General features: G+C 59.8%; 51 protein-coding genes (1 of these 51 running past the window's edge). 31 read left to right on the forward strand and 20 right to left on the reverse strand.

Annotated elements, in window-relative coordinates:
- Window positions 1-101 precede the first annotated feature (101 nt).
- Genes OKC40_RS00840 through OKC40_RS00855 form a run of 4 tightly spaced genes read right to left on the reverse strand, consistent with a single transcriptional unit; the run spans window position 102 to window position 4246 of the window.
- Window positions 102-800: a UPF0149 family protein gene (locus OKC40_RS00840; protein WP_111809645.1), complete on the reverse strand. Its 699-nt coding sequence runs from the start codon at window positions 798-800 to the stop codon at window positions 102-104.
- Entirely contained in the window at window positions 797-2092 is a 1296-nt protein-coding gene (locus tag OKC40_RS00845; RefSeq protein WP_005344795.1) for a restriction endonuclease subunit S, read from the reverse strand. The genes OKC40_RS00840 and OKC40_RS00845 overlap by 4 nt, the downstream gene beginning before the upstream one ends.
- A complete protein-coding gene (locus OKC40_RS00850; protein ID WP_005344794.1) occupies window positions 2082-3605 on the reverse strand; it encodes a type I restriction-modification system subunit M in 1524 nt (507 codons plus the stop codon). The genes OKC40_RS00845 and OKC40_RS00850 overlap by 11 nt, the downstream gene beginning before the upstream one ends.
- Window positions 3606-3655: 50 nt before the next feature.
- Window positions 3656-4246: a restriction endonuclease subunit S gene (locus OKC40_RS00855; protein WP_232099076.1), complete on the reverse strand. Its 591-nt coding sequence runs from the start codon at window positions 4244-4246 to the stop codon at window positions 3656-3658.
- An 854-nt stretch (window positions 4247-5100) separates the two neighbouring features.
- Between OKC40_RS00855 and recR the strand changes: the two genes are divergently transcribed.
- Both recR and htpG read left to right on the forward strand, forming a co-directional pair.
- Window positions 5101-5703, forward strand: a complete 603-nt coding sequence (recR, locus tag OKC40_RS00860) for a recombination mediator RecR (protein WP_042062229.1) — start codon at window positions 5101-5103, stop codon at window positions 5701-5703.
- Window positions 5704-5881: 178 nt separating this feature from the next.
- The gene (gene htpG, locus OKC40_RS00865) at window positions 5882-7795 is read left to right on the forward strand and encodes a molecular chaperone HtpG (RefSeq protein WP_270793844.1); all 1914 of its coding nucleotides are present in this window, start codon (window positions 5882-5884) and stop codon (window positions 7793-7795) included.
- Between the two features lie 108 nt (window positions 7796-7903).
- Here htpG and OKC40_RS00870 read toward each other — a convergent pair whose 3' ends face one another.
- The 7 genes from OKC40_RS00870 to pspF form a co-directional block, all read right to left on the reverse strand.
- Window positions 7904-8689, reverse strand: a complete 786-nt coding sequence (locus OKC40_RS00870) for a peptide ABC transporter ATP-binding protein (protein WP_163130476.1) — start codon at window positions 8687-8689, stop codon at window positions 7904-7906.
- Between the two features lie 34 nt (window positions 8690-8723).
- Window positions 8724-9722 carry a peptide ABC transporter ATP-binding protein gene (locus tag OKC40_RS00875; protein WP_042657607.1) on the reverse strand — a complete coding sequence of 333 codons (999 nt, stop codon included), beginning with the start codon at window positions 9720-9722 and terminating at the stop codon, window positions 8724-8726.
- Complete coding sequence (locus tag OKC40_RS00880; protein ID WP_267967772.1) at window positions 9722-9847, reverse strand: hypothetical protein; 126 nt, start codon at window positions 9845-9847, stop codon at window positions 9722-9724. The genes OKC40_RS00875 and OKC40_RS00880 overlap by 1 nt, the downstream gene beginning before the upstream one ends.
- Window positions 9847-10740: an ABC transporter permease subunit gene (locus OKC40_RS00885; RefSeq protein WP_042657606.1), complete on the reverse strand. Its 894-nt coding sequence runs from the start codon at window positions 10738-10740 to the stop codon at window positions 9847-9849. Before OKC40_RS00885 ends, OKC40_RS00880 begins: the two co-directional genes overlap by 1 nt.
- A gap of 35 nt (window positions 10741-10775) precedes the next feature.
- Entirely contained in the window at window positions 10776-11735 is a 960-nt protein-coding gene (locus OKC40_RS00890) for an ABC transporter permease (RefSeq protein ID WP_042657605.1), read from the reverse strand.
- Between the two features lie 2 nt (window positions 11736-11737).
- On the reverse strand, window positions 11738-13333 hold the full coding sequence (gene sapA, locus OKC40_RS00895; protein ID WP_206901962.1) for an ABC transporter substrate-binding protein SapA: 1596 nt from the start codon (window positions 13331-13333) through the stop codon (window positions 11738-11740).
- Between the two features lie 108 nt (window positions 13334-13441).
- Complete coding sequence (gene pspF / locus OKC40_RS00900; RefSeq protein ID WP_270793845.1) at window positions 13442-14470, reverse strand: phage shock protein operon transcriptional activator; 1029 nt, start codon at window positions 14468-14470, stop codon at window positions 13442-13444.
- A 196-nt stretch (window positions 14471-14666) separates the two neighbouring features.
- Here pspF and pspA point away from each other — a divergent pair, with 196 nt between their 5' ends.
- The 17 genes from pspA (at window position 14667) to OKC40_RS00985 (ending at window position 31087) form a co-directional block, all read left to right on the forward strand.
- Window positions 14667-15353 carry a phage shock protein PspA gene (pspA, locus tag OKC40_RS00905; RefSeq protein WP_064341193.1) on the forward strand — a complete coding sequence of 229 codons (687 nt, stop codon included), beginning with the start codon at window positions 14667-14669 and terminating at the stop codon, window positions 15351-15353.
- Between the two features lie 3 nt (window positions 15354-15356).
- Complete coding sequence (gene pspB, locus OKC40_RS00910; RefSeq protein ID WP_005333672.1) at window positions 15357-15593, forward strand: envelope stress response membrane protein PspB; 237 nt, start codon at window positions 15357-15359, stop codon at window positions 15591-15593.
- On the forward strand, window positions 15590-15994 hold the full coding sequence (gene pspC, locus OKC40_RS00915) for an envelope stress response membrane protein PspC (RefSeq protein WP_021231384.1): 405 nt from the start codon (window positions 15590-15592) through the stop codon (window positions 15992-15994). The genes pspB and pspC overlap by 4 nt, the downstream gene beginning before the upstream one ends.
- 143 nt (window positions 15995-16137) lie before the next feature.
- On the forward strand, window positions 16138-17544 hold the full coding sequence (locus tag OKC40_RS00920; protein ID WP_270793846.1) for a YcjX family protein: 1407 nt from the start codon (window positions 16138-16140) through the stop codon (window positions 17542-17544).
- Between the two features lie 65 nt (window positions 17545-17609).
- Complete coding sequence (locus OKC40_RS00925; protein ID WP_270793847.1) at window positions 17610-18641, forward strand: YcjF family protein; 1032 nt, start codon at window positions 17610-17612, stop codon at window positions 18639-18641.
- A 191-nt stretch (window positions 18642-18832) separates the two neighbouring features.
- Window positions 18833-19756: a LysR family transcriptional regulator gene (locus OKC40_RS00930; protein ID WP_270793848.1), complete on the forward strand. Its 924-nt coding sequence runs from the start codon at window positions 18833-18835 to the stop codon at window positions 19754-19756.
- A 197-nt stretch (window positions 19757-19953) separates the two neighbouring features.
- Window positions 19954-21099 (forward strand): ABC transporter substrate-binding protein, encoded by a 1146-nt coding sequence (locus tag OKC40_RS00935; protein ID WP_042657598.1) that lies wholly within the window; start codon window positions 19954-19956, stop codon window positions 21097-21099.
- Between the two features lie 142 nt (window positions 21100-21241).
- A complete protein-coding gene (locus tag OKC40_RS00940) occupies window positions 21242-22255 on the forward strand; it encodes an ABC transporter ATP-binding protein (RefSeq protein WP_042062240.1) in 1014 nt (337 codons plus the stop codon).
- Window positions 22252-23220 carry an ABC transporter permease gene (locus OKC40_RS00945; protein WP_042083340.1) on the forward strand — a complete coding sequence of 323 codons (969 nt, stop codon included), beginning with the start codon at window positions 22252-22254 and terminating at the stop codon, window positions 23218-23220. Before OKC40_RS00940 ends, OKC40_RS00945 begins: the two co-directional genes overlap by 4 nt.
- A gap of 35 nt (window positions 23221-23255) precedes the next feature.
- Entirely contained in the window at window positions 23256-24083 is an 828-nt protein-coding gene (locus OKC40_RS00950) for an ABC transporter permease (RefSeq protein WP_270793849.1), read from the forward strand.
- A 29-nt stretch (window positions 24084-24112) separates the two neighbouring features.
- Window positions 24113-25543 (forward strand): gamma-aminobutyraldehyde dehydrogenase, encoded by a 1431-nt coding sequence (locus OKC40_RS00955; RefSeq protein WP_075113011.1) that lies wholly within the window; start codon window positions 24113-24115, stop codon window positions 25541-25543.
- A 153-nt stretch (window positions 25544-25696) separates the two neighbouring features.
- Window positions 25697-26491, forward strand: coding sequence for a phenylalanine 4-monooxygenase (gene phhA / locus OKC40_RS00960; protein WP_270793850.1), 795 nt, complete (start codon window positions 25697-25699; stop codon window positions 26489-26491).
- Window positions 26492-26554: 63 nt separating this feature from the next.
- A complete protein-coding gene (locus tag OKC40_RS00965; RefSeq protein ID WP_058051632.1) occupies window positions 26555-26893 on the forward strand; it encodes a 4a-hydroxytetrahydrobiopterin dehydratase in 339 nt (112 codons plus the stop codon).
- A 148-nt stretch (window positions 26894-27041) separates the two neighbouring features.
- Window positions 27042-28589, forward strand: coding sequence for a transcriptional regulator TyrR (gene tyrR / locus OKC40_RS00970; protein ID WP_058051631.1), 1548 nt, complete (start codon window positions 27042-27044; stop codon window positions 28587-28589).
- A gap of 188 nt (window positions 28590-28777) precedes the next feature.
- Window positions 28778-29335 (forward strand): YfiR family protein, encoded by a 558-nt coding sequence (locus OKC40_RS00975; protein WP_270793851.1) that lies wholly within the window; start codon window positions 28778-28780, stop codon window positions 29333-29335.
- Window positions 29332-30570, forward strand: a complete 1239-nt coding sequence (locus tag OKC40_RS00980) for a diguanylate cyclase domain-containing protein (RefSeq protein WP_234664755.1) — start codon at window positions 29332-29334, stop codon at window positions 30568-30570. The genes OKC40_RS00975 and OKC40_RS00980 overlap by 4 nt, the downstream gene beginning before the upstream one ends.
- A 28-nt stretch (window positions 30571-30598) precedes the next feature.
- On the forward strand, window positions 30599-31087 hold the full coding sequence (locus OKC40_RS00985) for an OmpA family protein (protein WP_042657590.1): 489 nt from the start codon (window positions 30599-30601) through the stop codon (window positions 31085-31087).
- Window positions 31088-31180: 93 nt separating this feature from the next.
- Here OKC40_RS00985 and OKC40_RS00990 read toward each other — a convergent pair whose 3' ends face one another.
- Window positions 31181-31918 (reverse strand): TerC family protein, encoded by a 738-nt coding sequence (locus OKC40_RS00990; RefSeq protein ID WP_005352619.1) that lies wholly within the window; start codon window positions 31916-31918, stop codon window positions 31181-31183.
- A gap of 120 nt (window positions 31919-32038) precedes the next feature.
- On the opposite strand from OKC40_RS00990, the gene OKC40_RS00995 reads away from it, so the two are divergent.
- The 3 genes from OKC40_RS00995 (at window position 32039) to OKC40_RS01005 (ending at window position 35294) form a co-directional block, all read left to right on the forward strand.
- Window positions 32039-33154, forward strand: a complete 1116-nt coding sequence (locus tag OKC40_RS00995) for an ATP-NAD kinase family protein (protein WP_270793852.1) — start codon at window positions 32039-32041, stop codon at window positions 33152-33154.
- Window positions 33155-33253: 99 nt separating this feature from the next.
- Window positions 33254-33532, forward strand: a complete 279-nt coding sequence (locus OKC40_RS01000) for a YfcL family protein (RefSeq protein ID WP_042062259.1) — start codon at window positions 33254-33256, stop codon at window positions 33530-33532.
- A 97-nt stretch (window positions 33533-33629) separates the two neighbouring features.
- Window positions 33630-35294: an AMP-binding protein gene (locus tag OKC40_RS01005; protein ID WP_270793853.1), complete on the forward strand. Its 1665-nt coding sequence runs from the start codon at window positions 33630-33632 to the stop codon at window positions 35292-35294.
- Between the two features lie 117 nt (window positions 35295-35411).
- On the opposite strand, the gene OKC40_RS01010 is transcribed toward OKC40_RS01005, so the two are convergent.
- The 3 genes from OKC40_RS01010 to OKC40_RS01020 all read right to left on the reverse strand — a co-directional run bounded on the left by OKC40_RS01010 (window position 35412) and on the right by OKC40_RS01020 (window position 38826).
- On the reverse strand, window positions 35412-36575 hold the full coding sequence (locus OKC40_RS01010; RefSeq protein ID WP_270793854.1) for a trans-sulfuration enzyme family protein: 1164 nt from the start codon (window positions 36573-36575) through the stop codon (window positions 35412-35414).
- A gap of 125 nt (window positions 36576-36700) precedes the next feature.
- Window positions 36701-37759, reverse strand: a complete 1059-nt coding sequence (locus OKC40_RS01015) for an isopenicillin N synthase family dioxygenase (RefSeq protein WP_270793855.1) — start codon at window positions 37757-37759, stop codon at window positions 36701-36703.
- Window positions 37760-38187: 428 nt separating this feature from the next.
- Entirely contained in the window at window positions 38188-38826 is a 639-nt protein-coding gene (locus OKC40_RS01020; protein ID WP_139709485.1) for an NAD(P)-dependent oxidoreductase, read from the reverse strand.
- A gap of 101 nt (window positions 38827-38927) precedes the next feature.
- Here OKC40_RS01020 and OKC40_RS01025 point away from each other — a divergent pair, with 101 nt between their 5' ends.
- Window positions 38928-39818, forward strand: coding sequence for a LysR family transcriptional regulator (locus tag OKC40_RS01025; RefSeq protein WP_139405971.1), 891 nt, complete (start codon window positions 38928-38930; stop codon window positions 39816-39818).
- A 63-nt stretch (window positions 39819-39881) separates the two neighbouring features.
- Here OKC40_RS01025 and OKC40_RS01030 read toward each other — a convergent pair whose 3' ends face one another.
- Window positions 39882-40784 carry a LysR family transcriptional regulator gene (locus OKC40_RS01030; protein ID WP_139405969.1) on the reverse strand — a complete coding sequence of 301 codons (903 nt, stop codon included), beginning with the start codon at window positions 40782-40784 and terminating at the stop codon, window positions 39882-39884.
- Between the two features lie 83 nt (window positions 40785-40867).
- The gene (locus OKC40_RS01035) at window positions 40868-41791 is read right to left on the reverse strand and encodes a LysR substrate-binding domain-containing protein (RefSeq protein WP_058051621.1); all 924 of its coding nucleotides are present in this window, start codon (window positions 41789-41791) and stop codon (window positions 40868-40870) included.
- A 304-nt stretch (window positions 41792-42095) separates the two neighbouring features.
- On the opposite strand from OKC40_RS01035, the gene metE reads away from it, so the two are divergent.
- Both metE and OKC40_RS01045 read left to right on the forward strand, forming a co-directional pair.
- The gene (gene metE, locus OKC40_RS01040; protein ID WP_270793856.1) at window positions 42096-44360 is read left to right on the forward strand and encodes a 5-methyltetrahydropteroyltriglutamate--homocysteine S-methyltransferase; all 2265 of its coding nucleotides are present in this window, start codon (window positions 42096-42098) and stop codon (window positions 44358-44360) included.
- A gap of 176 nt (window positions 44361-44536) precedes the next feature.
- The gene (locus OKC40_RS01045) at window positions 44537-45286 is read left to right on the forward strand and encodes a substrate-binding periplasmic protein (protein ID WP_270793857.1); all 750 of its coding nucleotides are present in this window, start codon (window positions 44537-44539) and stop codon (window positions 45284-45286) included.
- A 36-nt stretch (window positions 45287-45322) separates the two neighbouring features.
- Here OKC40_RS01045 and OKC40_RS01050 read toward each other — a convergent pair whose 3' ends face one another.
- Window positions 45323-46186 carry a LysR family transcriptional regulator gene (locus tag OKC40_RS01050; RefSeq protein WP_270793858.1) on the reverse strand — a complete coding sequence of 288 codons (864 nt, stop codon included), beginning with the start codon at window positions 46184-46186 and terminating at the stop codon, window positions 45323-45325.
- Between the two features lie 166 nt (window positions 46187-46352).
- Here OKC40_RS01050 and OKC40_RS01055 point away from each other — a divergent pair, with 166 nt between their 5' ends.
- The 5 genes from OKC40_RS01055 to OKC40_RS01075 all read left to right on the forward strand — a co-directional run bounded on the left by OKC40_RS01055 (window position 46353) and on the right by OKC40_RS01075 (window position 53889).
- Window positions 46353-47786, forward strand: a complete 1434-nt coding sequence (locus OKC40_RS01055) for a glycoside hydrolase family 1 protein (RefSeq protein WP_270793859.1) — start codon at window positions 46353-46355, stop codon at window positions 47784-47786.
- Between the two features lie 193 nt (window positions 47787-47979).
- Entirely contained in the window at window positions 47980-49740 is a 1761-nt protein-coding gene (ycaO, locus tag OKC40_RS01060; protein WP_270793860.1) for a 30S ribosomal protein S12 methylthiotransferase accessory factor YcaO, read from the forward strand.
- Window positions 49741-50121: 381 nt separating this feature from the next.
- The gene (gene focA, locus OKC40_RS01065) at window positions 50122-50970 is read left to right on the forward strand and encodes a formate transporter FocA (RefSeq protein WP_042062281.1); all 849 of its coding nucleotides are present in this window, start codon (window positions 50122-50124) and stop codon (window positions 50968-50970) included.
- A gap of 46 nt (window positions 50971-51016) precedes the next feature.
- Window positions 51017-53299 (forward strand): formate C-acetyltransferase, encoded by a 2283-nt coding sequence (gene pflB / locus OKC40_RS01070; RefSeq protein ID WP_042062283.1) that lies wholly within the window; start codon window positions 51017-51019, stop codon window positions 53297-53299.
- A 155-nt stretch (window positions 53300-53454) separates the two neighbouring features.
- A complete protein-coding gene (locus OKC40_RS01075) occupies window positions 53455-53889 on the forward strand; it encodes a YcgN family cysteine cluster protein (RefSeq protein WP_075112995.1) in 435 nt (144 codons plus the stop codon).
- 250 nt (window positions 53890-54139) lie between these two features.
- On the opposite strand, the gene OKC40_RS01080 is transcribed toward OKC40_RS01075, so the two are convergent.
- A complete protein-coding gene (locus OKC40_RS01080) occupies window positions 54140-55756 on the reverse strand; it encodes a peptide ABC transporter substrate-binding protein (protein WP_270793861.1) in 1617 nt (538 codons plus the stop codon).
- 382 nt (window positions 55757-56138) lie between these two features.
- Here OKC40_RS01080 and fbp point away from each other — a divergent pair, with 382 nt between their 5' ends.
- Window positions 56139-57173, forward strand: a complete 1035-nt coding sequence (gene fbp / locus OKC40_RS01085) for a class 1 fructose-bisphosphatase (protein WP_058051810.1) — start codon at window positions 56139-56141, stop codon at window positions 57171-57173.
- A gap of 97 nt (window positions 57174-57270) precedes the next feature.
- On the opposite strand, the gene mfd is transcribed toward fbp, so the two are convergent.
- Window positions 57271-57362 carry the 3' portion of a transcription-repair coupling factor gene (mfd, locus tag OKC40_RS01090; RefSeq protein WP_270793908.1) on the reverse strand. It continues 3376 nt past the right edge of the window, so the window shows 92 of its 3468 coding nt (coding positions 3377-3468); its start codon lies beyond the right edge, outside the window — the gene reads right to left on this strand; the stop codon is at window positions 57271-57273.

Consider the following 57362-nt stretch of genomic DNA (forward strand, 5'->3'; position numbering starts at 1 on the left):
TTTATCTTATTTAATTTTTATGGTGATGCGATGCAACCAAGGCTCGCCATTCGCCTGGCCGTCACCCTCACTGAGGGGACGAGCATGGGCCGAGCGCATGATCAGTGCAAACAGCACTGCTTGAACTTCTTGCCGCTGCCACAGGGGCAGGGGTCATTGCGCCCGACCTTGGCAGGGGCCTTGGCCGGTTTCACCGATGGCACCGCGACAGGCCCGCTGTTTGGCCCCCTGTTTGGCCCCCGTTGTGCGAGAAAATAGGCGTGCAATTTCAACGCGGCAGGGCCCACTTCGGCCACGCTCTGTTGATGTTCCGGTAGCGACAGGCTGGCAAGCAGTGGCAATTGGTCATCGCTGCCATGCAGGCGGATCACCTCAAGCCAGGTATCCAGCTCCTCTGGCAAGGCTGGCCAGTTCCCCAGCGCCATGCCACGCAGATAGCCAAAGCACCACTCCTCGGCGTTGCAGATCTCTTGTTCTTCGAAAAGATTGACCATCAACACAGGGATAAAGTGCTCGGGCTGATAACAGAGGGTATGGGCCAGAATATTCATATGGCCCATGATAAGGTCCAGCGCCCGTTTCATCTCCCGCTCGGATGACCACTCGGGGGGCATGCCGCCCCAGAGCACCGGCCACCACTGGCTGGGTGATACCAGCTCGGGGCCGGAGAGCACGGCGGTCAGAAAGCCGTCGAGGGCCGACAGACTCAGCATCGAGTCGTCATTGCCATACTCCATCAACCGCTGCTCCAGCCACTCAACGTCGGCCTCGGTCATGGGGTGAAGGGTCACTTTTTTCATGCGGCCACTTCCACCTTGACCCGGCGCTTGCCGGTTAGCAGTTGCTGCATCAAGGCTTTTTTCTCCTGCTTTAGGGCATCGAGTTTCTGTTGCAGGGCGGTAATTTCTTTATCGGCTATGGAGAGAACGTTGGCAATTTTCTGCTGTTCTTCACGAGAAGGCAGCGGTATCACAATATCTCGAACCTGTACCAAACTGATTTGTGGATATGCTTGTCCTGTTGTAATACGTTCAAAGTAGTTTCTATACTTGATATCTCGCAAACAGTGGTAAATAAAATCAGTATTTACCTGTTGAGCATTCAACGTGATTTTTGCTATGTGTTGGTTAATATTGGCCTCACAAATATGGTCTGGCAGCTTACAAACCCGGCCTACATTTCCCGTAATTGTGATTAAGAGATCGCCAGTAAATACTTTTGAGCGTTTCATAGCTTCATGAGCCTCATCACAGATAAAAGCGAGGCCTGACTCTTTAAAACCATCTTCTCCAACACATTCACTACGAAGAAAAGGTATGCCTGTATCTTGCCAATCAAAACCGTAGGTAGTAGGGGTTGCCCCTTTGGTGATGAATGAGGAAACCTCTTCCATGGCGATCTCCCCCCAATCACATGGAAGGGTCGCATATGGAGTTTTTGATACTCGAGGCTTTATCCCATTGTTATCCAGCAGGCGTTTTTTGCCGGTGAGCAGTTGCTGCATCAGCGCCTTTTTCTGCTGCTGGCTATTGGCCAGCAGTTGCTCGGTGGTGCTGATCGCCTTATCCCAAGTGGAGAGAATTTTGGCGATTTTCTTTTGTTCTGGGAGTGGTGGAACAGGTAACTTAATTCCTTTTATGATGCCAACAGTCAATTGAGGCTGCGCAGATCCAAAGGATGCAGCATCGATCTGCTTTGCAACAATGGACGATCGACATAGAGCATAAAGAAATCTTGCTGAAAGTTCCGATTGGGAGGAGTCAATCACTACCATGCCTGAGTTAATGCGCATCACATCATATGGAACCGAGTCATCAAAATACGCAAATTGACCAACACTACCTCTGGTGGTAAGTACGATATTGCCTCGTTCAACCCGACCTTTCCTAAGTTTTTGGTCTTTATCCTTATTGATGAACTGCAATTCATCGAACAGAAAGCCTGATTTAGTAACGTTTTTAGCACTCAAAAACAAACAATATCCAGCTTCCAAAAAGTCAGTGGATTTTGGGTATTCTTTACCCCTGTCTCCATCAATAACCTTTATCTTTGCATCATCAATAGTCGTAGAAAGCCATCCTTTAGGCACCATAACCGAGCTCCTCCAGATACTTGGCCATCTCGGTTTCCAGCTCGGCTAGTTGGGTTTTCAGTTGTTCGCGCTCGGCTCGCACCGCCAGCAGATCGATCTCGGCTTCCTCCTCGAAGGTATCCACATAGCGGGGGATATTGAGGTTGTAGTCGTTCTCCTTGATCTCTTTGAGCGAGGCAAGGTAGGCGTATTTATCGACATTGCCGCCGTTGCGATAGGTAGCGACAATCTTGGCGATATTGTCCGCGCTCAGCAGGTTCTGGTTTTTACCCGCCTTGAACTCACGGCTGGCGTCGATAAACAGCACATTGTCGTCCACCTTCTGCTTTTTAAAGATCAGAATGGCGGCGGGGATACCGGTGCCATAAAAGAGCTTCTCTGGCAGGCCGATCACCGCATCGAGCAGGTTCTCGTCGATCAGCTGCTGACGGATCTTGCCCTCGCTCGACCCCCGGAACAGCACGCCGTGGGGCACCACGACCCCCATGCGACCACTCTTGGGTTTGAGGGTCTCAATCATATGGAGGATAAAGGCGAAATCCCCCTTGGTTTTGGGCGGCAGCCCGCGCTTGAAGCGACCGAACTTATCGTTCCCCGCTTCCTCATAACCCCATTTATCCAGCGAAAAGGGTGGGTTGGCGGTCACGATATCAAAGCGCATCAGATCACCGTTTTTATCCAGCAACTTGGGGTTGCGGATGGTGTCGCCCCACTCAATCTTGTGGTTGTCTTCCCCGTGCAGGAACATGTTCATCTTGGCCAACGACCAGGTAGAGCCGATGGCCTCCTGCCCATAGAGGGCGTAGTGCTTCTCGCCATGGTTTGCCACCACCTTGCGGCCGCACTTCATCAACAGTGACCCCGAGCCACAGGCCGGATCGCAAATGGTGTCGCCCGGCATCGGCTCCAGCAGCTCGGCAATGAGATCGGAGACTTCGGGCGGGGTATAGAACTCACCCGCCTTCTGGCCGCCGCTGGCGGCGAAGTTTTTGATAAGGTACTCATAGGCGTTGCCGATCACATCCAGGGTGCCGACCCGACTCGGTTTGAGGTTGAGCTCATCCTTGGCAAAGTCTTCCATCAGATGGCGCAGTATGGTGTTCTTCTGTTTCTCTTCGCCGAGGCGGTCGGTATTGAAGCTGATGTCCTGAAACACGCTCTTGCCCGCGTCTTTGAGCTTGGTGCCATTGGCCTCTTCGATGGCGTGCAGCGCCTGATCGATCCGCTCGCCGTTGCCCGGCTCGTGACGACGCTCGAACAGGCTGTAGAAGCTGGCCTGTTTGGGCAGCACGAAACGCTCGTTTTTGAGCATCTCTTCAATGAGCTCCGGCTCATCGCCATATTCGGCCTTGTAGCCATCGTAGTGATCCTGCCAGACATCGGAGATGTATTTCAGGAACAGCATGGTGAGCACGAAGTCTTTATAGGTATCAGGGCTGACAGTGCCGCGAAAGGTATCACAGGCAGACCAGAGGGCCTTGTTGATATCGTCCTGGTTTATCGAGGTAGTCATAAGTCACAATTCCTTGGGTATTTCTTGGAAAAATGGGCTGCTCAGCAAAACTATTTCGGTTGCTGATCGGATTGTTCGAGCAGGCTGGCAGCGATGGCCTGCATCATCTGCTCGCCGTTGCGTTGCAGTTGTTGCGTCAGACGTCGCTCTTCACGCAGGATGTTGACCATCTTCATGATGGCTACTTGTCTCGCAAGAGATGGGATGCCGATGGGGGTCTCCGCCAACACCTGACGACGAATACTTTTGGCAGCGCTGCCTTCGGCGTGAAGCTCGAAGTAGCGCTGGCAAGGGGACTGATTGAGCTGCCAGGCCAGAAATTCGGGACTGAGCGCCTCGCTATGCAACCGCACCACATAGAAGTGAGGGGCGGCTACGGCGGGCAATGGTGCAAGCCCGGTATCAACCAGCACGGCATAGTTAGTGCTGCCACGGGCCGCCACCAAGATATCGCCGGTTTGCAGCCAGTCAGGCTCCTTCTTGCTGGTAGGCTCAGAACGAAGGCAGGCAGACCAGTCAACCCCCCCTTCTGGCGAGGCATCTCTCATCTGCACCACGGCCATGCTGCCGGAATCGATCTCCGGGATCTTGCCGCGATAGGGGTGCCCAGCACTGATGGTGGCAATATGGTTCAGCTTCACAAAAAATCTCTTCATCGTTAATGATGCAGTTACAGTGTGTCGCATCTGACGCTATTGAGTCAATATCAACGCCCATTATTTTTGCATCAATAGGAATGATGCTTTTATGTGTGCCATTGACAAGAGGCAGACCCTGACCTGCCTGAAAGATCCAACCGAGATCATTTTGTAATTTAATTACAGTTAATCACCGCAAAAAATAAAAAGGCCCTGCTGTTGCAGGGCCGTTGAGTTTCCAACTCAATTGTCGGTTTCCAACTTAATTGTCCGTGATCAACAACGCAGTGAATTGCCACAACCTATGTGGTTGACATTTAATTAATTTTCTATATAAAAGCACAATAAGTCTCATAGCAATTACCTGAGACAATTACATAGCTTTTATAGCTGCCGATAATTGCGTAAGTTATTGAAATTGAAGGTTATATTTGTGCTGCAACATGTGAGAATGAGGGTTCGAATCCCTCCCTCACCGCCAAATTGCAAAAACCGACCTGATGGTCGGTTTTTTGTTTTTAAGCGCCATCCTGATGTGGTGTTGGCAGGGCAGAGTGAAAACCCTCGCCCAGTCTGCACTGAGTCGCTTGCTCGGGATATAAAAGCGGCAATGCCGAATAGTTCTGTGGCTTGTCGGCGCGGATCTGACGTTCACCGGTACAGTGTACTGCCAGATTGAAAGCCCTGATGTTTCCATCAGGGCTTTTTGCTATCCGCGTTTTTCGCGGGCGCTGTGGGCAAGCCGATGGCGATGGGGGGCTGGCTCGGGTATAGTCCTGCGCCAATGGCGTTATCCTGTTTTGCTGACCCGTCGTGGCCCTGGTGGTAGCGAGGGGCAGGCCTGTGTAAGGAGTGTTATGAAGTTCAGTCCCCTGCTCGATGAGATGATGAAAGCCCTGCAGGTATTGCCGGGGGTGGGGCCCAAGTCTGCCCAGCGGATGGCCTTTACCTTGCTCGAGCGTGAGCGCAGCGGCGGTTTGCGTCTGGCCCAGCTGCTCTCTCGTGCCCTGACCGAGATTGGTCATTGCAGCCACTGCCGCACCTTTACCGAGAACGATCGCTGCGATATTTGCGCCAATCCCAAGCGGGAAGAGAATGGCCTGCTCTGTGTGGTGGAGAGCCCGGCGGACGTGGCCGCCATCGAGCAGACCGGCCAGTTCTCCGGTCGCTACTTCGTGCTGATGGGCCATCTGTCGCCGCTGGACGGCATCGGCCCAGAGGAGCTGGGGCTCGATATTCTCGAGCGCCGGTTGAAGGATGAGCACATCAGCGAGCTGATCCTCGCCACCAATCCCACCATCGAGGGGGATGCCACCGCCTGGTATATCGCCGACATGGCCCGCCATGCCGGGGTAGAGGTGAGCCGTATCGCCCACGGGGTGCCGGTAGGGGGCGAGCTGGAGCTGGTAGATGGCACCACGCTGTCCCACTCTCTGATGGGGCGCCAACGCTTGAAATAGCAAGGCGAGCCTGCCTGCTACCCCGCATAAACAGGGGGTGAGCTGGGCAATAAATAGCCGTTTGAGCGGATTTAAAGGGGCGAGTGAGCAGGATTGCACACTCGCCCCTTGATATTTGATTGGCCGTCCCCATCTAGGTTGGGCATATGTTCAACCCGATGTTTCTGAGGATTGGTCCATGACCCAAAGTGTTCATGCCGAAACCCACGGCTTTCAGACTGAAGTCAAACAACTGCTGAGCCTGATGGCTCACAGCCTCTACTCCAACAAAGAAGTATTCCTGCGCGAGCTGATCTCCAACGCATCCGATGCGGCGGACAAGCTGCGCTTCAAGGCGCTTTCCGATGCCTCTTTGTTCGAAAACGACGGCCAGTTGCGTGTGCGTCTGGTGGTGGACAAAGAGAAGCGTACCCTGACCATCTCCGATAACGGGATCGGTATGACCCGTGATCAGGTGATCGAGCACCTGGGTACCATTGCCAAGTCCGGCACCGCCGAATTTTTCAAGAACCTCTCCGGTGATCAGGGGCGCGATTCCCAGCTAATCGGTCAGTTCGGGGTCGGTTTCTACTCTGCCTTCATCGTGGCCGACAAGGTGACCGTGGTCTCCCGCGCTGCGGGTACCGAGCCGGGTCAGGGCGTGCAGTGGGAATCGGAAGGGGAAGGCTCCTTCACCGTGGCTGACGTGACCAAAGAGGGTCGCGGTACCGACGTCATCCTGCACCTGCGTGCCGAGGAAGAAGAGTTCCTCGACGACTGGCGTCTGCGCTCCGTGGTCAGCAAATACTCCGATCACATCAGCGTGCCTGTCGAGATGTTCAAAGAGGGCACGCCGGATCGGGAAGAGGATGGCGAAACCATCGTCGGCACTCCGGGCGAGTGGGGGCAGGTCAACCGCGCGACCGCACTGTGGACCCGCAACCCTAAAGATATCAAGGACGAGGAGTATCAGGAGTTCTACAAGCACGTCGCTCACGACTTCGAAGATCCGCTGCTGTGGGGTCACAACCGGGTGGAAGGGGCGCAGGAGTACACCAGCCTGCTCTACGTACCGGCCCGCGCACCGTTCGACCTCTACAACCGCGAGCAGAAGCACGGTCTGAAGCTCTACGTGCAGCGCGTCTTCATCATGGATGACGCCGAGCAGTTTATGCCGACCTACCTGCGTTTCGTCAAAGGGGTGCTGGACTCCAACGATCTGCCGCTCAACGTCAGTCGTGAAATCCTGCAGGACAACAAGGTGACCGCCTCCCTGCGCAAGGCGTGCTCCAAGCGCGTGCTGACCATGCTCTCCAAGCTGGCCAAGGATGATGCCGAGAAGTACGCCAAGTTCTGGAAAGAGTTCGGTAACGTGCTCAAAGAGGGCCCGGCCGAGGATTACGCCAACCGCGAAGAGATCGCCAAACTGCTGCGCTTTGCCAGCACCGCGGGCGAGGGCGAAGCCCAGACAGTCTCTCTCGAGGATTACGTTGGCCGCATGAAGGAAGGCCAGCAGAAGATCTACTACATCACTGCTGACTCCTATGCCGCTGCCAAGAACAGCCCGCACCTCGAGATCTTCCGCAAGAAGGGTGTCGAAGTGCTGCTGATGTGGGAGCGTGTCGATGAGTGGCTGATGAGCCACCTGACCGAGTTCGACGGCAAGCAGCTCATCTCCGTCACCCGTGGCGAACTGGATCTCGGCGATCTGGAAGACGAAGCCTCCAAGCAGGCCCAGGAAGAGGCCGAGAAGGCCAACGCCGGTCTGGTGGAGCGGGTCAAGAAGAGCCTCGGCGAAGCGGTGAAAGAGGTGCGCGTCACCCACCGTCTGACCGATTCACCCTCTTGCATCGTCACCGACGCTTACGGCATGAGCACCCAGATGATCAAGCTGATGCGCGCCGCCGGTCAGCCGGTACCGGAGCAGAAGTACATTCTGGAGCTGAACCCCGACCACGCGCTGGTGAAGAAACTCGACACCATCGAAGACGAGGCACTGTTCGGCGAGTGGGTCACCCTGCTGCACGAACAGGCCCAGCTGGCCGAACAGGGCGGGCTGAACGATCCGGCGAGCTTCGTCTCCCGCATCAACCGTCTGTTGCTGCAAGCCTAAGCCGCAACTCCGATAACAAAAAGCCCACTGCATGCAGTGGGCTTTTTTGATCCCGCCTTGTGAGCGCGGCGAAAACAGCGGCAAAAGGGTGGCGGCCAGAGTGCCTCTCTATTTGCGGTATTCGTTGTTGTAGTTCTGGATGAGGCGTCGGGTCACTTCATGCTGGGGGTCGGCAAACACCTTGAGGGTCTTGCCGCGCTCTACCACCCGACCTTCGTGCATCACCAGCACCTCGTCGCTGATGTGGCTGACGATGCCCAGATCGTTGGCCACCAGCACATAGCTGAGCCCCATGGTCTCCTGCATCTCCAGCAGCAGGTTGATGATCTGCGAGCGCACCGAGATATCCAGAGTAGAGAGCGCCTCATCGGCCACCACGATCTTGGGGTTGAGGATCAGCGCCCGCGCCAGCGCAACCCGCTGCTGCTGACCGGAGGAGAGCATCTGCGGGTAGAAGAGGGCGTGATCCGGCAGCATCCCCACCATGCGCAGGGTCTGCACCACCTTCTCGCGGCGCTCCTCCTCGGTCATCTCGGTGTTGAGGCGCAGCGGGGTTTCCAGGATCTGGCCGACCCGGATCTTGCGGTTCAGCGAAGTATTGGGATCCTGAAAAATCATCCGCAGCAGTTTGCAGCGAGTCTGGTAATCGCCGTGCACCATCAGCTGGCCGTCGATGGCAATGTCGCCGCTGGTGGGTTCGATCATGCCAGCCAGAATGCGGGCGAGGGTACTCTTGCCGGAGCCCGCTTCGCCGACGATGGCGAGGGTCTGGCCCACGTCGAGATCGAACGAGAGGGGCTTGATCGCCTCCACCGCCTGACGACGGAACAGACCGGTGCGGTTCTGGTAGGTTTTGCTAAGGCCTCTGACCTGCAACAGGGATGGCTCGATCACAAGCGGGGCTCCTTCATGGGGGCATTAACGGTCATCATTTTTTCGGCTCCTCCATGTTCAGCGGGAAGTGACAGCTGAACTGATGGCCCTTGATCTTGTTCATCAGCGGGGTCTGCACGCACTGCTTCTGGGCGTAGGGGCAGCGTGGCCCCAGACGGCAGCCGATGGGCAGGTGTTGCAGCGGCGGGATGACGCCGGGCAGGGTTTCGAGGCGCGACTTGTGGCGCACCAGCTTGTCAAAGTCGGGGATCGATTTGAGCAGGGCATCGGTATAGGGGTGGTGTGGCGTCTCGAGGATCTGCTCCCGGGTGCCCACTTCCACCATCTGGCCGCAGTACATCACGTTGATGGTGTCGGTCAGGTTGGCGATCGCTGCGATGTCGTTACTGATGATCAGGATGGTGGTGTTGCCCAGCTTGTTCATCTTGTCCAGCAGTCGCAGGATCTGGGAGTGGGTGGTGGACTCCATGGCGCTGGTGGGCTCATCGGCCACCAGCAGGCGCGGCTTGTTGGCAATGGCCATGGCGATCATCACCTTCTGGCACATGCCATCCGACAGCTCGTGGGGATAGGCGCGCATCACCTTGCGGTGATCCTTGACGCCGACCCGGTGCAGCAGGGCGATGGCCTTCTTCTTGCGCCACTGGAAGCGCTGCCAGAATTGCCCCTCGAACGAATCGGTCGGGATCGCCTCTTCCAGCTGGGTGCCGATCTCCTCGGAGGGGTCGAGACAGCTGATGGGATCCTGAAAAATCATGGCGATCTCGCGACCCATGATGCGGCGGCGCTCCTTGGGGGCCATGGTCAGCAGATCCATGTCGTTGAAGCGCATCCGGTCGGCACGTACCGTCCAGTTATCCTTCTCGATACCGACGATCACCTTGGCCACCAGACTCTTGCCTGAGCCGGATTCACCCACCAGACCGCGGATCTCCCCCTCGGTCAGGGTCAGGCTCACCTTGTCCACCGCCTTGACCTTGCCTTGCGGGGTATCTATCTCGATGGTGAGATTGCGTATGTCGAGCAGAGGCATCAGTCATTTCCCTCTTTGAGTGCTTCACGAATGCCTTCACCGACCAGATTGGTGACCAGCACGCCGTCCAGGAATGAACAGCGGCCAAGGGTGAACATGTTTATCTTCGACAGAGCGCGCTGCATCAGTCGTTCCCCTCTTTGAGTGCTTCGCGAATGCCTTCACCAACTAAATTGGTCACCAGCACGCTAAACAGAATGGCGATGCCGGGCAGGGTGACGGTCCAGGGGGCGAGATAGATAAGGTCGCTCGAGTCGGCCAGCATGGTGCCCCATTCCGGTTGGGGAGACTGGGCGCCGAGGCCAAGAAACCCGACCGCCGAGATATCGAGAATGGCTGCCGACAAGGTGCGGGTGGTCTGGGCCACCAGGGTCTCGACAATGTTGGGCAAAATAGCCAGCCGCATGATCCTGAAGGGAGGGGAGCCATCGAGGCGGCTGGCGGTGATGTACTCCTTCTGCATTTCGGCATGCACCGCGTTGTAGGTGGCCCGGATAAAGGGCGGGATCAACGCGAGCGTAATGGCAATCAGGGTATTGCCAAAACCCGGCCCCATGATGGCGACCATGATGATGGCCATCAGCAGGGAGGGGATGGAGAGCAGGGTATCGAGCAGGTGGTGCAGCACGCTCGATTTGAGCCCCTTGCTCATGCCGCCGAGGATACCGATGGCGGAGCCCACCACCATGGCGATCACCACCACGACCAGTGCGTAACCGAAGGTGAGACGTGCCCCCACCACCAGCCGGGAGAGCATGTCGCGCCCCAGATCGTCGGTGCCGAGGAAGTAGTCGATATTGCCGGTCGCCGCCCAGGAGGGGGCCAGCAGCAGCTTGTCGGCATGCTGTTCATCGATGCCGTAGGGGACGACCAGCGGCCCTACCAGCGTGATGAGCAGCAACAGCAAAAAGCACCAGAGCCCGGCCATGGCCAGCGGATTGCGGCTGTAGGAGGCCCACGTCTGCTCAAGGGGCGAGAGGATCTTGAGCTCGGGATAGATGTTCGATTTATCTTGCATAGGATACCTGGCTCTTGGTCACGCCATGAGCGCGTTCAATCTTGTTTGGCATACAACTCTTTGCGCCGTGCCGGATAGATAAGGGTGGTCAGCAACTCGGTGCTGACGCTGGTCAGGATCACGAAACTGGCGACCACCAGGGTGGCACCACGAATGGCGGCGTAATCCTGCAGGGCGATGCTGCTGATGAGCCAGCGGCCGATCCCGTGCCACTCGAACACCACCTCGGTGATCATGGCGGAGGTGAGCACGCTGCCCAGTTGCAGACCCAGCAGCGGTAGTACCGGCGGCAGAGCGTTCTTGAGACCATGGCGCCAGACGATCTGCGCCTTGGAAAGCCCCCGGCTCGCCGCCGCCTTGATGTAGTTCTGCTTCATCACGTCGATGAGGGAGCTGCGCACATGGCGGATCACCTCGGTGGTGGGCACCACCGCCAGCACCAGTGACGGGAGGATCAGGTGGCGCAGGGCATCGTGCAGCGCCGCTTGCCGCCAGGGCTCGTGGCTGAGCAGCACATCGATCACCGCGATCCCCGTGATGGGGGGCACGTCGTAGAGCAGGCTGATCTGACCCGATGCCGGTAACCAGCCAAGGTCTAGCGAAAAGAGCATCACCACCAGCAGCGCCAGCCAGAACACCGGCACCGCATAGCCGATAAGACCGGCGGTCATGATGGAGAGATCCAGCGTCTTGCCCTGTGACAGGGCCGCCAGGGTACCGAGAGGAATGCCTACCAGCAGCGAGATGGCGAAAGCCGCCAGACAGAGGATCAGGGTCGCCGGGAAGTAGTGGCGGATCTCGTCCAGCACCGGCAGCCCGGAGACGCTGGAGAGCCCCAGGTCGCCTGCGAAAATGCGGCGCAGGAAGTCGGGATAACCGCTCCAGAAGCTGATCTGATGGCCGATCAGCCGATAGTCCAGCAGGTAGGCGACAAAGGTTAGCGCCAGCAGGGTGATGAGCAGCAGGTTGATGCGGCGCAAGGTGTATAGAAGCATGCTTACTCCCTGTGAGCCTGGTTGAAGGAGGTGCCGCCAAAGGGCATCAGCGTCAGCCCCTCGATGTCGCTGCGGCTGACCTGGGTACGCAAGGCGTGCGCCAGCGGGATCAGCGGCAGCTGTTCGTTGAGCAGGGTCTGGGCATAGTAGTAGTTGCGCAGCCGGAATGAGAGCTGGGGCGTGGTGACCGCATCATCCAGCAGCTGGTCGAAGGCCGGGCTGCACCAGCGGCTGTAGTTGTTGCCCCGCTCCACCGCCGAGCAGCTCAGCAGCTGGCGGAAGAAGTTGTCCGGGTCGGCGTTGTCGGCAATCCAGCCGGAGAGCAGGCTGTCGTACTGCCCCTTGGTGAGACGGCCTTCGATCACCGGCCACTCCCGTTGCACGATCTTGAGCTTGATCCCGACTTTGGCCAGATCACTGCGGATCAGCTGGGCGGTCTTGACCGCATCCGGGTTGTAGGGGCGGGCGTCCGGTTGTACCAGCACCTGCATCTCGAACCCTTTCTCCAGTCCCGCCTCCTTGAGCAGCTGGCGCGCCCGTTTCAGGTCGGGCTTGCGCTCGGGCAGGCTGGGGTTGTAACCCCATGAGAGGGGGGGCAGCAGGCTGTTGGCGGGCAGACCGGTATCGAAATAGACCGCCTGCAACAGGTTGTCGATATTGATGGCGCTGGCAATGGCCTGCCGCACCTTGACGTTGTTGAACGGCGGCTTGCGGGTATTGAGGGCCAAAAAGGCCACGTTCATCCCCGACTGGACCGAGAGGCTCAGCGCCGGATTTTGCTTGATCACCGAGAGCTGGCTGGCGGAAGGGGTGCTCATCACGTCGCACTCGCCGGTCAGCAGCTTGGCCAGCCGTTTGGCGGATTTGGGGGTGATGTCGTAGACCAGCTGTTCAATCTTGGCATCGCCGCCCCAGTAGCCGGGATGGCGCAGATAGCGGATGAACTCGTTGTGGCGATACTCCTTGAAGCTGAACGGCCCGGTGCCGATGGGGCGGCTATCCAGCAGGGCTGGCGTGCCCGCCTGCAACATCTGCTCGGCGTATTCGGCGGAGAGGATCACCGCATAGTCGCTGGCCAGGGTGGCGAGGAAGGAGGCGTTCGGCTGGTTCAGCTCGAACACCACCGTCTGCGGCCCCTTCTTGCTCACCCGCTTGATCAGCAGATCTTGCCCCAGGCTGTAGAAGTAGGGGTAATCGCCGCCGGAGACATTGTGGTAGGGGTGCTGCTCGTCCAGCTGGCGGGCATAGGTGAAGACCACGTCATCGGCATTGAAAGTGCGGGTGGGCTTGAACCAGGGGGTATGGTGAAACGTCACCCCCTTGCGCAGGGTCAGGGTATAGGTGAGGCCATCCTCGCTGACATGCCAGTTGGTGGCGAGTGCCGGCTCCAGCGCCAGGGTGTTGGGGTTCACCTCCAACAGGCGGTCGTAGAGCGGACGGGCACTGGCATCAAGTGTCACCCCGGAGTTGGAAACATGGGGATTGAAGGAGAGGGGGGAGCCCTCAGCACAATAGATGAGTCCGGTTTTGGAGGCCTCGGGTTGCTTCTGGCAGCCGGTGACCAGCACCAGCAGACCCAGCAGCAAGGGTGTGAGCATTCTCATTGTTGAACCATGTTCTTATAGGGGCTTTGTACGCACGTTTTGATACAAATGTGCCAGCGCGAGGGCTGGCGTGTTGCTGGAGTCGGCATCAACCGCGCTCCTTCACTCTTGTTCTGCATCGTTATCGCCATCCAGCAGCTGATATTTGCGTAGCATGCCACGGAACTGGTGATAGCTTAAGGCCAGCAGTTGAGCGGCTTTGCGCTGATTATACTGGGATTGCTGCATCGCTTGCTTGAGTAAATTAATCTCGTACTCCGCCACCGCCTGCTTGAGATCGAGCGGCAGGGTGAGGGGGGATGCAGATTGTACCTCGCTTCGGGCCTCTTGCGCAGGTTGCGAGGCCTGTGGTCGCCAGGGGGAATCAAACGGGTTGATCACCAGGGTCGAGAGCGGCAACTGGGGATTGCCCTGACGATAGATGCTGCGCTCCACCACGTTTTTCAGCTCCCGCACGTTGCCAGGCCAGTGGTAATCGAGCAGCAACTGGGTTGCCTTGCGCGAGAAACCGGCAAACAGCGGATAGCCCAGCTCCCGGGTCATGCTGTGGGCGAAGTGCTCCGCCAGCATCAGGATATCTTCCCGCCGCTCCCGCAAAGGGGGGAGGGTGATCACATCAAATGCGAGCCGGTCGAGCAGATCGTGGCGAAACTGCCCCTTGTCGGCCAGCGCAGGGAGATCTTCGTTGGTGGCGCAAACCAGCCGCACATCCACCCTGAGGGGCTTGGCCCCGCCCACCCGCTCAAATTCGCCATACTCGATGACCCGCAGCAGCTTCTCCTGCACCCGGGCGCTGGTGGTGGCCAGCTCGTCGAGGAACAGGGTGCCGCCATCGGCCCGCTCGAAGCGGCCCTGATGGCGCTTGGCCGCGCCGGTAAAGGAGCCCGCCTCGTGTCCGAACAGCTCGGTCTCCAGCAGGCTCTCGCTCAGGGTGGCGCAGTTGATGGTGACAAAGCTTTGATCCCAGCGCGCCGAGAGATAATGTAGGCGGTGGGCGATCAGCTCCTTGCCCGTCCCCCGCTCACCGATGATCAGCACGGGTTTGCGCAGCGGGGCGAGCCGTGAGGCCTGCTCAATGATCTCGAGAAATGCGTTGGATTCCCCCAGCAGGCTTTCCGTGGCCGTGGTCATAGTGATCCCTGTCAGTTGTAAAAGCTGGTCAATCTTACCAAAAGTTGGTGATTTTAATCATCACTTGCGCGAGGCATCTTGCAATCCGGCTATTCTGCCCCATATAAATCAACAAGTTAAATTTTGTTCCAGATTGGCACACAAGTTGCCATTGTCAATGGAGAAACAACGCCATGCCAATAACAGGAGTGCAATCATGAGTATTTTTTCCCGTCTGGCCGACATCATCAATTCCAACCTGACGGCCCTGCTCGACAAGGCAGAAGATCCCCAGAAGATGGTGCGCCTGATCATCCAGGAGATGGAGGACGAACTGGTCAAGGAGCGCTCCAATCTGGCCCGCTTCCTCGCCAGCCAGAAAGAGATTGGCCGTCAGGTCGCCCGTCATCAGGAGCGGGTCGACGAGTGGCAGGCCAAGGCCGAGCTGGCCCTGACCAAGGGTCGTGAAGATCTGGCCCGCGCCGCCCTGATCGAGAAGAAAAAGCAGACCGAGTTGTCAGAGACCCTCTATCGCGAGCAGCAAGCGGTCGATAGCGGCATCGAGAAGCTGGGTGAAGAGATCCGCCAGCTCGAAGCCAAGCTGGAAGATGCCCGCGCCCGTCAAAAGGCGATGGCCATTCGCACCGAAGCGGCCAGCAGCCGTCTCAATGTGCAGAGCCAGGTAGCCCGTGGCGAGAGCCAGGCGGTGGTGAGCAAGTTCGAGCGGATGGAGCGTCGTATCGACGAAATGGAAGCGCGCGCCGATCTGGGTCAGTCCGACAAGGCGCTGGCGCAGCAGTTTGCCGAGCTGGAAGTGGACGATCAGATAAGCAAAGAGCTGGAAGCGATGCGCCAGAAGCTGGGCCAGGGCGACAGCAAGAGCGAAGGTAAACAGGGGGAGTAACAGATGGAAGATCTGCTGGGCGTATTGATGGTTCCCATGGTGGTCTTCATGGTGGTGGTGGCCCCCATCTGGCTGGTGCTGCACTATCGTGCCAAGGGGCGGATTGGCGCCGGTCTTGCCGATAGCGAGCGCGAACAACTGCAAGGGCTGCTGGCTCGCACCGAGAAGATGCAGGAGCGAGTAGGCGCGCTGGAATCGATTCTGGATGCGGAAGTACCCGGTTGGAGGAACAAGGTATGAGCAGCGTCAGTCGTGAAGGGCGTAACCTCTATCGGGATCCCCAGCGCGGCAAGATAGCCGGGATCTGTGCCGGTTTGGCAGAGTACTTCGGGGTGGAGACCTGGATCGTGCGGCTGTTGGCCATCAGTGGCCTTATCTTCGCCGGTTTTATCACCTTCACCGCCTATATTGCCGCCTGGTTCTTGCTCGACAAAAAGCCGGTCACCCTCTATTCGCAAGAGGATGCCGATTTTGCCGAGGTGCGGATGAAGGCGCGCAGCTGGCAGGCAGGTGTCACCCCTCATCAGGCGCTGGGCCGTATCGCGCAGGAACTTGACGCGCTGGAGCCCAGAGTGCAGCGGATCGAGAAGCTGGTGACCTCCAGGGAGTTCACCCTGCAGCGGGAATTTCGCAAGCTGTAGTGCTTGCTGAAGCACCAATGTCGATGGTGGCGCCTTTTGTGATGCGCCACCATCGACACCAACTATCCAGACGTGGATAACCGGTCGACTATCGCACGGCCAAACACGCCGGATGCAATCACCAAGGGAGAACGGATCAAGCCTTGATACTCAATAAACTGGAACAGAAGTTGACTCGCCTGCAACACAAGGCGAACGACGTGGTGAACCGGGTGCGGGATCGCCATATCCGGCTGGCGGTGACCGGCCTCTCTCGCAGCGGCAAGACCGCCTTTATCACGGCGCTGGTCAACCAGCTGGAACACGCGGCCATCGATGGCCGTTTGCCGTTGTGGGATGCCCTGCGTCAGGGGCGCATCCTCGGTGCCCGCCGGGTGCCGCAGATCAATGCCCATATTCCCACCTTTGCCTACGAACGTGGCCTCGACTCCCTGTTTGGCGATCCACCGGCCTGGCCCGAGCCTACCCGCGGCGTGGCCGAGGTGCGCCTCGAAATTCGCTATCGCACCCGTCATCCCCTGCGCAAGCATCTGGGGGAGATCTCCACCCTTTACGTGGATCTGGTGGACTACCCTGGAGAGTGGTTGCTCGACTTGCCGCTGCTGGAGATGAGCTACGAGCAGTGGAGCGAACAGGTGCGCGAGCAACTTCGTCGCCCCGAGCTGCAAGCGCTCGCCGCCAGCTGGCTGACCCCCGGATGGCAGGCCGATCAGCGCTTCGAAGAGCGGCCGGTGGCGGAGCTGGCCGAGCGCTACACCGCCTACCTGCACGCCTGCAAACAAGAGCTGGGATTGCACCTGATCCAGCCCGGCCGCTTCGTCTTGCCGGGGGAGTATGCCGGTGCCCCCATGCTGCAATTTGTCCCCTGGGTGTGGGAGATGCCTGCCAGCGAACCCGCCGATGGCACCCTCTACGCCACCCTCAAGCAGCGCTTCGAGCAGTACAAACAGCATCTGGTGCAGGGCTTTTATCAGCAGCACTTTGCCGGCTTTGATCGCCAGATCGTGCTGGTGGACTGCCTGCAGCCCCTCAACGCTGGCGCGGCCAGCTTTGGCGACATGCAGCAGGCCATCGCCCGCATCATGGAGAGCTTTGCCTACGGCAAAAGCAACTGGTGGCGACGACTCTTCTCGCCCCGTATCGACAAATTGCTGTTTGTGGCGAGCAAGGCCGATCACGTCACCCCCGAGCAGCATGCGCCCATGGTCTCCCTGCTCCAGCATCTGGTGCGCAGCGGCCGCGGTCAGGCCCGTTTCGAGGGGATCACCACCGAGTGTCTGGCGCTCGCCGCCATCAAGGCGACCGAGGTGGGCAAGGGGGTGGCCAATGGCCGCGAGTTCCCCGCCATCCGTGGCACCAGCCTGAGCGGTGAATCGCTGCTGCTGTTCCCGGGGGAGGTGCCACTCCATATTCCCCCTGCGCAGTGGTGGAACAGTCAGGGCTTTGATTTTCAGGCGTTTCGCCCCATGCCCATGAGCGCCCATCAGGCGCTGCCCCATATCCGGCTCGATGCGGCGCTGGAGTTTCTGCTCGGGGATCACCTCGAATAACGGTGTGCGGCTCGGGGTTGTTTCCTGCGCTGCACACAGGAGACTGTTTTCAGGAGAACAAGGCGATGAACGATCAGATAAAAGAGCGGCCACCGTTGCAGGGCAAGGTGATCCTTGAGCCTGCCTTGACGGTGGCCAGTGACGAGCGCCCGCCCGCACCGGCCCAGCGACTGGAGGAGGCGAGTTTCGAGCGCCTCGATGAGCTGGACGAGTTCACCGAGGTGGAGAGCGCCCTCGTCAGCAAACCGCGTCGCCGCCACCGGCTACTGGCGTGGGGGCTGGGGGCGGTCGGTTTACTCTCCTTGGGCCAATATGGCGCCTTTCTTTACGATCAATTTCTCACCACCCCGCTCTGGGGCAGCGCCTGGCTGGCGGCCTCGGCGCTGGTGGTGGCGGGCACCGCCAGCGTGGTGGGGCGCGAGTGGCTGCGGCTGCGTACCCTCAAGCGGCGTCAGGATGTGCGCTCGCGGGCAGAAGATCTGCTGGCCCATCAGGGAGTCGGGCAGGGGCAGGCCTTTTGTGAAGGGCTGGCGGTCAAAAGTGGCGACAAGGGGTGCGAGGGGTATCAAACCTGGCTGGCCCAGCTCGACGAGAGCCACAGCGATCGGGAGGTGCTCACCCTCTACAGTCAGCTGGTGCTGAGCGAGCGCGACAAGCTGGCACAGGCGCGGGTCGCCAAATGGTCGGGGGAGGCCGCGGTGCTGGTGGCGCTGAGCCCGCTCGCCACCGTCGATATGATGCTGATGCTGTGGCGTAACCTGCGGATGATCGAGGATATCGCCGATGTCTACGCCATCGAGCTTGGCTACTGGAGCCGCATTCGTCTGATCCGTCAGGTGTTTCGCAACATGCTCTACGCAGGTGCCACCGAGCTGGTGACCGAGGTGGGGATGGACTTGCTGGGGGCCGAGCTCACCGCCAAGCTCTCCGCCCGCGCCGCACAGGGGGTGGGAGCTGGGCTGCTCACCGCCCGCCTTGGCCTGCGCACCATCGAAGCGTGCCGCCCGCTGCCCTGGTGTGCGGACGAGAAGCCGAAACTCGGTGAGCTGCGCAAGCGGCTGATCGGCCAGCTGGCGGGGTATCTCAACAAATCCTGATAGCCCTATCTGCACCTTGCTGCTATGACCCATGCCCCTGTTGTGTTCGCCAAGCCGCAGGGGCATGGTTTTAATCGGCAGATCATTGAGTTGCCAGCATTGTGCCGACTTTGGCGAGGCGCCCGTTTACGGTTAAGCTGGCAGTCAATCGTATCAATCACACCAATCGTACTAATCGGCAAGGATGCCCGATGAACTTTACCTTTCGCCAGATCCGTTATTTCGTGGCCGTGGCCGACAGCTTTTCAGTGAGTCGCGCCGCCGCCGAGTTGCATATCTCCCAGTCGGCGGTCACCAGCGCCATTCGCGAGCTGGAGACCGAGCTGGGCGCCCCGCTATTCGAGCGCAATCCGCGCGGCGTCACCCTCACCACCCAGGGCCACCAGTTTTTGCTCCACGCCCGCCGCATTCTCGGCGCCATGACCGAGGCGAGCCACTCCCTCAAAGCGGTGGCCCAGCAGGATCAGGGGCGACTCACTATCGGCGTGACTACCCTGGTGGCGGGTTACTACCTGTCGGAGGCGCTCGGCCGCTTTCGCCGCGCCTTTCCGGCGGTACAGATCGAGGTGAAGGAGGATGAACAGCCTTTTCTGGAGCATCAGATCGTCAACGGCGAGGTGGATGTGGGGATCCTGATGACCAACCGTACCATCCGCCAAGAGGCGTTTGATACCGAGTTGCTGACCCGCTCGCCGCTGCGGCTCTGGCTGGCCGCCAACCACCCGCTCTGTGCCGAGTCGACCCTCTCCCTGATGGCACTGGGGGAGGAGCCGATGATCTCGCTGACTGCCGATCAGCTCGATCAGATCATCGGGGGTGGCCTGCGCCGCTACGGCATCTCTCCCCGTATCGTGCTGCGCACCGCGTCGGTGGAGGCGGTGCGCAGTCTGGTCGCCAGCCAGCTCGGGGTTGCCCTGCTGCCCGATTTTGCCTATCGCCCATGGTCGCTGGAGCAGGAGCGGGTCGAGGCGCGCCCCATCAAGGAGCCCATTCCCGCCATCGATATCGGGCTGGTGTGGCGCCGTGGTTCTCGGCTGGATTGGACGGCGCGGGAATTTATCGATATTGCGCGGGATCAGAGCCGGTTGCGGGCCCGTCAGGCGCTTCCTCGCTAGCCATCTTTCACGGAGTTGCCACCAAAAATCAGATTCATCTGCACTCGATATCTATTTAGCTGATACCTGAGCCACCAAAAATTGAAATATTCATCGTATTGCCACTCCCCTAAGCTCATTGCTGGTTAACAGGATGTTAACGTCTACGGCGGCGTTCCCTCACCTGATGCAAGTCAACACAATGCAAGGAGTGCATGATGAAATTGACCCCTCTGATGCTGGCTCTTGTTCCGGCGCTGCTGGCAGGCCAGACCCAGGCTGCCCCGACCGAGCTCGGCAAGGGTGAAGGCCAGCTCAATATCGTGGCCTGGGCTGGCTACGTCGAACGTGGCGAGACCGACAAGAACTACGACTGGGTGACCGGCTTCGAAAAAGAGACCGGCTGCAAGGTGAGCGTCAAGACGGCGGCCACCTCGGACGAGATGGTGGCGTTGATGAACGAGGGGGGCTTCGACCTGGTGACCGCCTCCGGCGATGCCAGCCTGCGCCTGATTGCCGGTGGCAAGGTGCAGCCGCTTAATCTGGCGCTCATTCCGAGTTACAGCAAGATTGATCCCCGGCTGCAAAATGCCCCCTGGCACACGGTGGATGGCAAGCACTACGGCGTGCCCTACCAGTGGGGTGGTAATATCCTGATGTACAACACCAAGGTGTTCCCCAAGGCACCGGATTCCTGGAACGTGGTGTTCGAGGAGCAGACCCTGGCGGATGGCAAGTCCAACAAGGGGCGGGTACAGGCCTTTGACGGCCCGATCCATATTGCAGACGCGGCTCTCTATCTGATGACCCATCAGCCCGCCCTTGGTATCAAAGACCCTTACGAGCTGAACGAGGATCAGTACAAGGCCTCTCTCGATCTGCTGCGCAAGCAGCGCCAGCTGGTGGGACGCTACTGGCATGATGCTTTCGTTCAAATCGATGATTTCAAGAATGAAGGGGTGGTTGCCTCTGGCTCCTGGCCGTTCCAGGCCAATACCCTGATTGCCGACAAGCAGCCCATTGCCACCACTGTGCCTAAAGAGGGGGTCACCGGTTGGGCCGATACCAGCATGGTGCACAGCGATGCCAAGAACCTCACCTGTGCTTACAAGTGGCTGGAGCACTCCCTGAACAACAAGTTGCAGGGGGATCTCGCCTCCTGGTTTGGCTCGGTGCCTGTGGTGCCTGCCGCCTGCGAGGGCAATGCCCTGCTTGGCCCGACCGGGTGCAAAACCAACGGTATCGACAACTTCGATCGGGTTCGTTTCTGGCGCACTCCGGTCTCCCAGTGCAAGAGCCAGGGAACCTGTGTGCCCTATTACCGCTGGGTTTCCGACTATATCGCCATTCTGGGTGGTCGCTAAGGCGGGGTGAGTAGGGTGGCAGCCACGGCTGCTACCTTGATCACGGCAGAGGAGCTAGCCTCCTCTGCACAACCGTCGAGACCGGATAATCAAGCGGGCCGGACAGGAGTCCGGCCCATCCCTGCACAGACAAGGACGCCCCATGAACGCCGTACAATTTGACCGGGTCAGCCGCCACTATGGCGAGGTGAAGGCGGTCGATGACATCTCTTTCCAGATCCCCTCCGGGGAATTTTTTACCTTGCTGGGGCCGAGCGGTTCCGGCAAGACCACCTGCCTGCGGATGATTGCGGGCTTCGAGTATCCGAGCGACGGGGAGATCCGCCTGTTTGGTGAACCCTGCTCCACCGTGCCGCCCTATGATCGCAACCTCAACACGGTGTTTCAGGACTATGCCCTGTTTCCCAACATGGATGTGCGCGACAACATCGGCTATGGCCTGATGCTCAAGGGGGTCGCCAAGGCACAGCGCTACCGCAAGGTGGACGAGATGCTGGAGCTGGTGCGATTGCCCGGGGTCGGCAAGCGCCGCCCGAGCCAGCTCTCCGGCGGCCAGCGCCAGCGTATCGCCATCGCCCGGGCCCTCATCAACCAGCCGCGCATCCTGCTGCTGGATGAGCCGCTGGGGGCCCTCGATCTCAAGCTGCGCGAGCAGATGCAGCTTGAGCTCAAGGCGCTGCAACGTCAGCTTGGCATCACCTTTATCTTCGTCACCCACGATCAGCAAGAGGCGCTCTCCATGAGCGACCGGATCTGCATCTTCAGTCAGGGCAAGATTGAGCAGATCGCCGCGCCCGATACCATCTACGACGCCCCGGCGACGCCGTTTGTGGCTCGCTTCGTCGGCACCGTCAATCTGTTCGAAGGAGAGCAGGCCAGACGGCTGTGCGGCGACGGCAGCCAGATGATGGTGCGCCCGGAGCGGATCCGGCTCAGTGAGGCGGGCACGCCGGGCTGGTCGGGGGAGATCCGTGAAGTGGAGTATCTGGGCCCCTTCGTCCGTTATCGAGTCAGCCTCGGGGAGCAGATCGAGATCATCGTCAACCATCCCAATGAGGGGCAGGCCCGCCTGAGCCGTGGTACCCAGGTCAGCCTCAGCTGGCCGGAGCAGGCCATCCATCGCCTGAGCGCCACTCATCAAGGGGCGCAGCCATGAGTGCCCCTCACAGTGCGAGTCTTGCCATGAACCATCAGCCCGACCCTGCCCGTTTCAGGCCGCTACGGCGCCTCTCGACCCTGCTCTATGGCCGACCCGGCCTGCTGCTGGCGATCCTGCTGGGGCCGCCGCTGCTGTGGCTCGGCATCATCTATGTCGGCTCCTTGCTGATGCTGCTCTCCAACTCCCTGTTCGGGCTGGACGAGTTCAGCGGTCAGGTGCGCCATGAGCTGGGGCTGCAAAACTTCGTTGCCCTGTTGCGACCTGAGAATCTGGATGTGATCGGCCGCACCGTCGGCATGTCGCTGCTGGTGACCTTGGCCTGCGCCCTGCTCGGTTTTCCGGTTGCTTACTACATGGCACGTTACACCAGTGGCAAGACCCGGGCGCTGTTCTATGTGGGGATCATGCTGCCGCTCTGGTCCAGCTATCTGGTGCGGGTCTATGCCTGGAAGCTTATTTTGGCCAAGGAGGGGGTGGTGAGCTGGCTGGCCGACAGCATGGGGCTGGAGTGGCTGCTGGATGCCATCCTCTCCCTGCCAGTCATCGGGGGGCCGTCGCTCTCCTTCTCGCGGCTCGGCACCTTTATCGTGTTCGTCTATGTCTGGCTGCCCTTCATGATCCTGCCCATTCAGGCGGCGGTGGAGCGTATTCCGCGATCCCTCTTGGAGGCGAGTAGCGATCTGGGGGCGACACCCGCCCAGACTTTTCGCAATCTGATCCTGCCGCTGGCGTTGCCCGGTGTGGTGGCGGGATCCATTTTCACCTTCTCGCTGACCCTCGGTGATTACATCATCCCCGGCATTATCGGCAACTCGACCATGTATATCGGTCAGGTGGTCTACATGCAGCAGGGAACGGCGGGCAATCTGCCCTTCGCCGCCGCCTTCTCGCTGGTGCCGATCCTTATCATCGCCATCTATCTGGCGATTGCAAAACGACTGGGGGCTTTTGATGCGCTTTGACCCTATCGCTTTGAACCGGCAGCAAGGAGGCCGTCATGTCAGCTAGCTCTGTGATCAGTCAGGGAGAGCGCCCTACGGGCCTGCTCAAGTACGCCGCCATCGGCGGGCTCTTGTTCCTGCACTTTCCCATTCTGTTTATCTTCCTCTACGCCTTCACCAGCGAGAGCAAGAGTTACCAGTTTCCGCCCCCCGGGCTCACCCTCAAATGGTTCGAGGTGACCCTCAATCGTCCCGATGTGTGGCGTGCCATCCAGTTGTCGCTGGAGGTAGCGGGGCTGGCGACACTGGCGGCCATGATCCTCGGCACGTTGGCGGCAGGGGCCATTGCCCGCAGCCGCTTCTTCGGTCAGGAGGTGGTGTCGCTCTTGCTGGTGCTGCCCATCGCGCTGCCTGGCATCGTCACCGGTATCGCGCTGCGCTCGGCCTACGGCTTGATGGAGATCCCGTTCAGCTTCTGGACCATCGTTATCGGCCACGCCACCTTCTGTGTGGTGGTGGTCTACAACAATGCGCTGGCCCGTTTTCGCCGCACCAACCAGAGCCTCATCGAGGCGTCGATGGATCTCGGGGCCGACGGCTTCCAGACCCTGCGCTACGTGATCCTGCCCAATCTGGCTACGGCGCTGCTGGCGGGGGGCATGCTGGCCTTTGCCCTGAGTTTTGACGAAGTGATCGTTACTACCTTCACGGCGGGCCAGCAGACCACGTTGCCCATCTGGATGTATCAGGAGCTGATCCGCCCCCGAGACAGGCCGGTCACCAACGTGGTGGCCCTCATCATAGTGGCTTTCACCACTATCCCCATTTTGCTTGCCTACTACCTCACTCGCGACACCCACGATGTCGCAGGCAGTGGCAAATGATGACTCAACGCGTGCGCAAGGATGCAACCATGAAACTCTCTACCCAACTCTTGATTGATGGCCAGTTTGTGACCGGCGAGGGTCAGGCCGAACCCATTCTCAACCCGGCCAACGGCGAGCAGATCGCCGCCGTGCCGGAAGCTTCGTTCGAACAGGTGAACCGGGCGGTGAACGGTGCCCAGCGCGCCTTCGCCCAGTGGAGCCGCACCACCCCGGCCCAGCGCAGCAACCTGCTGCTGCGTCTGGCGGATCTCGTCGAGCGCCACGCAGAGGAGTTCGCGGCGCTGGAATCCCTCAACTGCGGCAAACCCTATCTGGCGGTACTCAATGACGAGTTGCCTGCGGTGGTGGACTGCTTCCGCTTCTTTGCCGGGGCGGCCCGTTGCCTGCAAGGGCCGCTGGCGGGGGAGTATATCGAGGGGCACACCAGCATGATCCGCCGCGATCCCATCGGGGTGGTGGGCAGTATCGCCCCCTGGAACTACCCGCTGATGATGGCTGCCTGGAAGATGGCGCCGGTGCTGGCGGCGGGCAATACGGTGGTGCTCAAACCTTCCGAGCAGACCCCGCTCACCGCCTTGCGTCTTGCCGAGCTGGCCAGCGAGATCTTCCCGCGCGGCGTTATCAACGTCATCTGCGGCCGGGGTGAAAGCGTGGGGGCGCCGCTGGTGGAGCACCCGCTGGTGCGGATGGTGTCGCTCACCGGCGATATCGCCACCGGCCAGAAGATCCTGCAAAGTGCTGCCCGTACCATGAAGCGCACCCACCTTGAACTGGGGGGCAAGGCGCCGGTGATCATCTTCGACGATGCGGATCTGGAGGCGGTGGTGGCGGGTATTCGCACCTTCGGTTTCTACAATGCAGGGCAAGATTGCACCGCTGCCTGCCGTATCTATGCCCAGGGCAAAATCTACGACAAGTTCGTCGCGGCCATGACCGAGGCGGTGGCCTCCATCAAGGTGGGCAGCCAGTACGAGGAGGGGGTCGAGATGGGGCCGCTCATCTCGGACAGGCAGCGCAACCGGGTCGCCAGCTTTGTCGAGCGGGCCCAGAGCAGCGGTCATGTGGAGGTGACGGCGGGGGGCAAGATCCGCCCCGGCAACGGCTTCTTCTTTGAGCCGACCCTGATTGTCGGGGCCCGTCAGGAGGATGAGATCGTGCGGCGCGAGGTGTTTGGCCCCGTGGTGTCGGTGACCCGTTTCAGCGACGCCGAGCAGGTGGTGCAGTGGGCCAACGACTCGGACTATGGTCTCGCCTCGTCGGTCTGGACCCGGGATTTGAGCCTCGCCAGCAAGGTGGCCAGCCACCTGCAGTACGGCTGCACCTGGATCAACACCCACTTCATGCTCACCTCCGAGATGCCCCACGGCGGTATGAAGATGTCGGGCTACGGCAAGGATCTCTCCCTCTATGCGCTGGAGGATTACACGGTGCCGCGTCATATCATGGTCAAGCTGTAGTGGGGATTGGTTAACGGATTGTCACAATTTATTTACAACTGTTTCAGGCAGCCGACTCATGGGTCGGCTGCTTTTTTTGTTGCCATTTCGTTACAGTGAAACCGTGATGAAACGGCAAGGCGCCTTGATGTGGCGCCAGAGGATGGAACCGCTATGGCAACCTTTTACACCGCCCACCAGCCGGATGCTGACGGGGTGATCCACTACAGTAACGAGGAGCATGGCACCTGGCAGATCCTGATCGAACGTCAGTTCGCCGCTCTCGATGGCAAGGGGTGTGACGAGTATCTGGCCGGTCTCGACAGACTGGGGCTGCCCCGTGATCGCATCCCCCAGCTGGCCGAGATCAACGCCGTCTTGCAGCCTGCGACCGGCTGGTTGGTGGCGGCGGTGCCTGCGCTTATCTCGTTCGATCGCTTCTTTGCCCTGCTGGCCAACCGCCAGTTTCCGGTAGCGACCTTTATCCGGCGGCGGGACGAGCTCGACTACCTGCAGGAGCCCGATATTTTTCACGAGATCTTCGGCCACTGCGCCATGTTGACCAATCCGGCCTTTGCCCACTTCACCCACCTCTACGGTCAATTGGGGCAGCAGGCGAGCAAGGAGCAGCGGGTCTCTCTGGCACGGCTCTACTGGTTCACCGTGGAGTTTGGCCTGCTGGCGACACCTGACGGGCTGCGTATCTATGGCGGCGGTATTCTCTCCTCCATCGGCGAGACTGCTTATGCCCTCTCCGGCCAGCCGCTGCTGCAATCTTTCGATCTGCTGACCGTGCTGCGCACCCCGTATCGCATCGACATCATGCAGCCCACCTATTTTGTGCTACCGAGTCTCGATCATCTCTATCGGCTGACCGGGGAGCAGATCATGGCAGCTCTGACTGAGGCCAGTCGGCTTGGCCTCTATCCGCCGCACTTTGAGGTTGCCAGCGGCAAGCAGGCGAGCTGACCACAGGCAAATAACCCTATTTCATATTCATTAATTTTTCATTAATTCAAGCAGGAGTAACCCATGTCCGAACTGGCCAGCCAGCAATGTGAAGCGTGCCGTGCCGATGCCCCCAAGGTGAGCGATGAGGAGCTGCGCGAGCTGATGCAGCTTATCCCCGACTGGCAGCCGCTGGTGGTGGAGGGGGCGCTGCAACTGCGGCGGGAATTTACTTTTCGCAACTTCAAGGAGGCGCTGGCGTTTACCAACCGTCTGGGCGAACTGGCGGAGGCGGAGTTTCACCATCCGGCCATCCTGACCGAGTGGGGTAAGGTGACCGTCAGCTGGTGGACACACAAGATCGGCGGATTACACCGCAACGACTTCATTATGGCAGCGCGCACGGATCAATTAATCAGCTGACGATGTGCGCAAACCGTGACTCGTGCTGGTTTGGGCCTGCCTGCGAAAGCGGGGCGGGCCCGCATTTTTATGGGCTGGCGCTCGCACTGGGGGGATCGAGACTGTATTATCCGCTCATTCATAGAGTTAGCTAGGAAGTGTGTCCCGAATGCGTCTTGAAGTCAGCTGTGAAGACCGCCTGGGCCTGACCCGGGAACTGCTCGACCGCCTGGTGGAGCACAATATCGATCTGCGCGGCATCGAAATCGATACCTCAGGCATCATCTATCTCAACTTTCCCGAGCTGGAGTTCAGTGATTTTCAGCATCTGATGCCGGAGATCCGTCGCATTCCCGGCGTCTACGACGTCAAGACCATCCCCTACATGCCCTCCGAGCGTGAGCATCACGAAATCGAGGCGCTGCTCAAGGCGCTGCCGGATCTGGTTTTCTCTCTCGACAGCAAGGGCAAGGTGACCCAGGCCAACCAGTCGGCCCTCACCACCCTCGGCTTGCCGGTGGAGGAGGTGCGCGGCGTGGCGCTCGGTTCGCTGGTCAAGGGTTTCTCCTTCACCCGCTGGCTGGAGGCGAGCGAGATCAAGCCGCAGACCTGCAAGCTCAGTTTCAATGGCGAAGAGTATCTGGCAGATCTGATGCCGCTGTTCGTGGCAGAAGCCCGCGGCAAGCAGGCGCTGGCCGGGGCCGTGGTGGTGCTCAAATCTGCCCGTCGGGTCGGCCTGCACTTCAGCGCGCTTCATGCGGTGGAAGTGGGGGGCTTCGAGCATCTGCAGGCCGAGAGTCCCAAGATGAAAGAGGTGCTGTCGCAAGCGCGCAAACTGGCGATGCAGGACGCGCCGCTGCTGATTGTCGGCGAGACCGGCACCGGCAAGGAGCTGTTGGCCCGCGCCTGTCACGGTGCCAGCCTGCGCTCCAGTCACCCCTTTATGGCCCTCAACTGCGCCGCCATGCCCGATAACGTGGCCGAGAGTGAGCTGTTTGGTTATGCCCCCGGCGCCTTTGGCAATAACACCGAAGGCAAGCGCGGCGTGCTGGAGCTGGCCAGCGGCGGCACCCTGATGCTGGACGAGATCGGCGACATGTCTCCCCATCTGCAAACCAAGTTTTTGCGGGTGTTGCAGGATGGAGTATTCCGCCGGGTCGGTGACGAGCAGGAGGTGAAGGTCAACGTGCGTTTCATCTGCACCACCCAGAAGCAGTTGCTGGATCTGGTGCATGAGGGAACCTTCCGTGAGGATCTTTACTACCGCCTCAACGTACTGAGTCTGGCGCTACCCCCCCTGCGCGAGCGCAAGGCGGACATCATGGTGCTGGCCCAGCAGTTTGTCTCCCGCTTTGCCAGCGAATTGCAGCGGCCCCGTCCGCGCTTTACCCGCAACATGGCCGACTACCTGACCGCTTACCGCTGGCCGGGCAACGTGCGCCAACTGCGCAACTGTCTCTACCGCGCCATGACCCTGCTGGAAGGGGATGAGCTGGGGCCGGAGCAGATCGATCTGCCGGTGGCGGCCGACACCGCGCCGCTCATCGACGAGTGGTTCGAAGGGGATCTGGACGATGCGGTGAAGCGCTTCGAGAGCCAGCTGCTGGCCCGGCTCTATCCTGCCTTCCCGTCAACGCGCCAGCTGGCCAAGCGCCTGGGCGTGTCGCACACCGCCATCGCCAACAAGCTGCGGGAATATGGTATCAGCAAGAAGTGAGCTCGCGCTTGATGCCTGCCATCACAGAGCCCGTCACCAGACGGGCTCTTGCGTTTATTGACACTGCGCCCGAAAACGAGGGCAGGGGAGAGTTGTCAGAGCAGCATAAGCCACCTTACTATCAGAGTTCATTTACCCGAACCGCAGTGCCACTGCTGCGGTGTTGTCAAGGCGGCCAGTACCCGATCATGCTGTTACTCGTTTTCCCCCGTCCCCTTGCTCGTCTGGCGCTCCTGTTGGTGGCGTTCGGGCTGCTGCTGCCCCGCGCACTGGCGGAAACGGCGGCGGAGAGCCGGTCGATGGCCGTCAGAGAGCTGGTGCTCGATATTCTGAGCTACACCCGCTGGCCCACCGAACCTGCGGTGCTGCGCATGTGCGTGGCGGCGCCGACCGAATATGCTGGCGCCCTCTTTACCATCGATCGTCAGGCCAATGGCCGCGCCGTTCAGGTCAATCGTTACGAGGCGAGCGACCCCGCCATCAGCGACAACTGCGATGTACTCTATCTTGGCGTGCTCGATGAACCGACCCGGCTTGCGCTATTTGCCCGCCTGCAGGGCCACCCTGTGCTCAGCATCAGCGAATACAACCACGACTGCTCCACCAGCTCGGTGTTCTGTCTGCAGGCCTCGCCACAGAGCGAGCGGGTGCGCTTTAACGTCAACCTCGATGCCCTGGCGCTCAGTGGCGTGCGAGTGCATCCCGCCGTACTCAAGCTGGCCCATGCCGACAAGGGGGTCCCATGAGACGACAGGTGAGCGCGGCTCCCCGCCGTCTGACCCTGCGTCAGAGCCTGGGACGAACCCATCTGGTGGCTGCCATCACAGCCGTCAGTGTGGCGGGACTCTTCTTTACGCTGGTTGCCCTGCTGGTGGTGCGCTTTTACGCCGCCCACAATCTGGAACTGGTCGCCCGCGCCATCAGCTACAGCGCCGAGGCGGCGGTGGTGTTCCACGATGAGGAGGCGGCGAGCGAGGCGCTCGGCGGGATTGTCGCCCACGAGGAGGTCGCCGAGGCTCGCATCGTCCTTACCGATGGGAAACCGCTCGCCAGCTGGGTGCGCCCCAGAAGCAATCCGCTGGTGACGCTCGAAGACTATCTGGCCCAACTGCTGATGCCGGGGCCGGTCAAGACGCCCATGCTGCGGGGCGGCGAGCAGATCGCCACCATCGAGTTGCGCGGTCATGGCGAGTACCTGCTGCTGTTTTTACTCTCGGCACTGCTGGCGATGGTGGTCTGTCTGGTAGTGAGCGCCCTGGTGGCACTCTATGTGGCTGGCCGGATGCAGGTCTCCATCACCTCGCCGCTGCGCAAACTGGCACGGGTTGCCCACTCGGTACGCCGGCAACGCACCCTAGGGATGCGGGCGCCACCGGCCGATATCGTTGAGCTCAACGAGCTGGGGGATGACTTCAACTCCCTGCTGGATGAATTGCAAGCCTGGCAGGCTCAGCAAGCCCGCGAGAATGCGAGCTTGCTCCATCAGGCGACCCACGATGCCCTCACCGGTCTGCCCAATCGCGCCCTGTTTGAAGCGCGACTCGCGCAGGCTATCTCCCTCGGCGAGCAGGAGGGGTTTGCGCTGCTCTATCTCGACTGCGATCGCTTCAAGCAGATCAACGATACCTTCGGCCACAATGGTGGCGACGATGTGCTGATCGCGCTCTCGAGACGGATACAGCATCAGTTGCGTCCGGACGATCTGGTGTTTCGCCTCGGTGGTGACGAGTTTGCGGTGCTGGTTGGCCCGCTCCAGCGACAGCATGAGGTGGAAGAGGTGATAGGCCGCATCCAGCAGGCGATGAGCGAGCCGGTGGCGCTGCGTGATGGCCGTCAGCTGGTGGCCGGGGTGAGCATCGGCTTTGCCATCTATCAGGCGGGCATGAGTGCCAGCGCCTTGTGTGAGCAGGCCGATGCGGCCATGTATCAGACCAAACGGGGGCGTCACAGAGAGCCGGACACGCTGGCTCAACAGGCATGAACAACATAGAAAAAGAGAGGAGCAAACCATGAAGATCACCCACCTGTTGAAAGTCACCCTGCTGGGGTTGATGTTGTCGCTGCTGGCCGGTTGCCAGAGCGCGCCCAAGGGGTTGACCGCGGAGCAGATTGCCGTGCTCAAGGAGCAGGGCTTTTATCTGACCGATGAGGGGTGGACGCTGGATCTGGCCAACCGGGTGCTGTTTGCCAACAACGTGGGGGCGCTCAATCCCCAGACTCGCCAATCCGTGGAAAAGCTGGGCAAGACCCTGCTGGGTGTTGGGCTGGACAAGGCGCGGGTGGATGGTCACACCGACAATACCGGCGAGAGCAGCTACAACCAGCAGCTCTCCCTGAAGCGGGCCCAGTCGGTGGCCGATGTGCTGGTCTCGGTCGGTATGAAACCTGCCAATCTGGAGATCCATGGCCGTGGCGAGACCATGCCGCTGGCGGATAACAAGACCAGAGAGGGGCGGGCCGCCAACCGCCGGGTCGCCATCGTCATCAGCGATCAATAACCCCTTCTCAACGTTTGTCATCCATAAAAAGAGCGCCATCAGGCGCTCTTTTTGATCGCGACAGCTGGGGTCGCGGGGGCATGTGGTGCGGGATTACTGCGCGCTATTTTGCCCGTTATTGTCGTGATGGCTGCGCAGGCGGATGTTGATCATCTCTACCACCAGCGAGAAGGCCATGGCGAAGTAGATGTAGCCCTTCGGAATGTGCAGATCCATCCCCTCCGCCATCAGGGCGAAGCCCACCAGGGTGAGGAAGGAGAGAGCCAGCATCTTGATGGTGGGGTGGGCATCGACGAAATCACCGATAGATTTGGCGGCGAACATCATGATGAAGACGGCGATCATGATGGCCAGCACCATCACCGGCACGTGATCGGCCATGCCGACCGCGGTGATCACCGAGTCGAGACTGAACACGATATCCAGAATGGCGATCTGGATCAGGGTGCTGATAAAGCCCGAGGCCGCTTTGCTGACGCTCTCCGGCTCGGCTGCCCCTTCCAGGGTGACGTGGATCTCATGGGCACTCTTGCCGATGAGGAACAGGCCCCCCAGCAGCAGGATCAGGTCGCGGCCGGAGATGGCTTCACCCAGCACGGTGAACAGCGGATCGGTGAGGCGCATCACCCAGGCGAGCGAGAGCAGCAGCAGGATCCGGGTACCCATGGCGAGCCCCAGACCCAGAATGCGCGCTTTCTGACGCTGCGCCTCCGGCAGGCGACCCACCAGGATGGAGATAAAGATGATGTTGTCGATACCGAGCACGATCTCGAGCAGGGTAAGGGTGGCGAGTGCGACCCAGGCAGAGGGATCAAGAACCCATTCCAGCATGATTGAACCTTGGTTGAAAATTGGTTGGAAAATTGAAGCAGCGCATTCTAGCAGGGGCGCCAGCGCTTGTCCCTGAGGGGGGAAAAGATAAAAATGGTGGCCATCGCAAGGGAGGCAGGCATGTTTCGATTAGGGTTCATCATCAATCCGGTCGCTGGGATAGGCGGCGCAGTGGGGCTCAAGGGCAGTGACGGGGTGGTGGCCGAGGCGCTGGCCCGAGGCGCGGTGCCCAAAGCGCAGGAGCGGGCGCGGCAAGCCTTGTTGCCACTGTGCGAGTTGACGGCACCGTTCGAGCTGCTGACGGTGGCGGGAGAGATGGGGGAGGCGGTGGCCCGCGAGCTGGGATTGCCCTGTCGGGTCATCTATCAACCGGTCGGAGAGAGCACCTCGGCCGATGACACCCGCCACGCCGCCGAGCTGATGCGCGAAGCCGGGGTCGATCTGCTGCTGTTTGCCGGTGGTGATGGCACGGCGCGGGATATCTGCGCGGCGGTGGGGGAGTCTTGCCATGTGCTCGGCATTCCGGCGGGGTGCAAGATCCACTCCGGCGTCTACGGGGTGACGCCCGCCGCCAGCGGGCGGGTGGTGGCGCGGATGATCGCAGGGGAACTGCTCAGCCTGATCGATGCCGAGGTGCGCGACATCGACGAAGAGGCGTTTCGGTTGGGCAAGGTGCGGGCCCGCCACTACGGCCAGCTGAAGGTGCCCGGCGATCTACGTTATATACAAGCAGTCAAGCAGGGGGGCAAGGAGTCCGAAGAGCTGGTGCTGGCGGATCTCGCAGCCGGTGTGGTGGAGCAGATGGAGCCCGACACCCTCTATCTGATGGGTTCCGGCAGCACGGTGGCGGCCTGCATGGCAGAGCTCGGTCTGGAAAATACCTTGCTCGGTGTGGATCTGGTGGAAAATGGCCGACTTATCGGGCAGGATCTCAGCGCCGCCGAGATCCTGACCCGGATCCGCGGCCGTCGCTGCCGACTGATCATTACCCTGATCGGCGGACAGGGACATCTGTTCGGGCGCGGAAATCAGCAATTGAGTCCAGAGGTGATTCGGTGTGTCGGGCTGGACAATATCCAGGTGCTGGCAACCAAGGCCAAGCTTGCCGCTCTTGCGGGCAGGCCGCTGCTGGTGGACACCGATGATCCCGAATTAAACCGGGCGTTGCGTGGATATTTGCGAATAACCACGGGATACAAGGATCAGGTCATCTACCCGGTGGCCAACCCGGAATAGGACGCCAGGGATGCTGCTGGCCTGGCGCCAGAGAGCCGCAATCAACCGGATTGCGGTTCCATACCCCCGAATTTTTTGCCGCAAATGAGGCTGCGTTACATGACGATTCACGATTTTGAGCACAAGTTGTTGGGACTGATCGACAGCATGGTTGCCACCGCAACCGACGATGAGCTGTTTGCGGGGGGTTACCTGCGAGGTCATATCTCATTGGCCGTTGCCCGGGCCGAGCTGGAAGGCAAGACCCTGGTGCGGGACGTCAAGAGCTATGTGTTGCGCAGCCTCAACGAGGCCATTTTGCAAGGTGAGCTCTCCGAAGAGGATGAGAAACTGGTGCAGGCAATGTGGATTCGTTTGCAACAACAGGCAGAAGCTTGATCGGATACACAGTTCAAACAGAAGTTTGAGTTTATTCTTCCCTGAAGTTAGTGAAAGGTTAATAATAAGTTTCGCCTTTTGTTTCAGGGATTAAACTATGGCCTCCTCCTCACGCATTGCCAATAAACTGCCGCTCGAGATGCTCTATCACTGGGAGCGGCAGTGTCCTGATCGAACCTACCTGCGTCAAACCATCAACCGCGAATATGTCGACTTCACCTGGGGTGAAGTGGCCGATGAAGCGCGGCGGATGGTGACGGCCTTGCGCCACCTCGGGCTGGTGGCCGGTGACAAGGTGGCGCTGCTCTCCAAGAACTGCGCCCAGTGGTTTATCGCCGACCTGGCGATGCAGATGGGGCAGTATGTGAGCGTGCCCATCTATCCGACGGCCAACGTCGATACCATCGAATATGTGCTGCGCCACAGCGAGGCCAAGGCCATCTTCGTCGGCAAGCTGGATGACTGGAAGAGTCAGGAGGCAGGCGTGCCTGCCGATCTGTTGCGCATCGCCTTCCCCTACGACACCATGCCAGCCAGCCACCAGTGGGACGACCTGCTGGAAGCGCACGAGCCCATTGCGGACAGCCCGGTGCAGGCCCCTGACGCCCTGTTGAGTCTGGTCTACACCTCCGGCAGTACCGGCAAGCCGAAAGGGGCCATGCTGAGCGTCGAGCGCTACGCCTGGTCGTGCGAGAAGCTGGTGGAAACGGTGGGGCTGTGCGCCAATGATCGCGGCTTCTCCTACCTGCCGCTGGCCCACATTACCGAGCGGGTCTATGTCTACGGCGGCAGCCTCTATGGTTGCGCCGAAATCGCCTTCCCCGAATCCCTCGACACCTTTATCGAAGACGTCAAGCGCTGCCGTCCCACCGTCTTTATCTCGGTGCCGCGGCTATGGGCCATGTTCCGCATCAAGATCCACGAGAAGCTGCCCCAGAAGAAACTGGAGTTGCTGCTCAAGATCCCGCTCATCTCCGGTCTTATCAAACGCAAGCTGCAAAAGGGGTTGGGGCTGGATCAGGCCCGTGTACTCGGCTGCGGCTCGGCGCCGGTCTCCCCTGCGCTGCTGCAGTGGTATCTGAGCATCGGCCTCAAGGTGACGGAAGCCTGGGGCATGACCGAGAACCACGCCTACTCCACCATCAACTACCCGTTCCGTGCCGACAAGATTGGCACCGTCGGCAAGGCGGGGATCGGGGTGACCATCAAGATCTCCGACGAGGGGGAGATCCTCTGCCGCTGCGAAGGGATGATGCTCGGTTACTACAAGGATCCCGAGCACAGCGCCGAGGCCATCGATGCCGAGGGGTGGCTTCACACCGGTGACATGGGCAAGCTGGACCGGGAGGGTTACCTCACCATCACCGGCCGGATGAAGGATGTGTTCAAGACCGCCAAGGGCAAGTATGTGGCACCGGTGCCCATTGAAGGGTTGCTGGGGCAGGAGCCCATCATCGAGCAGCTCTGCGTAATCGGTTATGGCATGCCCCAGCCCATTGCGCTGGTGCAGCTGGCCGAGAGCGCCATGAAGGGCAATCGGGACGAGATCAATGCCAGACTGGAGGCGGCGCGGGTGCGGGTTAACGATCAGCTGGAGTCCCATGCCAAAATTCGCGGCATTCTGGTGGTGAAGAGCCCCTGGAATATCGAGAATGGCGTGCTGACCCCCACCATGAAGATCAAGCGTCACCTGCTGGAGCAAAAATATGCCCATGTCGGGGATCGCTGGCCCTCATCGCAAGTGGTGGTGTGGGAGGAGTAAATCCCTCTGTTCTCGACATCGCGATATCAGACAACAACGGCCCTTGATGGGCCGTTGTTCTGTTTGGGGCTTGGTGACGAGCCCCTGTGTTGAAGGTTGCCGCAAAGGCGCCGCTGGCTAGATCAGCGCCAGCGCGGCGGCCAAGTCGGCGATCAGATCGTCGGCATCTTCCACCCCGATGCTGAAGCGGATCAGATCGTCATTGACCCCTGCGGCAAGGCGGCTCGCCTCGTCCATGGCGGCGTGGGTAGTGCTGGCCGGATGGCAGGCCAGACTCTCGAGATCCCCCAGGCTCACCGCCTGCACGAACAGCTGCAGGTTGTCGAGCAGGGTGGCACAGTGGGCAAACCCTCCTTCAAGTTCAATGCTCACCATGCCGCCAAAGCCGCTGGCGAAGGCGCCGAGGGCATCGTGGCCCGGATGGTTGGCAAGGCCCGGGTAGATCACCTTCTTCACCGCCGGGTGGGCGGCCAGAAACTCGGCCACCTTTTGCGCATTATTCAAATGGGCATCCATCCGCAGTGGCAGAGTCTTGACCCCGCGCTGCAGCAGGTAGGCCTCCTGCGGGCCGATGGGGGAGCCAATATGTTTGAGGGCCACGGTGCGCACTGATTTCATCAGCGCGTGAGAGCCCGCCACCACCCCGGCAATGATGTCGCCGTGGCCGCCCAGATACTTGGTGCCGCTGTGCATCACGATGTCGATGCCAAGCTCGAGCGGACGCAGCAGGTAGGGGGTAAGGAAGGTGTTGTCACACACGGTGATGGCGCCTACCTTGCGGGCCGCCTCTACCACCAACCGTGGGTCCACCACCTTGAGGGTGGGGTTGGTCAGGGTTTCGAACAGTACCACCTTGGTGGCGGGACGGATGTTGGCCAGCAGATCCCGATCGCTCTCGTAGGCGGTGACCTTGATGCCGGCACGGCTGAAGGTCTGCTTCAAGAAGGCATCGGTGCCGCCATAGAGCGGGCCGATATAGGCCACCTCATCGCCGCTGTCGGCCAGCGCATACATGATGGCGCTGACCGCCGCCATGCCGCTCGCGACTACCAGCGCTTCATCGGCACCTTCGAGCGCCGCCAGTTTCTGCTCCAGCTCGGCGGTAGTGGGGTTGCCAAAGCGGCTGTAGATAAAGCCCGGTGCCTGACCGGCGAAACGTTCCTTGCCCGCCTGAGCGTTGAAGTAGCTGAAGGTGCTGCTCTGATAGAGCGGGGTGGTGAGGGCGCCGGTCTGGGGATCGATCCGCTGGCCGCTGTGTACGCTCATGGTCTTGAATTTCATCGTATTACTCCGTTCGGGCCAGCTGTTGGCCCTGATGTTCCGTGTTTAAAATCGGTATGAAGGGGCGCCGCTGGCGTCCCTCTCGGTGACTTATTCTCTCGGGTGATAGCCATCCCCCCGCGGGTTCAGGCGATTTCCCGCTCCCGCTGCGACCTTGGTTGCGATGGTGCGGCATCGTTGTTGGCATAGGGAGCAGCATAGTGACGCGCCGCTACATCCGGGTGGGAGCGCAGCCGCCCCTTGAGTACGTTTTCTCCTACCTGATAGAAGAGCGGGTTGGTCGGGTCACTCTCCGGCCCTTGCGCCTGCGCCGCCAGCTCGGGGGAGAGGGTGAGCAGTGGCACGGTGGCATCGAGCCGCGCCGCCATAAAGAAGGCGCAGGAGAGGCGCGAAACCCCGGGCGGCGGGCTCACCACCCGATGCAGGGTCGCCTTGAGATAACCGTTGGAGGCAAGCTCCAGCAGCTCGCCGATATTGACCACCAGCGCCCCCGGCAGGGGCGGTGCGGAGATCCAGCCATCGGCCGTCTCGACCTCCAACCCTGAGTGATCGTCCTGCATTACCAGGGTCAGGTAGCCGGGATCCTTGTGGGCGCCGACCCCCTGACTGCTGCCGCCCGTCTCTTGTCCCGGGTAGTGAATGAGCTTCATGTGCTGGTAGGGGGCGCCACGGATGCTGTCGTCAAACACCCCGACCGGCTGTTCCAGCACCTCGGCGAAGGCGGCGAGCAGGGTGAGGGTAATATCGCTCAGTCGCTCCTGCCACCCCAGCAGATGGGCTTTCATCTCGGGCAGGGCGGTCGGCCACTGGTTGGGGCCGATCAGCCGCTGCCAGGGTTCACGGATCTGCGCCGCAGGCAGGGCCTGCGCCTCATTCATGATATCGAACTGCTCCCGCAGATCCGGTCGTTGGCGGGTCAGCTCGGCACCGACCCGGTTGTAGCCGCGAAAGTGGGGGCTGTTGACCATCTGCACCGCCAGCTTCTCCTGCTCCGGCAGAGCAAAGAAACGCTCTGCCAGCGCCAGGGTTTCCCGCTGGTCGGTCTCGCTCAGACCGTGTCCTGTCAGATAGAAAAAGCCCACATCACGGGCAGCTACCGCCAGTTTGGCCAGCATAGGGTGACGCTGGTCGGGCGTCCCCTTGAGGGCGGCCAGATCGATGATCGGCAGTGATGACTGTTCCATGTACACCTCCTCACTCTTTCGTTATCTCTGGCGCCATCTCTTGCACGGCCTCCGCTGTTGGCAGGCCTGATGAGCGGCAAACGGGTGGCACGACAGCACGGCGGTATGTGCTTGCTGTATGGCGCCATCTGGAATGAGGGTGATGCTACTGTTCGGTGTTATAAGACGGAAACAACAAATTATTCTTAGTTATATACAAAATTCGAAATGGAATTCGGTGCTTGATGGGGTGGCTGTTTATTGCGCAGCCGTTGAGGGGGGGGAGGGGAATGATAAGGGGAGGAGGGGCAACCAGAGGCAAGCTGCTAGCGGCAAAATGCCAAAAACAGAAGGGAGGCTGATGCCTCCCTTGTGGTTTAGCGGTTTTTCACCTGACCGGGGTAACGGGGGAGTGACCGCGAATATCTGGCCTGAATCACCCGCGGTTCTCAGTAACCCAGGGTAAAGCGCTGGCGCAGGTGAGCCGGTTTTTCCGCCTCGTTCAGCACGCCATCGGCCAGATCGCCAACCGTGATCCCGGCAGGTTGTTCGCCACTGAACAGCACCTGATCACCCCCCATGCGATAGCCGCCGCGCTTCTCGCCGGGTTCCAGGAACACCGGGGGAGAGACAAAGCGCCAGTCGAGGGCGGTTTCACGGCGCAGGGCGGTGAGACCGTCACGGGCGGCCAGGGCCCCCTGTTGCCATTCGGTCGGGAATTCCGGGGTATCCACTAGTTGTACGCCGGGAGCAACCTCCAGACTGCCAGCTCCACCGACCACCAGCAGCCAGCCATTGATGGCTTTGGTCGCCTCGACAATGGCGCTGGCCCCTTTGAGGTACTGGTCGTAGATATCCGGCGCACTCCAGCCCGGGTTGTAGGCGCTGATCACCCGATCGTGCCCCTTGAGCACCTCGGCCAGCGCCTGAGGGTTCTGGGCATCCACCGCCACGGCAGTGACCTGCGGATGAGCGGCCACCTTGCTGACATCGCGAACGATGGCGGTGACGTGATGGCCGCGGCTGACGGCCTCGTTCAGGATGGCTGAACCGACAAAACCGCTGGCACCGATCAGGGCAATCTTCATGGGAAACTCTCCTTCACTGTTGGAATGGGGCTATCCTACGCCCCCGGATGTGATTTAATAATCACCGCAAAAATGCATTCACTTATAAGCTGGATTTAATAATGGAGCAGCTCAGACGTTACGCCATTTTCGCCGCCGTGGTGGAGGCGGGCAGCATGACCGGTGCGGCCAAATCCCTCGGCATGACTCCCTCTGCTGTCAGTCAGCATATCAGCCAGCTGGAGAACCTGCTCGGGCTGACTCTGCTCCATCGCTCTACCCGTCGCCTCAGTCTGACCGAGGCGGGAGAGGTGGTATGGCAAGGGTGCCGGGCGTTGCAGCAGACCCTGAGCGAGACCGAGCTGCGCCTCTCGGAGGTGCGCGATAGTCTGCTCGGTGAAGTGCGGATCACCGCGCCGGTGGGGATGGCGGGCCAGCCGCTGGCACTGGCGCTCTCGCCGCTGTTGCAGGCCCACCCCGGCCTCACCATCCAGATCATCGCCGACGACGAGAAACGGGATCTGATTGCCGAGCGGATCGACGTGGCGCTGCGGGTTGGCAGTCTGCCTGACTCGACCCTGGTGGCCCGCAAGCTGGGCCAGACCCGGATGCTGCTGTGCGCCGCGCCCGCCTATCTGGCGCGCAAGGGAACGCCGCGCACCCCCACCGATCTGGCGACCCACGACTGGCTCTGTGGCGAGATGCTGGGCAGCGGTTTACTGCTGCTGGATGAAAAAGGGGGGGAACACAGGGTGAGGTTCAAGGCCAAGGTGCTCTGCAACAACGTGTTGCCCCTGCGCCAGTTCGCGCTGGCGGGGCAGGGGATCTCGCTGCAGCCGGAGGGCGAAATCAGCGAGGATCTGGCGCAGGGTCGTCTGCTCGAATTGCTGCCCGGTTTTCGGGTTGCTCCGATGGAGATCCACGCCATCACACCGCAGCGGGAGATCCCGGAGAAGGTGCGGCGGGTGGTGGAGGCGCTGCGCAGCTATTTCGGCACGACGCTGTCGGTCTGAGGGCCAGTTGGGCCGCAGTCAGGACGAGGAGCCGTGCTGGCTGTTGCTTACCGTTAAGTCGGCTTAAATCGAGCAGACGGTTCGCACCTGCTGCTTGAGCCAGTTCAGCCCGGCATCCTGATTGGAACTCTTGTGCCAGCTCATGTAGACCGGACAATCCTCCGAGAGCCAGGGGAGGGGGTAGCTGGCCAGGTCCAGGGTATGACCCAGCATCTCCATGTGCCACTGGCTAGCGACGCAGAGCCAGTCGGTACGACTCACCAGATGAAGGGCCGTGAGCAGGGAGTCGCTCTCGTAGGCGATCTGGCGCGGGGGCAGCGGCGCCTTGGTCAGGGTGTTGAGCAGCAGGTTGTCGAGCCGTCTGGCCTGCAACACCACATGCTTTTCGTTGAAGAAGGCGGTCATGTCGGGGGCCTGGCGGATCCTCGGGTGATCCTTGCGGCAGGCGATGCGCAGGGCTTGCGACATGATCTGCTCATTTTCGATCCCCTGCTCTGCCATCGGCTTGGTCGCCAGCACCAGATCCACGCTGTGCAGATAGAGGCTGTTCTGGCGCAGGGCTTCGTCCTGCACCTGGGTATTCCACTCCAGCTGGCAGTTGGGGGCCTGGGTCTGCAGCAGGTGGTTGAGTTCGGGCAGGAAGAAGATGTCGATATCGGGCACCCCCGCGATGCGGAAGGTGCGTCGGCTGGTATGGGGGTCAAAGAGATCGGTGCGTTGCAGGCTGCGCTCCATGTCGTGCAGCGGCACCATGATCTCGTGGTGCAGGCTCAGCGCCCGCGCCGTGGGGGTAATGCCGCGCCCCTGCCGCACAAACAGCGGCTCGCCCACCAGCGCAGTCAGACGGCTGATGGCCTGACTGATGGCGGAGGGGGTCATCTCCATCATCTCGGCCGCCGTGGTGACGCCGCCATAGCGGATCACGGCATCGAGGACGCGAAAGAGATTGAGATCGACTTGAGACATGCCAGTTACCGTTAAGCAAAATTAAAGTATCAGGATACTGATCTGCCCTTTGTCAGGCCAGCATTGCCTGCCACTGCTGTGATTTATTCCGCGCTCCAACCATCCCCCATCTTGCCGCGAATGCGTGCGAACAGGCTTTGCAGGCAGGCTTGATCCCGATCGGCGGCCCGCACCGCGCCGTACATATGGCGACGAATACCGCTGCCGAGGGGGCGGGCGCAGAGCATCCCCTGTCTGACAAACTCGTCGCTGGCCCAGCGCGGCAGGGCGGCGACGCCAAGGCCGGCGGCGGCCATCTGCAGCATCACCGAGGTGTTGTCCACCGGCTTGCAGCGGGCGGGCTCCACCCCGGCGGGCTGCAAAAAGCGGCTGAAGATATCCATGCGGCTGCGCTCCACCGGATAGACCAGCAGCACCTCAGGCCCCAGATCGCCCGGCTCGATGCGACTCTGGTGGCAGAGGGGGTGATCCGGCGCCATCACCAGGGTGAGATCGAAGGCAAACAGCGGCTCGAAGTGGAGATCGCCGCGCGCCTGCACGTCGGAGGTGAGCAGCAGGTCGAGCTGGCCGCCGAGCAGGGCATTGATGGCATCAAAGCCCGGCACCGATTCCACCTCCAGATCCACCCCCGGCCACTGGCGGCGAAACTCGGGCAACAGTGGCAGCAGCCACTGGATGCAACTGTGGCAATCGAGCGCCAGATGCAGCCTGCCCGCATCGCCGCTCTGCAGGGCCTGCAGTTGCTTCTCGGTCTGGGCCAGGGCGGGCAGTACCTGCCGGGCGAGGGCGAGCAGCTGGCTGCCTGCCGCGGTCAGCACCAGCGGGCGGCTTTTGCGCAGGTAGAGCTCCAGATTGAGGCGGGTCTCCAGCTCTTTGAGCTGGTGGGAGAGGGCGGACTGGGTGAGGTTGAGGGTCAGCGCCGCACCGGCCAGCGAGCCCTGCTCGGCCAGCGCGGTCAATGTTTTCAAGTGTTTGATCTCTATCCCTGAATTGCTTGGCACTGCCATAAGATGGCTCCTTGTGAGATTGCGTATGGCGCTGATAATGCTGTCGGCGCGGCCTGACCTTTAGCCTCCTGCGCCTCTTTATCCTGCCTTCTTGCTTGCTCCTGCACTTCTTAACACATGCAAAATCGGCCTCTGTATCCTCGCGGTGAACCTGCTCGGCGGTCAGTTGAGGATTATTTGAGAGCCAGTTGAAGAGGATTCAATAGCCAGCGTCACCTTATCTTGTCATTTTGGATGTGTAAACATCTGGATGGCTAAAGCATCCAGTTTCCCATCAGATGAATGAGCATAAGGAAATGAACCTATGACACGCGCACACACCCTGGGCTTCCCCCGTATCGGCGCCAAGCGCGAGCTGAAATTTGCCCTCGAATCCTACTGGCGTGGCGAGACCACTCAGGCCGAACTCGTTGCCGTGGGAAAGACGCTGCGTGAACGCCACTGGCAGGCCCAGCACGCCGCCGGGGTTAATCTGCTGCCGGTGGGGGATTTTGCCTGGTACGATCAGGTGCTCGGCACCAGCTTGCTGGTGGATGCGGTGCCTGCCCGTCACCGTCATGGCGAGACCGACCTCGACACCCTGTTCCGGGTGGCCCGTGGTCGTGCGCCGACCGGCCCATCTGCCGCCGCTGCCGAGATGACCAAATGGTTCAACACCAACTACCACTATCTGGTGCCGGAATTCAGCCGTGACCAGCGCTTCAAGCTGGGCTGGAGCCAGTTGTTTGACGAGGTCGAAGAGGCCAAAGCGCTGGGGCTGCCAGTCAAGGCGGTGCTGTTGGGGCCAATCTCCTACCTGTGGCTTGGCAAGGAGAAAGAGAGCGGCTTCTCTCGCCTTGAACTGCTCGATCGCCTGCTGATTGTCTATCAGGAGATCCTGGCCAAACTGGCCGCCCAAGGGGTGGAGTGGGTACAGATCGACGAACCTGCGCTGACGCTGGACTTGCCGGACGAGTGGCGGCTGGCCTACCTCAACGCCTACGAGCGCCTCGCGGGCCCCTGCAAGCTGCTGCTCACCACCTATTTCGGTTCGGTGGCTCATCAGCGCGACATCATCACCAGCCTGAAAGTGGATGGCCTGCATCTGGATCTGGTGGCCGCTTCCGAACAGCTGGAGACCCTGGTGCCGCATCTGCCGGCCCAGTGGGTCATCTCCGCCGGGGTCATCAACGGCCGTAACGTCTGGCGTGCCAATCTGGCCAAGCTGGCGCCGACCCTGAAATCGCTGAAAGCCAAACTCGGCGAGCGGCTCTGGGTGGCCTCATCCTGCTCATTGCTGCACAGCCCGGTGGATTTGACCCTGGAGCAGGAGCTGGATCCCCAGACCCGCAGCTGGTTCGCTTTCGCCCTGCAAAAATGCTTCGAGCTGGGACTGCTCAGAGAGTATCTGGATGGGGGCGAGCTCGACAAGATCACCGCCTACAGCCAGCCCATCGTCGATCGGGAGTCTGACAGCCGGGTGCACAAAAAAGCGGTGCAGTCACGGCTCGCCAGCCTCACCAACAGCGATTTTGATCGTCACAGCCCCTATCCGGTCAGGGCCGAGCTGCAGCGCTCGGAGCTCAAGCTGCCGCTGCTGCCCACCACCACCATCGGCTCCTTCCCGCAGACCTCGCAGATCCGGGTATTGCGGCAGGATTGGCGCGCCGGTCGCATCGATGACAGCACCTACGAGGCGGGCATTCAGGCGGAGATCCGCGATGCCATCGCGCGTCAGGAGGCCATCGGGCTGGACGTGCTGGTGCACGGCGAGGCCGAGCGCAATGACATGGTGGAGTATTTCGGTGAGCTGCTGGATGGCTTTGCCATCACCCGTTTCGGTTGGGTACAGAGCTATGGCTCCCGCTGCGTCAAGCCGCCGGTGATCACCCGTGACATCGACCGCCCGACCCCCATGACCCTGGCGTGGACAAAGTTTGCCCAGAGCCTGACCGACAAGCCGGTGAAGGGGATGCTGACCGGCCCCGTGACCATCCTCTGCTGGTCTTTCCCGCGCGAAGACGTGAGCCGCGAGCAATCTGCCCTGCAAATCGGGCTGGCCATTCGCGACGAGGTTGCTGACTTGGAAGCCGCTGGCATCAAGATCATCCAGATCGATGAACCGGCGATCCGCGAAGGGCTGCCGCTGCGCAAGCAGGATCATCAGGCTTATCTGGACTGGGCGGTGCGGGCCTTCCGCCTGAGCGCGAGCCCGGTGGCGGACAGCACCCAGATCCACACCCACATGTGTTACAGCGACTTCAACCTCATCATCGAGGCGGTGGCGGCGCTGGATGCGGACGTGATCACCATCGAGACCAGCCGCAGCCAGATGCAGCTGCTCGAAGCGTTCGAGCGCTTCAACTACCCCAACGAGATTGGCCCGGGTGTCTATGACATTCACTCGCCGAACGTACCGAGCCAGAGCTGGATTGAGGGGTTGCTGCGCAAGGCGGCCAAACAGATCCCGGCCGAGCGGCTGTGGGTCAACCCGGATTGTGGCCTCAAGACCCGCGGCTGGGAGGAGACCGAGGCCGCACTCAAGGTGATGGTCAATGCCACCAGGGCGCTACGCGCCGAGCTGGCGTAACCAGAAGGCTGTGACCGCCATCGATAAGGTGGTGTGCTGACAAGCTAACGAGAGAGGGGAAGCCAGTGCTTCCCCTCTCTTTTTTCGTTGTCCACTTTTTCCACTGGATCCTGAGCCTTGCCGCAGCCCGCTTTGCACTAGGCTCAGAGTGGACAGAGGTGGATGGAGTCGCGGCCATGAGAGTCAGTCTGGGGAGCGCAATTCTTTGGGGATTGCTGATGTGGCAGAGTGCCCTGGCTGCGCCCGCTAGCGAGTTGAAAATGGCCTACTTTGACGACTTCGCCCCATATTCGTGGCGTGACGAACAGGGCAAGATGCGCGGGCTGATGATCGATGTGATGGATCGGGTGGCGGCGCAGATGGGGCTGCGGGTGCGCCACGAAGGCTATCCGTGGCAACGGGCGCAAAAAATGGTGCTGATGGCGCAGGCAGATGGCTTCGTGACTGTCGCCACACTGGAGCGGCGCACTTATACCCTGATGGTGGATGAGCCAGTCACATCGACGATCATGACGATATTTACTCAGCTTGGTCACCCCCGGATGGCTGAGTTTCAGCGAGCCAGAGGCTTGAGCGACCTCAAGACGTTCACCTTTCTCGACTATCTGGGCAACGGCTGGGGCAAGGAGAATCTGGCCGGTTTCACCGTTCATCACACCATCAACGTCGATAACGTCTTTAAAATGCTGGCGGCGGGTCGGGGCGATCTGATGGTGACCGATCCGCTGGTGGCACGCTTCAAGCTCAACCAGCTGGGGTTGTCCGGGCTGGTGGTCGAGGTGCCGCTGCGGCTCGCCTCGACCCCGTTCAACCTCTGCATCGGCAAGCACTCCCGCTTCAATACCCGGATAACCGAGTTCAACCGAGCCCTGCAACAGCTACGGCAAAGCGGCGAGTTGGCGCGTATCGTCGAACGCTATCGTTGATGCGCGGCCGCCATCTGCTGTTTGCCAACGGCGTGTCTATCTTGGCGTCATATCGGCGATGGTTGCCCAGAAGGCATCGATCAAGGGCCCCTTGCTGTGGGGCGGACGGATAAGGCCAATGGTCCAGCAGGCTTCCCCGTCTCTAAGGGGCAAGGTGAGCACATCCGGGTGCTCTATGGTGGTGGAGGAGGGGACCAGGGTCCAGGCGATCTCTGCGGCCGCGGTGGCGACCCCGGCGGCGAAGTCGTTGACGTACTGGATATCGCGAAAGCGCAGCCCGCTCTGGGCCAGATAGTTCATCAGGTGATCGTAAAACGACGGCGCCTTGTCCCGGCGCAGGATTGCCAGTGGCTTGTCCACCAGATCCGCCAACTCCCTCACATCGCGGTAGCTGGCGGGCAGCACGGCGACGAAGTGGGCTTCGACCACCGGCAGGGCGTGCCACCCCTTGGGGGCTGGCAGGCGGCAAAAACCCAGATCCAGCTTGCCTTCACTCAGCGCCAGTAGCTGGTGGTGGGTGGAGAGATCGTTGAGCTCTATGGTCACCTGCGGCCGCTCGGCGCGAAAACGGGCGATGGCGGCGGGCACCAGGATCTTGGTGGCCACGCCAAAGCCGATGCGCAGGGTGCCGCCATTGCCCGCCAGCACGTCGCGGGCGGTGCGTGACAGCTGCTCACTCTGGATGACCACAGCGCGGGCATCCTCATACAGTGCCCTGCCCAGCCCGGTGAGGCGGGTGGTGCTGGCGTTGCGCTCGAACAGTTCGCCGCCCAGCTCCTCCTCCAGCCGCCTGATCTGTTTGCTCAATGCCGACTGGGTAACATGCTGGCGCACCGCCGCCTGGCCAAAGTGCAATACCTCCCCCAAAGTGACGAAGGCTTTCAGATCCCGTAGCTCCATCAGGGCTCCTTTCATTCCTGTTGGGAATGTTGAGTGGTCATATTTGTCATTGGACGGAATTTTAGAAGTGTTGGATGCTGATGCCAATTCATTTCGGGCGCTCCGACACGGGGCGCCGAGTTATCAATGATGGCTGACACCATCAGCGCAGAAGGAGCAACACCAGATGCATCACCACAAGTTCAACGACTTCCCGAGCGATTTTCTGTGGGGCGCAGCCTCCGCCGCCTATCAGGTGGAGGGGGGCTGGAATGCCGATGGCAAGGGACCCTCGGTGTGGGATCTCTTCACCAAGCTGCCGGGCAAGACCTTTGAGGGGAGCAACGGCGATGTGGCGGTGGATCACTACCACCGCATGGAGGAGGACGTGGCGCTGATGGCCGAGATGGGGCTCAAGGCCTACCGATTCTCGGTGAGCTGGCCGCGCATCTACCCCACCGGTCGGGGCGAGGTGAACGAGGCGGGTCTGGCCTTCTACGAGAAGCTGATCGACACCCTCTTGGCCCACCAGATCGAGCCGGTGCTGACCCTTTACCACTGGGATCTGCCGCAGGCGCTGCAAGATGAGTACGGCGGCTGGGAAGACCGACGGATCATCGCCGATTTCGAGCGCTACTGCGTGACCCTCTATCAGCGCTTTGCCGGCAAGGTGAAGTACTGGGTGTCGCTTAACGAGCAGAACTACAACCTGACCAACGCCTATCAGCTCGGCACCCATCCGCCCGCAGTGCAGGACCGCAAGCGTTTCTTCGCCGCCAACCACATCGCATTTCTGGCCAATGCCCGCGTGATTAAGGCGTTTCGCCAGCATGTGCCAAATGGCCTCATCGGCCCGAGCTTTGCCTATTCCCCTGCCTATCCGGCGTCGTGCGACCCGAAAGATATGCTGGCCTATGAGAACGCCGAAGAGTTCAACAACCTCTGGTGGCTGGATGCCTACTGCTTTGGCCGTTATCCCCAGGCGGCGCTTGCTTACTTGCGAGAAAACGGTGAGGCGCCGGAGATCCTGCCGGGCGATCTGGAGTTGCTGCGCGAAGGCACGCCCGACTACATTGGCGTCAACTACTACTACACCCTGACCTACACCGATAACCCCATGGGCGGTCAGACCCTGCAGCGGATCAACACCACCGGCAAGAAGGGCACCACGCCATCGAGCGGCATTCCCGGCCTCTACAAGACGGCGCCCAACCCGCACCTGGAGACTAGCAACTGGGACTGGGCCATCGATCCGACCGGGATGCGCATTGCCCTGCGTCGCCTCTCTTCCCGCTATGGTCTGCCGCTGATGATCACCGAGAACGGCCTCGGCGAGTTCGACAAGCTGGAGGCGGGCGACAAGGTGAACGATGAGTACCGCATTGACTATCTGCGCAGCCACGTCAAGGCGTGCCAGGAGGCGATGCAGGATGGCGTCGAGCTGCTCGGTTACTGCGCCTGGTCGTTCACCGACATCTTGAGCTGGCTCAACGGCTATCAGAAGCGTTACGGCTTCGTCTATGTGGAGCGTGACGAGCAGGGCGGGTCCCTTCGCCGGATCAAGAAAGCGAGCTTCCACTGGTACAGCCAGGTGATCGCCAGCCAGGGCAAGCAGCTCTGACGGTTTATCGCGTTGCGTAACAAGCGGGCCCGGGCAATCCCCGGGCCCGCACTGTTTGTGGTGGGGGAGAGGGGACAAGCCGGTTTCTCACCGTGCGACTCATCCCTGTTTGCTGATTTTTGTCCTGCCAAAGCCGCCGACCCCTGCTATTATCTGCGGCCGAACATGAGCCAATAAAAATCAGGATATTGTGATGACTGACCACACGTTTATTCCCGGCAAGGACGCGGCGCTGGAAGACTCCATCGAACGCTTCCAGACCAAGCTGCAAGCCTTAGGGTTTGATATCGAAGAGGCCTCCTGGCTCAACCCCGTGCCGAACGTCTGGTCGGTGCATATTCGGGACAAGGAGTGCGCCCTCTGCTTCACCAACGGCAAGGGTGCCAGCAAGAAGGCGGCCCTCGCTTCCGCCCTTGGCGAATATTTCGAGCGTCTCTCCACCAACTACTTCTTCGCAGACTTCTATCTGGGCGAGCAGGTCGCCAACGGCGATTTCGTTCACTACCCGAACGAGAAGTGGTTCCCCATCGAGGGTGATCAGTTCCCGGCCGGTCTGCTCGACAGCTTTACCCGCAAGTTCTACAACCCGGACGGTGAAGTGACTGCCGACATGCTGGTGGATCTGCAGTCAAACAACGAGGAGCGCGGTATCGTCGCGCTGCCGTTCGAGCGCCAGTCTGACCACCAGACCGTCTATATCCCGATGAACATCATCGGCAACCTCTATGTCTCCAACGGCATGAGCGCCGGCAACACCCGCACCGAAGCGCGCACCCAGGCGCTCTCCGAAGTGTTCGAGCGCCACGTGAAGAACAAGATCATCGCCGAGGCCCTGAGCCTGCCGTTGATCCCGGACGAGGTGATTGCCCGTTATCCGAGGATCGCCGCCTCCATCGCCGCGCTGGAAGCTGAAGGCTTCCCCATTTACAGCTTCGATGCCTCCCTGGGTGGCCGCTATCCGGTCATCTGCGTTGTGCTGCTCAACCCGAGCAATGGCACCTGCTTTGCCTCCTTCGGTGCCCATCCGCGCTTCGAGGTGGCCTTCGAGCGTACCGTCACCGAGCTGCTGCAGGGCCGTGGCCTCAAGGATCTCGACGTGTTCGTGCCGCCGTCATTCGATAACGAGCAGGTAGCGGATCACCACAACCTCGAGACTCACTTCATCGACTCCTCCGGCCTTATCAGCTGGGATCTGTTCAAGCAGGATGCGGACTTCGAGTTTGCCGACTGGGATTTTCGTGGCACCTCGCAGGAGGAGTTCGATCACCTGATCGGCATCTTCCACGAGCTGGAGCAGCCGGTCTATATCGCCGACTACGAGCATCTGGGGGTCTACGCCTGCCGCATTCTGGTGCCGGGCATGTCCGACATCTATCCGGCCGAAGATCTGCTGCTGGCCAACAACAACATGGGCGCCAACCTGCGCGAAGTGATCCTGGCGCTGCCATCACTGGAGTGGGATGCCGAGCAGTACATGGCGTTGTTTGATCAACTGGATGAAGAGGGGCACGACGAGCGCACCCGTGTCCGCGAGCTGCTGGGCATCGCCGCCGCCAAGGGCACCGCGCTGCACACTCTGCGGGTTGGCGAGCTGAAAGCCATGCTGGCGCTGGCCGCCGGTGAGCTGGAGACGGCGATGGATCTCATCGACTGGACCATGGAGTTCAACCAGTCAGTATTCACTGCCGAGCGAGCCAGCTACTACCGCGCCCTGCGCGCCTGCGTCGAGTTGTTTCTCGACGAGGAGCGGGATCCGGAGCAGTATCGCGCCGTCTTCACCCGCATGTATGGCGAAGAGACGCTGGCCCAGGCATGGGCCAATGCCAGTGGCGAAGCGCGCTTCCACGGGCTGGAGGCGGCCGACTTGTCGCTCTCCCAGTTCCCGCTGCACCAGAAGCTGCTGGCGGCCTACGAGAAGCTGCAAAAAGCCAAGCGAGCCCATCACTGGGCGTGATCGTTACTGTAAAGGAAGGGGCCGTGTGGCCCCTTCTGTTTATCGTGCGGCAAGGCACGGGTTTGTTATTCAAAGATGAAATAAAAAACAAAAAATACCCCTAATGGGGTTGATGACAGGGCAGGGGATGTGCAACCGGACTGCAAAGATATCTTGCCAATACCTGCTTTACGTGCATGCCAATAAATTCTTTAAAATCATTGTATTAAAAACGTGGCATTTCTGTTTCAGCTGAAACCTGGTGTAAACTGGCGCAGCCGTTGCACTAAAATATTTGTAGTAAAATTACATTCGCAGTCTGATAAACTTGATCAATGTCAATTTTGGCTATTTGGGCCTTTGTTATGATTTCAACAGGCAAAACATTCAGGTAGAAAATAATTGAAAGCTGAATCCCCATTCGATTGTCTCAAGCCCGAAGCCATCGCTGCATTGGCTGAAGACATCACCTATGCCAAGGCCACCAAGCCGGCATACAAGGTCATTCCACTGGCCATCACCGCAGGCGCTTTCATCGCCATCGCGTTTATCTTCTACATCACAGTCACGACCGGTTCCGGCTCTATGTCCTGGGGCATGGCCAAGCTGGTTGGTGGTCTCTGTTTCTCCCTCGGTCTTATTCTGTGTGTGCTGCTCGGTGCCGAGCTGTTCACCTCCACCACCCTGACGCTGGTGGCCAAGGCCGCCAATCGCATCAGCTGGGCGCAACTGCTCAAGAACTGGGGTTTGGTTTACTTCGGTAACCTGATCGGTGGTCTGCTGATGGTTGGCCTCATCATCATGTCGGCGGAATACACCGCGGCGGATGGTCAGTGGGGCCTCAATGCCCTGAAAGTGGCCCAACACAAAATTCACCACACCTTCTTCGAAGCGGTGGCGCTGGGTATCCTCTGTAACCTGATGGTGTGTCTTGCTGCCTGGATGGCCTTCGGTGCCCGCAGCGCGACTGACAAGGTAGTAGTTATGCTGCTGCCGGTTGCCATGTTCGTTGCAGCAGGTTTCGAGCACAGCATCGCAAACATGTTTATGATTCCGGTTGGTATCGCTATCCACAGCGTGGCTAGTCCGGAATTTTGGCAGGCCATCGGCCAGGATCCGGCAACCTTTGCTGACCTGACCGTATCCAACTTCGTCCTACACAACCTCATCCCTGTTACCATCGGCAATATCATCGGTGGTGGCGTGATGGTTGGTCTGACTTACTGGTTTATCTTCCGTCGTCATCATTAAGGATGATTTCGGGATACTACATCAATACCGTGTGAGGTAATGAAAAATGGCAGAACTTAACGAACAGTTCCAAAAAGCATGGGAAGGCTTCGCGGCCGGTGAATGGCAGACCTCTGTCAACACCCGTGACTTCATCCAGAAGAACTACACCCCGTATGAAGGTGACGAGTCCTTCCTGGCTGGCGCGACCGAAGCAACCACCAAGCTGTGGGACAAGGTCATGGAAGGCATCAAGATCGAGAACCGCACTCATGCGCCGGTCGATTTTGATACTGACCTGCCCTCCACCATTACCGCACACGATGCCGGTTATATCGATCAGAGCCTGGAGCAGATCGTTGGTCTGCAGACTGACAAGCCGCTGAAGCGCGCCATCATCGCCAACGGCGGTATCAAGATGGTTAAAACTTCTTGCGAAGTGTACGGTCGTCAACTGGACCCGATGGTCGAGAAGATCTTCACCGAGTACCGCAAGACTCACAACCAGGGCGTGTTTGACGTTTACACCAAAGACATCCTGAACTGCCGCAAGTCTGGTGTTATCACCGGTCTGCCGGATGCCTACGGCCGTGGCCGTATCATCGGTGACTACCGTCGTGTCGCTCTGTACGGTATCGACTTCCTGATGGCCGACAAACTGGCCCAGTTCAAGTCCCTGCAAGCTGACCTGGAAAACGGCGTCAACCTGGAAGCCACCATCCGTCTGCGCGAAGAGATCTCCGAGCAGCACCGTGCCCTGGCACAGATGAAGGTGATGGCTGCCAAGTACGGTTGCGATATCTCCGTACCGGCCAAGAACGCCAAAGAAGCCGTACAGTGGACCTACTTCGCCTACCTGGCGGCAGTCAAGTCCCAGAACGGTGCCGCCATGTCCTTTGGTCGTACCTCCAGCTTCCTGGACGTGTACATCGAGCGTGACCTGAAGAAAGGCCTGATCACCGAGCAAGAAGCCCAGGAGCTGATGGACCACATGGTCATGAAGCTGCGTATGGTTCGCTTCCTGCGTACCCCGGAATACGATTCACTGTTCTCCGGCGACCCGATGTGGGCGACCGAGACCCTGGCCGGTATGGGCGTTGATGGCCGTACCCTGGTCACCAAGAACAGCTTCCGTATGCTGAACACCCTGTACACCATGGGCCCGTCCCCTGAGCCGAACCTGACCATCCTGTGGTCCGAGAAGCTGCCGGTCGGTTTCAAGAAGTACTGCGCCAAGGTATCCATCGAGACCTCTTCTGTTCAGTACGAGAACGATGACCTGATGCGTCCGGACTTCAACAACGATGACTACGCCATCGCTTGCTGTGTGTCCCCGATGGTGATTGGTAAGCAGATGCAGTTCTTCGGTGCTCGTGCCAACCTGGCCAAGACCATGCTGTATGCAATCAACGGCGGTATCGACGAGAAGCTCAAGATCCAGGTCGGTCCTAAAACTGACAAGGTGACCTCCGAGTTCCTGGACTATGACGATGTCATGTCTCGTCTGGATAGCTTCATGGATTGGCTGGCCAAGCAGTACGTTGCTGCGCTGAACATCATCCACTACATGCACGACAAGTACAGCTACGAAGCCTCTCTGATGGCGCTGCACGACCGTGACGTATATCGCACCATGGCGTGTGGTATCGCGGGTCTGTCCGTAGCCGCTGACTCCCTGTCTGCTATCAAGTACGCCAAGGTCAAGCCGGTTCGTGACGAAGATGGCGTTGCCATCGACTTCGAAATCGACGGTGAATACCCGCAGTTCGGTAACAACGACGCTCGCGTCGATGACATCGCCTGTGACCTGGTTGAGCGCTTCATGAAGAAAATTCAGAAGCTGAACACCTACCGTGGTGCTGTTGCTACCCAGTCTGTTCTGACCATCACCTCTAACGTGGTATATGGCAAGAAGACCGGTAACACTCCGGATGGCCGCCGTTCAGGTGCTCCGTTCGGCCCGGGTGCCAACCCGATGCACGGTCGTGACCAGAAGGGGGCAGTTGCTTCCCTGACTTCCGTCGCCAAGCTGCCGTTCGCTTACGCTAAAGATGGTATCTCCTATACCTTCTCCATCGTGCCGAACGCGCTGGGTAAAGATATGGAAGCCCAGAAAGCCAACCTGGCTGGCCTGATGGACGGTTACTTCCATCACGAGTCCAACCTGGAAGGTGGTCAGCACCTGAACGTGAACGTGATGAACCGTGAAATGCTGCTGGACGCCATGGAAAACCCGGAGAAATATCCGCAGTTGACCATCCGCGTATCCGGTTATGCCGTTCGCTTCAACTCTTTGACCAAAGAGCAACAGCAAGACGTCATCACCCGTACCTTCACCGCTTCTCTGTAATCGAGACGCAGTGAGCAAAAACCGGCGCCAAGGCGCCGGTTTTTTTATGTCTGGTTTTATTGCTAAAGAACTCCGTGGACAATGCCAACCTTGAAATTCGGGATAACAATAGGTATAACCACGCGTTTCATCAGGTATATTAAGTGAGCGGTATGATGCAATCCTCCTTTTGGCAGACCAAGAGTCTGCAGCAGATGACTGAATCCGAGTGGGAATCCCTCTGCGATGGTTGCGGCAAATGTTGCCTTAACAAGCTCATTGATGAAGATACAGATGAGCTGGTTTTCACCAATGTGGCTTGTAACCTGCTCAATACCAAGACCTGCCAGTGTTCCGATTATCTTAATCGCTTCAAAAAAGAGCCTGACTGTCTGCAGATCACTCACGACAAGATTGCCGAATATGATTGGCTCCCGTCTACCTGCGCCTATCGTTTACTGGCTGACGGGGATACTCTGCCAGAGTGGCATCCGCTGCTGACTGGCAGTCGCTCCGCCATGCATCAGGCGGGTCAATCCGTGCGTGGCAAAGTGGTTCACGAGGAGCAGGCTGGTGAGTGGATTGATCACATAATTACTTGGGCCAGTTGAGCCAAGCTATCAAGTGCAATGTAGCCTTATCTAGAGGCTGAAATCGGGTTACCCATTTTAGCTTGTGTTTTGTACCTCAAAACCCCCGATACGCTGTATCGGGGGTTTTGTCGTTCAGAAGGTGGCTCTGGAGTTTCCTTGTTGTAGATATCCGTGGTCTCACTCAGATTGTCTGGACTTGAGCCAGCCCCTTCGGCTGTAACTAAAACAATGGCGGCGTCAAAATCTGGCTGGTCTGTGTAGTCAGTGTCTATTGGGCGACCAGATAGAGGTCCCGGCTATAGACGATGTCTTGCGGGCTCTCATAGGGATAACCCTTGACGAATGGCTTGAGCAGTCGCGATTTGACGTAGAAGTAGAGCGGCGCGATAGGGGCGTCAGCCTCGATCAATGCTTCTGCCTGCTGGTAGAGCTGATTGCGCTCGGCCGCATCCTGCGAGTCGTGGGCCTTGGTCAGCAGGGCATCGTACTCCTTGTTGAACCACTTGCCGCTGTTGGCACTGCTGCTGGAGGTCAGGATATCGAGGAAGGTGGAGGCATCGTTATAGTCCCCGTTCCAGGAGTAGCGGCTCACCCCGAAATCCCCCTCGTTGAGTGCCGAGACCATGGTTTTCCACTCCATGTTGTTGAGGGTGGCAGTGACCCCCAGGTTGTGTTTCCACATGGAGGAGACAGCCAGTGCGATCTTTTTATGGCTCTCGTTGGTGTTGTAGAGAATGTCCACGCTGAGCGGTTTGTCTGGGCCATAACCCGCTTCGGCCAACAGCGCTTTGGCCTGCGTGATCCGCTCCTCTTTGCTCTGCTGCTGACTGGCCGGTTTTTTCAGGTCAAAACCATCGACACTCGGTGGGGTCAGGCTGAAGGCGGGCAGTTGCCCTTGTCCCAGGATCTTGTCGGTGATGGTCTCCCGGTCGAGGGCCAGCGAGAGCGCCTTGCGCACTTTCGGATCATCGAACGGTTTGCGGTTCACGTTGAACACATAGTAATAGGTGGCGAGCATGGGGGCGCTGACCAGATCTTGCGGGCTCTGGCTCTTGATGTGCTTGTACTGCTCCAGCGGGTAGGTGGTGTAGTGCAGCTCGCCGGTGCGATAGCGGTTGTAAGCGGCGGTTTCGGAGACGATCTCCAGATAGACCACCTTGTTCAGGACGGTGTGCTGGTTGTCCCAGTAGTGGGTATTGCGCTCGGCACTCAGCCGCTCGTTGGGGGTCCACTCCTTGAGCACGAACGCGCCGTTGGAGACGATGTTGCCCGGTTTGACCCACTCCTTGCCGAATTTTTCAATGGTGGCCTTGGGGGCCGGGAACGTGGTGTAGTGGGCCTGCATCTTCAGGAAGAAGGGGACCGGATTTTTCAGGGTCACCTGCAGGGTATGGTCATCCAGCGCCTTGATCCCGAGCTCTGACGGGATCTTCTTGCCCTGGATCACCTCGCCGGCATTGACCACACCGGTCAACTCGATAAACCAGGCGTAGTTGGAGGCGGTCTTGGGAGCGGCTGCCCGTTGCCAGCCGTAGACATAATCGGCGGCGGTGACCGGTTCACCGTTAGACCATTTGGCCTCGGGCCTCAGCTTGAAGGTGTAGACGGTTCCGGTTTTGTCGACCTCGTAGCTGACGGCGCCAGCGGGCTGGGTCTTGCCTTTGCCATCCAGTACGTAGAGCCCTTCAAACAGATCGTTGACGATCTCGCTGCCGGCACTCTCTTCCACCAGCTGGGGGTCGATGGTGGTGGGCTCGGTGCCGATATTGGTCACGTAGATTTGTTGGGCATCCGGCAGCAGCTTGGTACCGGCAGGCACTTGGGCTGCCCAGGCGGGAAGGGCAAACAGTCCGGCTACCATGCCGGCAATGAGAGTCTTGTTCATTGATAATCCTTGAGTTTTATTTGCTTCCAAAGCGAAATCAGTGTGCTGGATTGGCGATCGGATCTCAAGAGGCAATGGCTGAAGGATGAGCAGGCCCATCAGACTCCATTTTTTATGGCGCAAGGCCAGTCAGATCGTGGCTTGCAGCAGGTTATTGCCACGAATTAAGGGGCCAAAAGTTATCGAATGAAACCGTGTAAAAGGCGCCAGTTACCATAAAATCAGCTGAAATAGCCTAATTATTAGGCCGCTTAATTCGCTGCAAAAACAAAAAACAGACGTTACATTAGGTTACAAATCAAGGCCGCCGGAGATCGGCATTTTTTTTGCCGATGCCTGCAAACGTTTTCAATGCCAACGGATGCGATCTAAAGGAACAAAAATGCGAAACATGATCACCATGGGTGAGTTCATCGTCAAAAAGCAGGCGGATTATCCTACCGCGACCGGCGAGCTGACCTCGTTACTCAGCTCAATCCGCCTTGCTGCCAAGGTGGTGAACCGGGAGATCAACAAGGCGGGACTGGCGGATATCATCGGTTCCATGGGCGCTGAAAACGTACAGGGCGAGGTGCAGCAGAAGCTGGATGTCTATGCCAACGAACGCTTCAAGGCGGCGCTCGAAGCGCGCGGCGAGGTGTGCGGCATGGCCTCGGAAGAGGAAGAGGACTTCGTAGCCTTTGACTCGCCGCTCTCCAAAAACTCCAAGTATGTGGTACTGATCGACCCGCTCGATGGCTCCTCCAACATCGACGTTAACGTCTCGGTCGGGACCATCTTCTCCATCTACCGCCGTTTGAGCCCGCAGGGTTCGCCGGTGACGCTGGAGGATTTCCTGCAACCGGGCAACCGTCAGGTCGCCGCCGGTTATGTGGTCTACGGCTCCTCCACCATGCTGGTCTACACCACCGGGTTTGGCGTCAATGGCTTTACCTACGACCCTTCCATCGGTTGCTTCTGCCTCTCTCATGAGAACATCCGTATTCCGGAAGAGGGCAAGATTTACTCCATTAACGAGGGTAACTACATCAAGTTCCCGGACGGGGTGAAGAAGTACCTGAAATATTGCCAGGAGCGCGACGAGGCGACCCACCGACCTTACACCTCCCGCTATATCGGTTCCCTGGTCTCCGATTTCCATCGCAACCTGCTCAAGGGCGGCATCTATATCTATCCGTCCGGCACCAACTCACCGAACGGCAAGCTGCGCCTGCTCTATGAGTGCAACCCGATGGCGTTTCTGGTGGAGCAGGCCGGTGGCAAGGCCTCCGATGGCTTTGGCCGGATCATGGATCTCCAGCCCACCGCGCTGCACCAGCGTACCCCTTACTTCGTGGGCTCGACCAAGATGGTGGAGCGCGCCGAGGCCTTTATGCGCGAGTTCTCCGCCCACGAGGATCCGGCCAACCAGGGTTAATTCTCTGATTTGCGCGAGTGAATAAAAAACGGGAGCCGATTTGGCTCCCGTTTTAGTTGGCGTTATCGTGCAGGCTCGCCGCCAGCGTTGCAGAGCCTCACAGGCTGTTGTTGGCCAGATCCGTCAGCAAGCCATCGACCAGTTTCAGGCGCATGGCGCGATCCTGGGTCGGCATCTGGAAACGCAGCC

The sequence above is a fragment of the Aeromonas sp. QDB11 genome, assembly GCF_027705265.1.
Lineage (GTDB): Bacteria > Pseudomonadota > Gammaproteobacteria > Enterobacterales > Aeromonadaceae > Aeromonas > Aeromonas allosaccharophila.

Bases quoted from the DNA above. Each gene is read 5' to 3' on its own strand.
- OKC40_RS00850 (WP_005344794.1), bottom strand. From the start codon at position 3,605: ATGACTACCTCGATAAACCAGGACGATATCAACAAGGCCCTCTGGTCT.
- htpG (WP_270793844.1), top strand. From the start codon at position 5,882: ATGACCCAAAGTGTTCATGCCGAAACCCACGGCTTTCAGACTGAAGTC.
- OKC40_RS01010 (WP_270793854.1), bottom strand. From the start codon at position 36,575: ATGAAATTCAAGACCATGAGCGTACACAGCGGCCAGCGGATCGATCCC.
- OKC40_RS00845 (WP_005344795.1), bottom strand. From the start codon at position 2,092: ATGGTGCCTAAAGGATGGCTTTCTACGACTATTGATGATGCAAAGATA.
- OKC40_RS00875 (WP_042657607.1), bottom strand. From the start codon at position 9,722: ATGCCTCTGCTCGACATACGCAATCTCACCATCGAGATAGATACCCCG.
- OKC40_RS01020 (WP_139709485.1), bottom strand. From the start codon at position 38,826: ATGAAGATTGCCCTGATCGGTGCCAGCGGTTTTGTCGGTTCAGCCATC.
- OKC40_RS00950 (WP_270793849.1), top strand. From the start codon at position 23,256: ATGTCAGCTAGCTCTGTGATCAGTCAGGGAGAGCGCCCTACGGGCCTG.
- OKC40_RS01080 (WP_270793861.1), bottom strand. From the start codon at position 55,756: ATGAACAAGACTCTCATTGCCGGCATGGTAGCCGGACTGTTTGCCCTT.
- OKC40_RS00880 (WP_267967772.1), bottom strand. From the start codon at position 9,847: ATGCAGCGCGCTCTGTCGAAGATAAACATGTTCACCCTTGGCCGCTGT.
- recR (WP_042062229.1), top strand. From the start codon at position 5,101: ATGAAGTTCAGTCCCCTGCTCGATGAGATGATGAAAGCCCTGCAGGTA.
- OKC40_RS01075 (WP_075112995.1), top strand. From the start codon at position 53,455: ATGCAATCCTCCTTTTGGCAGACCAAGAGTCTGCAGCAGATGACTGAA.
- OKC40_RS00930 (WP_270793848.1), top strand. From the start codon at position 18,833: ATGAACTTTACCTTTCGCCAGATCCGTTATTTCGTGGCCGTGGCCGAC.
- OKC40_RS01055 (WP_270793859.1), top strand. From the start codon at position 46,353: ATGCATCACCACAAGTTCAACGACTTCCCGAGCGATTTTCTGTGGGGC.
- phhA (WP_270793850.1), top strand. From the start codon at position 25,697: ATGGCAACCTTTTACACCGCCCACCAGCCGGATGCTGACGGGGTGATC.
- fbp (WP_058051810.1), top strand. From the start codon at position 56,139: ATGCGAAACATGATCACCATGGGTGAGTTCATCGTCAAAAAGCAGGCG.
- tyrR (WP_058051631.1), top strand. From the start codon at position 27,042: ATGCGTCTTGAAGTCAGCTGTGAAGACCGCCTGGGCCTGACCCGGGAA.
- OKC40_RS00955 (WP_075113011.1), top strand. From the start codon at position 24,113: ATGAAACTCTCTACCCAACTCTTGATTGATGGCCAGTTTGTGACCGGC.
- OKC40_RS00985 (WP_042657590.1), top strand. From the start codon at position 30,599: ATGAAGATCACCCACCTGTTGAAAGTCACCCTGCTGGGGTTGATGTTG.
- OKC40_RS01050 (WP_270793858.1), bottom strand. From the start codon at position 46,186: ATGGAGCTACGGGATCTGAAAGCCTTCGTCACTTTGGGGGAGGTATTG.
- OKC40_RS01015 (WP_270793855.1), bottom strand. From the start codon at position 37,759: ATGGAACAGTCATCACTGCCGATCATCGATCTGGCCGCCCTCAAGGGG.
- OKC40_RS01045 (WP_270793857.1), top strand. From the start codon at position 44,537: ATGAGAGTCAGTCTGGGGAGCGCAATTCTTTGGGGATTGCTGATGTGG.
- OKC40_RS01035 (WP_058051621.1), bottom strand. From the start codon at position 41,791: ATGGCAGTGCCAAGCAATTCAGGGATAGAGATCAAACACTTGAAAACA.
- OKC40_RS00940 (WP_042062240.1), top strand. From the start codon at position 21,242: ATGAACGCCGTACAATTTGACCGGGTCAGCCGCCACTATGGCGAGGTG.
- OKC40_RS00995 (WP_270793852.1), top strand. From the start codon at position 32,039: ATGTTTCGATTAGGGTTCATCATCAATCCGGTCGCTGGGATAGGCGGC.
- pspC (WP_021231384.1), top strand. From the start codon at position 15,590: ATGAGCAGCGTCAGTCGTGAAGGGCGTAACCTCTATCGGGATCCCCAG.
- metE (WP_270793856.1), top strand. From the start codon at position 42,096: ATGACACGCGCACACACCCTGGGCTTCCCCCGTATCGGCGCCAAGCGC.
- pspA (WP_064341193.1), top strand. From the start codon at position 14,667: ATGAGTATTTTTTCCCGTCTGGCCGACATCATCAATTCCAACCTGACG.
- OKC40_RS00990 (WP_005352619.1), bottom strand. From the start codon at position 31,918: ATGCTGGAATGGGTTCTTGATCCCTCTGCCTGGGTCGCACTCGCCACC.
- OKC40_RS00965 (WP_058051632.1), top strand. From the start codon at position 26,555: ATGTCCGAACTGGCCAGCCAGCAATGTGAAGCGTGCCGTGCCGATGCC.
- sapA (WP_206901962.1), bottom strand. From the start codon at position 13,333: ATGCTCACACCCTTGCTGCTGGGTCTGCTGGTGCTGGTCACCGGCTGC.
- OKC40_RS00925 (WP_270793847.1), top strand. From the start codon at position 17,610: ATGAACGATCAGATAAAAGAGCGGCCACCGTTGCAGGGCAAGGTGATC.
- OKC40_RS00980 (WP_234664755.1), top strand. From the start codon at position 29,332: ATGAGACGACAGGTGAGCGCGGCTCCCCGCCGTCTGACCCTGCGTCAG.
- OKC40_RS00890 (WP_042657605.1), bottom strand. From the start codon at position 11,735: ATGCTTCTATACACCTTGCGCCGCATCAACCTGCTGCTCATCACCCTG.
- OKC40_RS00975 (WP_270793851.1), top strand. From the start codon at position 28,778: ATGCTGTTACTCGTTTTCCCCCGTCCCCTTGCTCGTCTGGCGCTCCTG.
- pflB (WP_042062283.1), top strand. From the start codon at position 51,017: ATGGCAGAACTTAACGAACAGTTCCAAAAAGCATGGGAAGGCTTCGCG.
- OKC40_RS01025 (WP_139405971.1), top strand. From the start codon at position 38,928: ATGGAGCAGCTCAGACGTTACGCCATTTTCGCCGCCGTGGTGGAGGCG.
- OKC40_RS00885 (WP_042657606.1), bottom strand. From the start codon at position 10,740: ATGCAAGATAAATCGAACATCTATCCCGAGCTCAAGATCCTCTCGCCC.
- OKC40_RS00935 (WP_042657598.1), top strand. From the start codon at position 19,954: ATGAAATTGACCCCTCTGATGCTGGCTCTTGTTCCGGCGCTGCTGGCA.
- ycaO (WP_270793860.1), top strand. From the start codon at position 47,980: ATGACTGACCACACGTTTATTCCCGGCAAGGACGCGGCGCTGGAAGAC.
- OKC40_RS01005 (WP_270793853.1), top strand. From the start codon at position 33,630: ATGGCCTCCTCCTCACGCATTGCCAATAAACTGCCGCTCGAGATGCTC.
- OKC40_RS00840 (WP_111809645.1), bottom strand. From the start codon at position 800: ATGAAAAAAGTGACCCTTCACCCCATGACCGAGGCCGACGTTGAGTGG.
- pspB (WP_005333672.1), top strand. From the start codon at position 15,357: ATGGAAGATCTGCTGGGCGTATTGATGGTTCCCATGGTGGTCTTCATG.
- OKC40_RS00945 (WP_042083340.1), top strand. From the start codon at position 22,252: ATGAGTGCCCCTCACAGTGCGAGTCTTGCCATGAACCATCAGCCCGAC.
- OKC40_RS01030 (WP_139405969.1), bottom strand. From the start codon at position 40,784: ATGTCTCAAGTCGATCTCAATCTCTTTCGCGTCCTCGATGCCGTGATC.
- OKC40_RS01000 (WP_042062259.1), top strand. From the start codon at position 33,254: ATGACGATTCACGATTTTGAGCACAAGTTGTTGGGACTGATCGACAGC.
- pspF (WP_270793845.1), bottom strand. From the start codon at position 14,470: ATGACCACGGCCACGGAAAGCCTGCTGGGGGAATCCAACGCATTTCTC.